Raw genomic sequence first — 56,224 nt, 5'->3', positions numbered from 1 at the left:
GCCTCGCGCGTGCGCCGGACGGCTTCGCGCCGGCGCGGCGGCGTGTAGTGCCGGTCGAAGTCGGGAACGTAGAGGAGGTGCGTGCGCGTCGCCGCCTCGCCGTCGCGGGCGAGGCGTTCGGCGGCGTACCAGGAGTCGACGCCGCGGGTGAAGCAGCACAGCGTCTCGGTGCCGGTCGGTGCGCCGTCCGGCGCGGCGGCGTCGGCCTCGACGCGAGCGGCGCCAAGGTCCCACCACGCGCCGCACTGGCGCGCGACGTCGGGCGCGGCGGCGAGCAGCCGCGGCGACACCGGCGCCTCGAGGACGAGGCGCTCGCGCAGCGTGCCGGCGAGGAGCAGGAGCATCGGTAGCCAGGGCGTCCCCGAGGCGTCGAGCCAGTCCGCCTGCGCGCGCGGCACCGCCAGGTGGAGATCGCGTGTCGCGAACGCGGCGCTCTCGCTCTCGACGCGCACGGCGAGGCGGGCGCGATCGGCGTCGAGCGTGACGCGGGGCCGCCGGACGATCATGGCGCGGCGGCAATAGGAGCGGCGGCGCCCGGAGTCAACGGTCGTGTGCGGCTGGTGCCGCGCCGGGGCGGCAGGATAGGGGACGGCATGCGTCGGGACGCGTCGCACCCGCGGCGTCGCGCCCGCGGCCGAGTCGCCGTGCTGCTCGCCTGCGCGGCGCTGGCGGCGTGTGCGCCGTGGCGACGCGGCGGGACCGGCGTTGCGAGCGGGAGCGGCGCGTCGGTCGTGCGGGTGGAGACGCCGACGACCGTCGGCTCCGGGTTCTTCGTCGGCCCGGGGCTGGTGGCGACGAGCGCGCACGTCGTCGGCGAGCGGCGCACGGCGACGCTCGTCCTGGATGGCGACGTCGAGGCCGTCGGGCAGGTGGTGCGGCTCGACCGCGGGCGCGACGTCGCGATCCTGCGCTCCCCGCTCGCGCGTCCGCCGCTGCCGTTGCGGGCGTCCGGCGTGCGTCACGGCGAGCCCGTCGCCGCGCTCGGCTTCGCGGGCGGCCGGCGGGTGGTCATGCGTTCGACGGGCACGGTGCACGGCGTGCTCGACACCATGATCGTCCACGACGCCCGCCTCGCCGCGGGCAGCAGCGGCGGCCCGCTGCTCGATGCCGCGGGCCGCGTCCTCGGCATGAACGCCATACGCAGCTACGGCGGGGGCGCGGGGCATGCGTCGGATCGCGGTCTCGCCGTGCGCATCGATGTCGTCGTGGCCGTGCTCGCGGCGCCGTGAGGCCGGCGACGGTGCGTCACTCGCCCGGGAGGAGCGCGCCGCCGCGGCGCACGCGCTCTTCGGGCAGACAGCGGGAATGCTCGAGCTCGGCCCAGGCCACGTCGTCGGTCGCGGCGGCGATGCGCGCGTCGCGCTCGCGCCGGCAGGCCACGACGTCCGGGTAGCTGCCGCGCACGCGCCACATGGAGAGCGGCGCGCACTCGGAGAGGTGGCCCGGATCGTTGCAGCCGACGCTCGTGCTGCCCCACGGCGGCGGGACGCCGTACGGCGGCGTCACCAGGAGGACGCCGAGGATCAGGCCGAGCCGGCACCGCATCCCGTCACGCGCTCCAGCACCACGACCGGGAGGCCGCGGGCGGTGAGGGCCAGGAATCGCCGGTAGAGCGGGTTGGCGGCATGCAGCGCCGTCCAGAGCGGACGCAGCTCATGCTTGTACGCCGCACGGGCGCGGATGGAAGCCCGCTTGCGCCCGACGCGGACCATGGCCTCGGGGCGCGCGCACAGGTTGCGCCACCAGTGCGGGTGCCGGTCGGCCCCGCCGTTCGCGGCGACGACGGCCCAGCCGCCGGGGACCTCGACGTACCAGAGGAGCACCGTGCGGGATCGGCCGGAGCGGCGGCCGTACGTCGTGAGCAGCAGGTGCGGCTGGCGCCCGACGCGGAGACGTCCGCCGGTGGCGCGGTCGGCGGCGGCGAGCCCGCGTGCCGCGTGCGTCCACACGCGGCGGCGCGCGAGCCAGGCGAAGGTGCGCGTCACGCGATCGGGGGGCGGCTCGGGCGAGCGCAGCTGGTCGCCGTCGAGCACGAACTCCATCGGCCGGTAGACGTCGCGGTAGTGGTCGCCGAAGCGCCAGGGCGCCTCCCAGCGCAGCATCGCGTGGCCGTGGAAGCGCTCGCGCTCGGCGACGTAGCGCCGGTTGACGTCCTCCTGGAGCCAGGGACGTCCGGCGAACCACATGCGGCCGCCGCCGGCGTTGCATTTGAGCGGCGAGATCGTCACCCGGCGCGCGGGGCCGACGGCACGTACGACCGCCGCGACGTCGGTGATCCCGGGAATCCACGGTGCGAGGCTGATGCCGACGTCGAGCCCGGCGTCGGCGAGCTCGCGGGCGAGCGCGAGCCGCTCGGCCGGCGGCGCGGCGCCCGGCTCCAGCCGGGCGGCGTGCACGGGATCGAGCGTGCACATCGACACCTCGACCTTCGCACAGCGCGCACGGCGCAGCAGGTCGACGTCGCGCCGGACGACGGTGCCTTTGGTGACGACGTGCACGCAGCGGTCGTCGGCGAGCAGCTCCTCGATCGCGATGCGCGCGACGCCGTGACGGGCTTCGGCCGGCACGTAGGCGTCGCACATCGACGAGAGTGCGAGGTGATGGTCGCGCGGGACGAGGGCGAGCTCGCGCCGCAGCTGCCGGCGCAACGGCTCGCCGAGGAGCACCGGCGCGGCCGCGCCCTGCGCGAAGACGCTACAGTAGCCGCAGCGGAAGTCGCAGCGGCGGTACGGATTCACCGTCCACAACGTCTGCTGGGGCACGATGATCCGGACCAGCTTGCAGTACGCGGCGAGCGCGACGGCGGCGAGGTGGCACGCGTAGCTGTCGCCCTCGGCATGGCGGGCATGGAGCGCCGCCACGAGCGCGCGCGCGGTCGCCTGGTCCCAGTCGTCCCCCTCGGCGGCCGCGGCCGCCGCGTCGAGGATCGTCTGCGCCATCTGTCCCCCCGCGCCGGAGCCCGTGTGCTCGGGTCGGCGCGTCCGGACGGTCGCGCGCCCGCAGGCGCGCTGTCAAGGACGAACGTGTGCGGCCGCGCGCGCCGGCCGACGGCGCGCGCGGCCGTCGGGCTCAGCGGGTACGGGCGACGAGCGCGTCGTGCGCCTGGGGCGGCGTCGTCGCGTAGTCGTAGAAGCCCTTGCCGCTCTTGCGGCCGAGGAAGCCCGCGAGGACCATGCGGCGCAGCAGCGGCGGCGGGGCGAGCCGTGTTTCCTTGTACTCGTCCTGGAGCAGGCTCGACATGTGGAAGACGATGTCGAGCCCGATGAAGTCGGCGAGGGCGAGCGGGCCCATCGGATGGTTCGCGCCGTTCATCATCGCGGCGTCGATGTCGGCGATCGAGCCGAGCCCACGCTCGAGGCAGCGGACGGCGTCGACCATGTAGGGGACGAGCAGCCGATTCACGATGTAGCCGGTCGAGTCCTGCACCACGACCGGCAGCTTGCCGAGCTTCTTCGCGAACGCGACGCAGGTATCGACCGTCTCCTGCGACGTGCGCAGCGACGGCGCCACCTCGACCAGCTTCATCGCGTGCACCGGATTGAAGAAGTGCAGGCCCACGACCTTGTCGGGCCGGCGCGTGGCGGCGGCGAGGTCGGCGACGGTCAGCGTCGACGTGTTGGTCGCGAAGATCGTCGTCTCCTTGGCGATGTCCTCGAGGCGCTCGAAGTGGTCGCGCTTCACCGGCAGCTCCTCGACGATCGACTCGACGACGATGTCGGCGCTCGCGAGGTCGTGGAGGTGCGTGCTCCACTTGAGGCGCTCGAGCAGCGCGCCGTGGTCGGCGGCCGTGAGCTTGCCCTTCTCCAGCTCCTTCGCGAGCTGCTTCTCGACCTTGCCGCGCTGGGCGTCGAGGCTGCCGGGCGTCGCCTTCACCATGATGGTGTCGAAGCCCGCCTTGGCGGCGGCCTGCGCGATGCCGAGGCCCATCTGGCCGGCGCCGAGGACGCCGACGGTGCGGATCTCCATGCTACTCTTCCCCCTTGGGTGGCGCGGCCGTCGGGTACGGCGCGCAAGTCCGCGGGGAGCTACGACATCCGGGTCGCGGGCGTCAAATGCCGCACCGCGCGGGGCCGCGTCGCCACTGGTCTTTGCGAGGCGCCGGATGCTACATGCCGGCATGTCCAGCGAAACGCAGACCATCCTCGACGCCCTCCGCACGACGGTCGACACGGCCCTCGAGATCGGGCGTCGCACGACCGACGGCGGCAAGGGTATCGACGATCATCAGGTGCATGCGGAGCGCCTGGCCTATGCAGCCACCGAGGTGCGGGCGGCCGAGGCGCTCGCCGAGTACGCGGCCCAGGCGCGCGCGGCGGGGCGGGGCGGCGAGCAGGCCGAGCGGATGGCGGCGGCGTTCGCCGGCGAGGTCGCGGCGAAGCTGCGGGGCCTGCTCGAGGCTCAGGCCGACGACTTCGGCGTCGCGGACGACGTCCTCGGCCGCACCCTCGGCGCACCCGCCGTGCGGGCTGCGATCCGCGCCGCCCAGCACGAGTCGCGCTTGCGCGCCATCGGAGCCGAGGTGCTGCGTACCCGCGGCGCCGACGACGGCTGGATCGACGGCGACATCGCCGAGATGGCCCGCGAGTCCGCACGCGCGTTCGCCCGCAAAGAGGTCGCGCCGCTCGCCGAGCACATCCACCGCACCGACGATCTCGTGCCCGAGTCGATCATCGGCGCCATGCGCGAGCTCGGCTACTTCGGCATGTCGGTGCCCGAGGAGTACGGCGGCCAGGGCATGGGCAACCTGCCCATGATCGTGATCACCGAGGAGCTGTCGACGGCGTCGCTCGCGGCCGCGGGCAGCCTCATCACGCGGCCGGAGATCCTGACCAAGGCGCTCTTGAAGGGCGGCACCGAGGCGCAGAAGAAGACCTGGCTGCCGCCGGTCGCCGCGGGCGAGCTCATGGTCGGCATCTCGGTCACCGAGCCCGACACCGGCTCCGACGTCGCCTCGGTACGTTGCCGCGCCGAGCGCGGCGAGCAGGACGGCAGGTCGGGGTGGTTCATCAACGGCGCCAAGGCGTGGTGCACGTTCGCCGGCCGCGCCAACGTGCTGGCGCTGCTCGCGCGCACGAATCCCGATCCGAAGGCGGGTGCGAAGGGACTCTCGCTCTTCGTGGTGCCGAAGGATCCGTTCCCCGGCCACGAGTTCACGATGACGCAGCCGGGCGGCGGGACGCTGCACGGCAAGGCCGATCGCACCCCCGGCTACCGCGGCATGCACTCGTTCACGCTCGCGTTCGATCGCTACTTCGTCCCGGCGGAGAATCAGGTGGGCGAGGCGGCGGGCGAGGGCAAGGGCTTCTATCTCCAGATGGCGGGCTTCGCCGCCGGGCGCCTGCAGACCGGCGGGCGTGCGAGCGGGCTGTCGCAGGCGGCGCTCGAGACCACCGCCAGCTACGCGGCCGAGCGCAAGCAGTTCGGCAAGCCGATCGGCGACTACCAGCTGACGCAGTACAAGCTCGGTCGCATGGCGACGCACCTCGCGGCGGGTCGCCAGCTCACCTACATGGCGGCGCGCCTGATGGACGCCGACGAGACGGTCAGCATCGAGCCGGCGATGGCGAAGCTGTTCGCGTCCGACGTCGCCGTGTGGGTGACGCAGGAGGGCCAGCTGATCCACGGCGGCTGGGGCTACGCCGAGGAGTTCCCGATCTCGCGCCACGTCGTCGATGCGACCGTGCTGCCGATCTTCGAGGGCGTGAAGCCGATTCTCGAGCTGAAGGTGATCGCCCGCGGTCTCCTCGGCGCCTGAGCAGCGCGTCCCCGTCCACGAACGGCCGGACCGTCGCGCAGGCGGCGGCCCGGCCGTTCGTCTGATGGGGGCGGGCGGTGCCGTCGGGGCGCCCGCCCGCCCGCGCGCCTCAGAGGCGGCACTCCAGGAGCGTGTTGGCGTCCGTGCGGAACGCCTGGGTGCAGAACGTGCCCCGCACCATCGCGCCGCGACCGAGCGTCAGCAGGGCCTGCGGTGACGAGATCGAGGCCGTGATCGAGCCGCCCGCGCTGGCGCGCAGCGAGTGGCCGTAGACCGTGAGGCTCGGCAGCGGCGTGCCGCTGTCGGGCGCGAAATGGCTGTTGTTGCTGAGCCGCATCGGGCCGACGACGCGTACGCTCGAGGCCGTCGCGCCCGTGACCCGGATCGCCACCGTGCGCCCGGCCGTGAGCGAGCAGAAGGTGAAGGTCCCGGGCTGGAGGACGAGGACGCCGCCGTTGCCGATCTTCACGCGCCCGTAGGTTCCGGGCGGGAGCGGCCCGCCGGTCATGCCCTGCAGGACGGTGACGTCGTCTCCGCCGCAGGCCGGCGTCGCCGCCACCGGGCAGTACGGATCGGCGAGAGGCAGGTCGGGGAAGTCCGTGCTGCCGCGGATGCTGACCTGCTTGCCGACCTTGAGCGTCGTGGCACGCACGTCGAAGACGCTCGCCGCGTTGCCGAGCTTCACGAACGCGCCCTCGACGGCGGTCGCGTTCGGCATGAACACCGCACGACCGAACGTCAGCCGGCCGTGCGACCCGTTCACGCCCACGTCACCCTTGGCGACGCCGCCGTCCTTGAACTTGAAGGTCGTGGCCGCGCTGTAGGGCGGTGCGCCCGGGACGCAGCCGAGCTGCGGATCGCATGCCTCGAGGCCGTTGCAGAGGTCGCCGTCGTCGCACAGCGCCGGGTCGCAGCCGTCGATCGGGATGCAGGCGCCCGTCGCCGGCGAGCAGGTGGTGCCGGTGGGGCAGACGATGGGCTGACCGGGCCGGCAGCCGAGCACCGGGTCGCAGGTCTCCGAGCCGTTGCACGGGTTGTCGTCGCCGCAGGCGAGCGGCGAGCCGGGCTGGCAGCCGCCGACGGGATCGCAGGTCTCGAGCCCGGTGCAGCCGTTGCCGTCGTCGCAGACGAGCGGCGTGCCGGGCCGGCAGCCGGCCGTGGGATCGCAGGTCTCGAGGCCGTTGCAGACGCTGCCGTCGCTACAGTCGAGCGGCGTGCCGGGGCGGCAGCCGAGGACCGGGTCGCACACCTCGATGCCGTTGCAGACGTTGCCGTCGCTGCACGGGTTCGGGCAGGCCGGGGAGGTCGTGAAGTCGACGCCCGCCTGCGCCGACGCGACGACGATGTCGCCGAGTCCGAGGAGCGCGAGGATGTTCGTGATGCGTACGTGGAGCACGGCCACCCGGAGCGAGCGCGTCGTCGTCCCGTTGCCGGCGATGGTCTGCTCGTTGATCGTCACGCTGCCGAGGAGCGGCAGCGCGATGACCGTGTTGGGCGGCGTATTGAGCGCGATTGGCAGACCCAGCACCGACAGGGTCACGAACGTGGTGCCCGCCGCGTTGCACGTGGCGCTGGTGCCGTTGCCGGTGCACGTCGCCTGTGCCTGTACGGCGTTGGCGGTGATGAGGCCGCCGAGGAGCGATAGCTGCTCCACGGCGGCAGTGCTCTGGCTGCTCGCGTTCGTCGGGGTGACGGTGCCGCTCGTGCTCGCGCGCGCCGTCCCGGTGCTGAGCACGCTGCTGACGCTCGCGCTCAGCACCTGGGCGCTGGCGGTGCCGCCTCGTGCCGAGAGGACGGCGCGCGGGTTCCGCGTGCTCTGCACGGTGAGCACGTCGACTTCGGTGCCGAACGCGTCGCCGCTCACCGTGTTGTTCGCCGTCGGGCAAAGGCAGGTGTCGGCGAGTGGGCGGAAATCGACGTCGCTGTGAGCGGAAGCGACGACGATCTCGCCGAGGCCGTTCAGCAGCGTCACGTGGAGCATGTTGACCGTGAGGCCGGCCGTCGTCGTGCCGTTGCCGGTGGTCACCTGCTCGTTCACGACCACGGTGGCCACGCCGGGGATCGAGATGAACGAGTTCGGCGCTACGTTGGCGGCGATGAGCGTGCCGTTGATGCGCAGGTTGGTGAACGTCGTCCCGGTTGCGGCGCATGTCGCCGTGCTCCCGTTGCCGGTGCAGGTCGAGCGCGCGACGAGCGCGTCGGCGCGGATCAGGCCGCCGAGGAGATTCAGCTGCTCGACGCTGCCCTCGGTCGCGCTCAAGGCGCTCGCGAGGCCGATCGTCCCGCTGGTTTTCGCGGTGAGCGTGCCGGTGCTGGCGAGGCCGGGGGCGACGATCGAGATCAGGCTGGCCTGGGCGTTCCCGCCGCTCGTCGGCAGGACGACGTGTGGGCTTTCGTCGATCGTCGGGAAGCCGGAGGCGTTGGCGTAGAGGCCGAGGGCCTGGCCGCCGACCAGGTTCTGCGCCCCGGCAGGGGCAGCGACGGCGAGTCCCAGCAGCACACCCGATACCGCGACGAGCCCTGTGAGGGGCTGGCGACGAAGTCGATGCATGGCGGATCCCTCCTTGCGGCATGCGCGCGGCCTCGGAACGGATGCGGACGCGGATGCCCGATGCGTGTCTGCGTCCGAGCATGCACGGGTGGATGGAGGCGGCGCATCCCGTCCAGTAGTGAGTGGCGCCTCCCATGGGGGGTAGATGGCCTGCGGACGTCGCAATCAGGATGGCTGGTGTGCTCCAAGGGCGCATCTGCGCTGATGCTGACTAGCTAGAGGCACGCACCCGGGGCGCGCTTGCATGGAAGCATGAACGAGCAAGGCGCCGGGCGGAGGCCCGGACAACGAGCGGATCGTCGATGGCTGAGCGGTGCGCCACCCAGCTGTCGGGATCGTCGGCGCCGTGCACCGCCGCGGCGTCGAGCCGCACCGCGGCCGCGAGCAGGCGAGTCACCCGCGACCTCGGGTGTGGCGCCGGGCCATCGCCCATCACCACCGTCCGGTCGCCTGCGGTGCGGGAGCTCGGCGACGTCTGCTCAGCGCGGGTTCGGAGTCGTGATCGCGCCCTCGGCCGCCGACGAGACGAGGGCCGCATACTTCGCGAGTACGCCGTGGGTATAGCGCGGGGCCGGCGCCTGCCAGCGCGCCAGCCGCTCGCGCACGACGGACTCCGGGACGTCGAGGTCGAGACGGCGGGCGTCGACGTCGAAGCTGATGACGTCGCCTTCCTCGACCGCCGCGATCGGTCCGCCGACGAAGGCCTCGGGCGCGACGTGGCCCGCCATGAGGCCGCGGGTGGCGCCGCTGAAGCGGCCGTCGGTGAGCAGGGCCACGCTCTCGCCGAGCCCGGCGCCCATGATGGCGGCGGTGACGCCGAGCATCTCGCGCATGCCGGGCCCGCCGCGCGGGCCCTCGTAGCGGATCACGACCACGTCGCCGGGATCGATCTTGCCGTGGAGCACGGCCGCCATCGCGTCCTCTTCGCGCTCGAAGACGCGCGCGGGACCGCGGTGCTGGCGGCGCTCGTGGCCGGCGACCTTGATGACGCAGCCGTCGGGCGCGAGCGTCCCGTGCAGGATGACGAGGCCGCCGTGGGGCTTGAGCGGCTTCTGCTGCGCGGTGACGACTTCCTGGCCTGCGGTCTCGTGGGCGCGCACCGCCTCCTCGCCGAAGGTGCGCCCGGAGACGGTCGCGGCGGAGCCGTCGGCGAGTCCCGCGGCGACGAGGCGCTGCGCGACGATGCCGGTGCCGCCGGCGCGGCCGAGCTCGACCGCGGTGAAGCGGCCGCCGGGCTGCATGTCGGCCCACAGCGGCGTGCGCCGGCTGACGACGTCGAAGTCGTCGATGTGCAGCGGGACGCCGGTCTCGCGCGCGATCGCGAGCAGGTGCAGGACGGCGTTGGTCGAGCCGCCGGAGGCGGCGACGCCGGCGATCGCGTTTTCGAGCGCGGCGCGGGTGACGATGCTGCGCGGGCGTACGCCGCGCCGCACGAGGTCCATGACGAGGCGGCCGCATTCCTCGGCGACGCGCGACTTCGCCGGGTCGGTGGCGGCGACGCTGGCCGTGCCCATCGGCGAGAGGCCCAGGAACTCGAGCGCCATCGCCATGGTGTTCGCGGTGAACTGGCCGCCGCAGGCGCCGGGTCCCGGACAGGCGACGTCCTCGAGGGCCTTCAGGTCGGCGTCGCTGATCTTGCCGGCGGCGTGGGCGCCGACCGCCTCGAAGAGGTTCAGCACGGTGACCGTCTGCTCGCGGAAGCAGCCCGGCTGGATCGACCCGCCGTAGAGCACGAGCCCCGGGACGTCCATGCGCAGGAGGCCCATGGCGCCGCCCGGAATCGTCTTGTCGCAGCCGACGAGGACGACGAGCCCGTCGAACATGTGCCCGCGCGTCACCAGCTCGATCGAATCGGCGATGACCTCGCGGCTGACGAGGGACGTCTTCATGCCCTCGGTGCCCATGGTGATGCCGTCGCTGATGGCGACGGTGTTGAACTCCATGGGCGTGCCGCCGGCGGCGCGGATGCCGTTCTTCACGTGGACGGCCAGCTCGCGCAGGCCGAAGTTGCACGGCATCGTCTCGATCCAGGTGCTCGCGACGCCGATGATCGGCTTGCGGATGTCGTCGTCGCTGAGGCCGATCGCCTTCAGATAGGAGCGGGCGGGGGCCCGGTCCGGCCCGTCGTAGAGGACGCGGCTGCGGCCGCGCGGGTCGTGCGCCATGGTGCGAGGGAGATTGGCGCGCACGCCCCGGCGGGTCAAACTGCGGGGGGTGGGATGCGGGCACCGCGCGTTGCCTGGAGCGTCGGGCGGGGAGTACAACCCGCCGCTGACCTCGAGCCGCCGGACGCCCGGCCCGTGAAACGGAACCGACGAGCGAACCTGCGTGGAAGGAGAGACGACGATGGCGATCAATGTGGGAGACGCGCTGCCCGACGTGAAGCTGAAGGAGATGGGCGACGGCGGGCCGAAGGACGTGTCGCTGCGCGAGCTCAGCCAGGGCAAGACCGTGGTGCTCTTCGCGGTGCCCGGGGCGTTCACCCCGACCTGCTCGATGAAGCATCTGCCGGGCTTCGTCGAGAAGGCGAGCGATCTCCGCGGCAAGGGCGTCGACGAGGTCGTCTGCGTAGCGGTGAACGACGCCTTCGTGATGGGCGCCTGGGGCAAGGAGCAGGGCGCGCCCGGCAAGGTGCGCATGCTCGCCGACGGCAACGGCGAGTTCACCCGCGCCGTCGGCCTCGAGATGGACGGCTCGGGCTTCGGCATGGGGCAGCGCTCGAAGCGCTACGCCATGATCGTGAAGGACGGGAAGGTGGCCGAGCTGCTCCTCGAGCCCGGCCCCGGCCTGAACGCGTCGTCCGCCGAGTCGGTGCTCTCGAAGCTGTGAGACGCCGGCGGGCGGGGCAGGGAGGCCCCGCCCGCCGTGCGCTCACGGCGCGTCGCCGGTGGGCGTCGAAGGCAGCAGCGACGCGACCCGTGCGAGCAGCGTTTGCGTGCGCTCCGGGCCGAGCGCGCCGGTGTGCTGCCAGACGACGCGGCCGTCGGCGTCGAGCAGCACCACCGAGCCCCCCGCGGACGGCAGGTCCCACGGCGGCTGCGAGAGGACGCCGCGCGCGTCGAGCAGGATCGGGATGCCGATCTTGCCCTCGAGCCGCCGGATGAAGGCGACGGCGAAGTCCTTGGCCGGGAAGAAGTCGTAGGCCTGGATGTTGGCGATGGCCACGACGTACACGGCGTCGGTGCGGCCGGCGGCGCGCCCCTGCTCCCAGAGCGCCGCCTTCACCTCGGCGTTCAGCTCCGTCGAGCGTCGATCCTCGTAGAAGAGCACCGCGGGCTTTCCGCGGTACACGCGGATCGCTACCGTGCCGCCGTCCGTGCGCTCCAGCTCGGCGTCGCGAGGGACGACGTCGGTGGCGCGGGCGAGGGAGGTGCCGAGGACGAGAAGCGCCACGAGGAGACCGCGCGAGAGGGGCCGCTGCACGCCCCGCATAGAACCTAGACGAATCTTTGACGCAACCTGGACATAGGCTAGAACCCGCACTGCATGGACGCTCCGAGCCCGCGCCCCGGCCGCGCCGCCGACGTTGCGGCGATCGCGTGGCTGTCGCATGCCCGCGAGCGCGTCGAGCGCGATCTCGACGATCTCCTGGTGCTGCCCGACGAGGCCGGCATCGACCCGCGCTGGTCCGCCGCCCTGGGCGAAGCGCGCGCCTTCGCGGCGCGGCCCGCCAAGCGCCTGCGGCCGGCGCTCGTCGTCCTCGGCTGGGGCGCGGCGCGCGGGCTGGCCGCCGTGCCCGACGGCGTCTGGCGCTTCGCGGCCAGCCTGGAGCTGCTGCATACCTTCCTCCTGATCCACGACGACGTCGCCGACGGGGCCGCCATCCGCCGCGGCGGGCCGGCGCTGCATCGCTGTCTGGCCGACGGCCGGCGCGGCGAGGACCTCGCCGTCGTCGTCGGCGACCACCTCTTCGCACGCGCCCTGGAGGCGATGCTCGAGAGCGCGCTGCCGCGGGCGGGCGAGGTGGCGCGCTACTGGCTCGGCGTCTGCCGCTCGACGGCCGCGGGACAGTTCCTCGACCTCGCGCTGGCACGCACGCCGCTCGCCGAGGTCACGCTGTTCCAGACGCTGCGGGTCGGGCTGCTCAAGACCGCGCGCTACGGCTTCGTCGCGCCGCTCGTGGGCGGCGCGCGCCTGGCCGCGGCGGAGCCCGCCGTGCTGCGCGGCCTCGAGCGCGTCGGCCGGCAGGTGGGCGTCGCCTTCCAGATCCGCGACGATCTCCTCGGGCTCTTCGGCGAGCCGGCGTGCACCGGCAAGCCCGTGCTCGACGATCTCGTGGCGGGCAAGCCGACGTATCCGATCGTCGCCGCCTATGCCCGCGCGCCCGCGCCGGTGCGGGCGGACCTCGATCGCCTGTGGAGCGGCGGCCTCGACGATCCCGCCGGCCGCGCGCGGCTGCTCGCGCTGGTCGAGGCGCACGGCGGGCGGGCCGCCGCCGAGCGCGTGATCGTCCACGCCTCGCGCGCGGCGGCGCGCACCCTGCGCGCGCTCCCCGTGGATGCCGCGGTGCGCGCGCTCCTGGACGAGCTGATCGGCATGCTGGCGGCGCGCGCCGTCTGACCCGTGACACGAGGAGGACGCATGGCATCGACCCGGAGAACCCGCATCGCGCTCGTCGGCGCCGGCGTGGGCGGCCTGTCGGCGGCGGCTCGTCTCGCCGCGGAGGGCTTCGCGGTGACGGTCTACGAGCAGGGCGCGGGGCCGGGCGGGCGTTGCGGGCGCATCGCCGACCGCGGCTTCGCCTTCGACACCGGGCCGACGCTGCTGCTCATGCCGGAGGTTCTCGAGGAGACGTTCGCGGTCTGCGGGCGGCGGCTCGCCGACTACCTGACGCTGCACCGTTGCGATCCCAACTACCGCATCCACTTCCGCGACGGCTCGGCGGTCACGTTCACGACCGAGCTCACCGCGATGGCGCAGGAGCTGGAGCGCATCGAGCCGGGCAGCTCGCAGCGCTATCTCGAGTTCCTGGCGCAGGGACAGATCCAATACCGTACCTCCGTCGACCGCTTCGTCGGACGCAACTTCGATCATCTGGGCCAGTTCCTGACCCCGGGCAACCTGCGCCAGGTGCTGCGCGTGCGCGCGCATCGCAAGATGTACGCCGAGGTCAGCCGCTTCTTCCGCGACGAGCGCCTGCGCGCCGCCCTCAGCTTCCAGACGATGTACCTCGGCATCTCGCCCTACGACGCGCCCGCGGTCTACGGCCTCCTGCCGTACACCGAGCTCGGGATGGGCATCTGGTACCCGAAGGGCGGCATGTACCGGCTGCCGCTCGCGCTCGAGCGGCTGTGTACCGAGCTCGGCGTCACGATCCACTACCGCACGCCGGTCGCGCGCATCGCCTGCGAGGGGACGCGTGCCACGGGCGTCGTGCTCGCGGACGGGCGCCACGTCGCAGCCGACGTCGTCCTCTGCAACGCCGACCTGCCGTGGGCGTACCGCAACCTCCTCGACCCGGCGACGACGCGCCTGCCGCGCGCCGAGCGCCTGCGCTACACGTCGAGCGCCTTCATGCTCTACCTGGGCGTGTCGCGCCGCCTGCCGGAGCTGCTGCATCACAACGTCTTCTTCGGGCGTGACTACCGCGGCTCGTTCGACGACATCTTCCGCCGCTTCCGCGTGCCGGACGATCCGAGCTTCTACGTGAACGTCCCGTCGCGCACCGATCCCGCCTGTGCCGTCGCCGGCGGCGACGCGGTGTACGTCCTCGTGCCCGTGCCGCACCGCCATCGCTCGCTCGACTGGGCGGTCGAGGGGCCGCGCCTGCGCGCCAAGGTGTTCCAGCGGCTCGCCGAGATCGGCTGTGACGACGTCGAGCGTCACGTCGTCGTCGAGCACCGTCGCACGCCCGACGACTGGGCCGCCGAGCTGAACCTCGAGCTCGGCTCCGCGTTCGGGCTCTCGCACGACTTCTTCCAGGTCGGTCCGTTCCGGCCGAAGAACCAGGACCCGACCGTGCGCAACCTCTTCTTCGTCGGTGCGTCGACGCAGCCCGGCACCGGGCTGCCGATGGTGATGCTCTCGGCCCGGCTGGTCGTCGAGCGCATCCGCGCCCACGCCGGCGCGCAACCGGCGCCCGCCGTCGCCGAGGTGGGCAGCCGGGCGGCGACCGGCACCGCGGCATGAACGACCTCCTCGTCCGCGACGGCTATCGGCGCGCGCACGCGCTCACCCGCACCCACGCGAAGAGCTTCCACTTCGCGTCCTGGGCGCTCGGCGGCGCGCGGCGCCGCGGCGCGCTCGCGCTCTACGCGTTCTGCCGCCGGCTCGACGACCTCGTCGACGAGCCGAGCGCGCCGCCGGCGGCACTCGTGCCGCGGCTCGAGGCCGCGCGGGCGCTGGTGCGGGCGGTGTGCGGCCCGGGCGCCGGCGCGGTGCCGGCGCCGTTCGACGTCGCCGAGACCGCGGCGCTGCGCGACACGATCCGCCGCTTCGCGATTCCCGAGGCGCCGCTCCAGGATCTGATCGACGGCGTCGCGATGGACCTCACGGTGCACCGCTACGCTACCGCGGCCGCCCTCGACCGCTACTGCTACCTCGTCGCCGGCACCGTCGGCCTCATGATGGCGCCGCTGCTCGGATACCGGGATCCGGCTGCGCTCGCGCCGGCGGCCGCGCTCGGCCACGCCATGCAGCTGACGAACATCCTGCGCGACGTCGGCGAGGATCTCGCCCGCGACCGCATCTATCTGCCGCAGGCGGACCTCGCCGCCGCCGGGCTGTCGGAGGCGGACCTCCGCGCCGGGCGCGTCGACGCCCGCTTCCGCGCCTGCATGCAGGCCCAGGTGGCGCGGGCGCGGGCGCTCTACGCCGAGGCCCGGCGCGGCATCCCGCTGCTCGACGGGGCCCGCTCGCGGCTCACGGTGCGGCTCATGGCTGCGGTCTACGGCGACATCCTGCGCGCCATCGAGGCCCAGGACTACGACGTCTTCCGGCGGCGCGCCGTCGTCTCGGGTGGGCGCAAGCTGGTGCTCGCCGCCGCGGCGCTCGGCCTGCGCGAGGCGCCGGCGTGACGCGGCGGCGCGCCGCCGTCGTGGGCGGCGGCTTCGGCGGCCTGGTCGCGGCGGGGCTCCTGGCGCGGGCCGGGCTCGAGGTCACGCTGTGGGAGGCCGGGGCGACGCTCGGGGGCAAGGCGCAACGCCTGCGCGCCGAGGGGCTCGTCCTCGATACCGGGCCGACGCTGCTCACCATGCCGGACGTCGTGCGCGACGTGTTCGCGGCGCTCGGGGCGTCGGACCTCCTGCCGCCGATCACGCCGCTGCGGCTCCACTGCGAGTACCGCTTCGCCGACGGGGGCCGCTTCCGTGCCTGGGATCGGCTCGACGACACCGCCGCCGAGGCGGCGGCGATCGAGCCGGCCGACGGCGACGGGCTGCGCGCCTTCTACGCCGAGGCGGCGACGCTCTGGCGCGTCGCGGGCGAGCCGTATCTCGAAGCGCCGTTCGGCGGGGTCGCCGACTTCTTCCGCCGCGTCGCGCGGCGCGGGCCCGGCGCGATCGTGCGCGGCATGCGCATGGGCACGCTCGCCGGTCTCGCGGCCCGGCACCTGCGCGCGCCGGCGCTGCGCCAGTTCGCAGGCCGCTTCGCGACCTACGTCGGCGCCGCACCGGACGAGGTGAGCGCGGCGTTCGCGATGATCCCGCACCTGGAGCTCGCCCAGGGCGTGCACCACGTGGGCGGCGGCATGGGTGCGCTCGTCGACGCGCTCGGGGCGGCGCTGCGCCGGCTCGGCGTGCGCGTCGTGTGCGACGTCCGGGCAGGATGGGGCGGCACGGCGGGCGCGCTGCGCGCCGGGCCGGCGGGGCACGAGGAGCCCGCCGACGTCGTGGTCGTGAACGCCGACCCGCTCGGTCCCGAGCCGCGTGGACGGCTGGCGATGTCCGGCTACGTGCTCTGTCTCGGCCTGCCGCGGCGCCTGGCGTTGCCGCACCACACGGTGGCCTTCGCTGCCGACTACGCCGGCGAGTTCCGCGCCCTCGCCGCCGGCGAGGTCGCGGCCGATCCGACCGTCTACGTCTGCCATCCCGTCGCGACCGACGCCGCCATGGCGGCGCCGGGCCGCGACGGCCTCTACGTCATGGCGAACGCGCCGCCGCTGCCGGCCGGCCCCGTCCCCGAAGCCTGGCCGCAGGCGGCGGCGGTACGCGCCCGCTGCCTCGCGCGCCTCGCGCGCGAGTGGGGCGCAGACCTCCTCGACGGCGCGACGGTGCTCGCGGAGCGCACGCCCGTGGACTTCGCGCGCCAGGGTGCACCGCGCGGCTCGCTCTACGGCTATCTGCCGCGCGGCCGGTTCGGCGCGTTCCGGCGCCCGCCGATGCGCGGCCCGGTGCCGGGCGTCTTCTTCGCCGGCGGCGGCACGCATCCGGGGGGCGGCGTGCCGCTCGTCATGCGCTCGGGACGTTTCGCGGCCGGCCTGGCGCTCGCGCACCTCGGGGTGGCGGCGTGAGACCGCTGCCGACCGCGAGCGGCCCGCCGCCGCTGCCCGCGCGCAGCGGCGCGTATCGCTGGCTCTACGCCGACGTCCAGGCCGGGCCGGTAACGGTGGTCTGCATCTTCATGCTGGGCGCGCTGTTCTCGCCTCGCTACGCCGTCGCCGCGCGCCGGGGCGCTGCCCCGCTCGACCACACCGCGGTCAACTGCGCCGTCTACCGTGACGGCCGCCGCGTGGCCTGGGCGTTCACGGAGTGGGAGGGCGCCGAGGCCGGTCCCGTCCACCTGCGCATCGGGCGCTCGACGTGGTGCTGGACGGACGGCGGCGTCGCCATCACCGTCGACGAGCGCACGGCGCCATGGGGCACGCCGCTGCGCCTGTCCCTGCGCCTGCATCCCGACACGGACGCCGGCCCGGCGATCGCGCTCGACGCCCGCCGGCGTCATCACTGGCAGGCGGCGATGCCGCGCGCCCGCGCGCGCCTGACGGTGCCCGGGCTCGGCCTTCACGCCGACGGCCTCGGCTACCACGACGGCAACCACGGCGAGGAGCCGCTCGGCGGCGACCTGCCCGGGTGGACCTGGGCGCGCGTGCACGGCGCGCGCCGCACCACGATCGCCTATCACCTGCCGGCGCCGGCACACACGATCGTCGTCGACGCCGGCAGCGACGGCGTCACCGACGCGCGCACCCCGCCGGCCGAGCCGCCGCAGCGCCGCACGCGCTGGGGGCTCGCCGTGCCGCAGCGGCTCGCGGTCGGCGACCGCGTGCTGGTGCCGGCGCACCTGCTCGAGTCGTCGCCGTTCTACGCGCGGCTCGAGGCGCGGGGCGCGGCGAGCGGCGGCATCGCCGAGGTCGCCGACTTCCGCCGCTTCCAGCAGCGTCGCATCCGCTGGATGGCCTACTTCCGCATGCGCCGGGAGCGGGCGGCGTGACGGCGATCGTGGTCGCATGGGCGCTCCTCGCCGCCGGCTTCAGCGTCGTGACGCTCGTGCGTCTCGGGTGGCGCTCGCCGCCGCCGCCGGTGCCGGCGGCCCCGCCGGTACTGCTTCTGCGTCCCGCCGACGTGCCGAGCGCGGCGGAGCTGACGGCGCTCGCGACGCCGCTCGCGTACCCGGGTCCGCTGGCGCACGTCGTGATCTCGCCGGCGCGCCCGGCGCTGCCGCCGGGGGTCGAGTGGCTCGCCTCCGATCCCGCGACGCCGAACCGCAAGGTGGGCCATCTGCTCGCGGCCCTGGCGGCGCTCGCTCCCGGCGAGCGCGTCGTCCTCGCGATCGACGCCGACGTCGCCGTCGACGCCGTGCTCGTGCAGGCGCTCGCCGCCGCCGTCGCGGGCGGCGCGGCGCTCGCCACCGCCGCACCCGCCCCGGAGCCCGCAGCGGGGCTCGTTCCGCGCGCCGTGCGGGCGCTCCTCTGCCATACGCAGCTCTCGTTCGCGGCGCTCGACGCCATGGCCGTCGGCGCGCACGCCATCTGCGGCAAGGCGATGGCGCTGTCGCCGGCGGCGCTGGACGGCCTGCCGCCGCTGCGCGACCGCGTCGGCGAAGACCTGGAGCTGGCCGCGTGGCTGCACGCACGGGCGCTGCCGGTCGCCCTGGTGGCGCCGCGGGCGCGCGTACCGCAGGCGTCGCACGCGCCGGCGGCGCCGGCGCTGGCGCGCTTCGTGCGCTGGATGCAGGTGCTGCGCGCGCACCGTCCGGCGCTGGCGCTGACGGTGCCGCTCCTGTTCACGCCGACGCTGCCGCTCGTCCTCGGCGCGGCTCTCGCGGCGAGCCCGATCGCCTGGCTCGCGGTCGGGACGTGCGCCGGCGTCCGCACGCTGCTCGCCTGGCGTCTCGAGCCGCGCGGCGCGCTCGGCTGGCCGCTCGGCGAGGCGCTGCTGCTGGTCGCTTTCGTGCGCGCGCTCGTGGCCCGCACCGTCACGTGGCGCGGGCGTACGTTCCGCCTCGCGCGCGGCGGGCGCATGGAGCCGGTGACGCCATGACCTACGGCGGCTTCCTCTTCCTCTTCGTCGTGCCGCCGCTGCTCGCGGTGCTCTGGCGCCACGGCTGGGCGCTGCACCGCCGCGGCTGGGCGGCGATGGCGCTGCTGCTGGTCATCGTCTACGCGTCCACGACGGCGTGGGACAACGCAGCCGTCGCCATGGGCCTCTGGGGATTCGATCCGCAGCGCGTCTGGGGCCCGCACCTCTGGTACCTGCCGGTGGAGGAGTACGCGTTCTTTGGCCTCCAGACCCTGCTCACCGGCGTCTGGGTGCAGGCGCGGCTGGCTCGGGCGCTCGGGCGCGCCGGAGCGCGCTGATGGGACGCTGGAGCTATCTCCTGCACCTCGTGCTCTGGGCGGTGCCGGTGCTGATCGGGCAGCTCGTCCTGCTGCGCTGGCGTTACCGGCAGGACACGGGGCGCGTGCTGCGCGCCATCGGTCTGCCGGTCGTGGTCGTGACGGCGTGGCTCGTGCTCGCCGACCGCATCGCCATCGGCACCGGGGTCTGGACGTTCGGCGAGGGCCGCACCCTCGGGGTCACGGTCGACGGCGTGGTGCCGCTCGAGGAGGCGCTGTTCTTCCTCGTCACCAACGCGCTCGTCGCGGTCGGGCTGGCACTGCTCGAGGGCTTCGGCGTGCGGCGGGTGACGCCGTGATCCGCGCGGCCAAGGACGGTCCGCTGGCCGCGCTGGTCGCGGCGTACGTCGGGTGCAAGGTACGGCGGGCGTTCCGCGGCGTCTGGCTGCGCGGCGCGCTGCCGCCGGCCGATGCGCGCCTCGTCGTCTACGCCAATCACACCAGCTTCTGGGACGGCTTCGCCTGCCACCTGCTGTGCCGCGCCGGCGGTTGGGACGCCTACTGCATGATGGAGGAGGCGAACCTGGCCCGGTACCGCTTCCTGCGGCGGCTCGGTGCGTTCTCCGTGCGCCGCGGCGACGCGCAGGCGGCGATCGAGACGCTGCGCTACGCCGTCGGCCTGCTGCGTCGTCCCGGGCGTGCCGTGGTCGTCTTTCCCGAAGGCGTGCTGCGGCCGTGGACGGGCGCGCTCCAGCCGCTCGAGCGTGGCGTCGAGGTGCTCGCACGCCGCGCCGGCGCCCGCTGCCTGCCGGTCGCGATCCGCTATCGCTTCTTCGAGCACGAGCTCCCCGACCTGCTGCTGGCGGTGGGCGAGGCGCACGATCCCGCGCCGCTGGCCGAGCTCGCGACGCGGCTCGCCGCCGCCGTGGCCGAGGTCGGCGACACGGCCACGCTCGCCGATTTCACGCCGCTGCTGCGCGGGCGGCGCTCGGTGGTGGAGCGGTGGGACGCAGCCCGCGGCCTGCGGGAGGCGCCGTGACGCGCGTCTACCGCATCGGCGTCGTGGCCGAGCGCACCGGCCTCAGCGAGGAGGTGATCCGCGCCTGGGAGCGGCGCTACGGCGTGCCGACGCCGCAGCGCACCAGCACCGGCTACCGGGTCTACACCGAGGACGACGTCGCGCTGCTCCTCCGCCTGCGCGACCTCACCCGCGACGGCATGGCGATCCGCGAGGCGGCAGCGCTGGTGCCGCAGCTGCGCGGCGAGATCGCGGCCGCGGAACGCGGCGCCGCCGTGGGCGAGCGCTCGACGGTGGACCGTTTCGCGGCGGCGATCCTCGGCGCGGCGGCGGCGCTCGATCAGGACGCGCTCGAGCGCGTGCTCGACGAGGCCCTCGCCGTGCTCTCGCCGCTCCAGCTCTACGAGCAGCTGGTCGTTCGTCTCGAGGCCCGTGTCGGGGAGCGCAGCATGCAGGGCACGCCCGGGCTCACCGAGGAGCGGCTCGTGACGCTGGCGATCCGCGGGCGGCTGCTGGCGCTTTTGCGCTCCTCGCCGAGCGGCAGCCGCGGCCACGTCCTCTGCGCCTGTCTGCCCGACGAGGAGCACGACCTCGGGCTCCTCGGCGCCGCGCTCCGCTTCCGCCACGCGGGCTACCGGGTGACGTTCCTCGGGGCGCGTACGCCGGTCGACCACCTGCTGCACGTCGCGACGACGCTGCGGCCGGCGGTGATCGCGCTCGCCTGCGTCGTCGACCCGGGCGCGGCGCGGCTGCGCCGCGTGCTCGCGGCGGTGCGCGACGGGGGCGCCGGCGGGCACGCGCCCGTCGTCGGCGGCGCGACGGCCGTGGCACGGCGCGCTGTGCGCGCGCCTCGGGGCCGCCGTGGTCGACGACGAGCCGTCGTGGCGGCGCGTGCTCGCGGGCTGAGCCGCCGCTCGCGGGATGCCGCGCGGGCCGCAGCCCGCGCGGCGCTACTCCTCGCGGCTGCCGCTGCCGACGAAGCGGTCGGCCGGCTCGGCAAAGAGGACGTTGAACGTGGTGAGGCTGCCGTAGCAGCGTGTCACGTAGTCCTGGAGCTGGAGCTTGTCCTCGTCGGTGAGCCGGGGATGGGCGTTGATGCGCTGCTCGAGGACGCGCAGCCGGTCGCGGACGGCGATGATCTTGCGGAAGAAGTCGTCGAGCTTGAGGCTCTTCTCCTGGGTGCCCGCCTTGCCGGGCCGGAGGACGAGCTGTCCGCCGTGCCAGCGGTCGGCGATCTCGCCCGTGACCGACTGCTCCGCGTTCAGCACGGCGCGGACGGCCTGGACGATCCGCCGGATGTCCTCGTCGTCGAGCATGACCTAGTCGCGGTCGTCCGGCGGCTCGTAGAGGCCGATCAGGTTGCCGCTGGGGTCGGTGACGGTGGCGAGCGCGCCGAACTCCTCGCGCCGGATCGGCTCGACGATGGTCGCGCCGCCGGCCTCGAGCTCGACCAGCGTCTTCTCGATGTCGCGCACGATCAGCGACGCGTGCGTCAGCTGCGTGTTGGCCTTCTTCTTCGGGTCGCGCTGGTGGATCGCGATGGTGCCGTCCTTCCCCGCGGCGAACTCGGCCCAGCCGCGCTCGATGTGCAGGGACTTGAGCCCCAGGACCTCGCGGTAGAAGGACACCGCCGCGTCCCAGTCGTCGACGTAATAGATGGTCGTGTAGACGCCTTGGACCGCCATGTCCGCTCCTCAGCCAGCCAGTTCCATCTGCCCGGGCGTGGTGGCGTTCACCAGGCACGCCATGTTCCCGTGCGGATGGCGGTTCTCGTACATGAGCTGGTGGACGTGCGGGATCTGCGCGAAGGTGAACGTCTCGGACAGGCAGGGGTCGACCTTGCCGTCCAGCACCAGCTGGTTGAGTTTCGTCGCGTCGTCGTCGTTCGCGAAGTGCGATCCCTGGAAGCGCTTCTGCCGCATCCAGTGGTAGCGCAGGTCGAGCGTGGCGTTGTAGCCCGTCGTGCCGGCGCAGATGACGACCATGCCGCCCGTGTCGCAGACGAAGATCGACGTCGGCACGGTGTCCTCGCCGGGGTGCTCGAAGACGAGGCGCGGGCTCTTGCGCTCGCCGAGCGCTTCCCAGATCGCGCTGCCGAAGGCGCGGGCGCCCTTCAGCCACTCGCCGTAGGCGGCCTCGTCCTTCCAGTGGGGGAGCATCCCCCAGTGCTTGAAGCCCTTGCGGTTGATGGTCCCCCTGGCACCGAGCTTCCTGCAGAAATCGATCTTGTCGTCGCTCGAGATGACCGCGATCGGGACGCCGCCAGCCGCCTTGGCGATCTGGATCGCCTGGCAGCCGAGGCCGCCGGCGCCGCCCCAGACGAGCACCGCGTCGCCGGGCTGCACCGCATGCGGCGGCCAGCTCATCAGCATGCGGTACGCGGTCGCGCCGACCAGCATGTAGGCGGCGGCCGCGTCCCACGAGAGGTGCTTCGGCCGCGGCAGACACTGATGGCCCTGGACGCGCGTGAACTGGGCGAAGCTGCCCCAGCTGCGCTCGTAGCCCCAGATGCGGAAGCTCGGGTCGAACATCGGGTCGGTGCCGTTCGTCACGGCGGCACAGTCGGCCTTCCACATGCCGCAGTGGATCACGACCTCGTCGCCGACCTGCACGTTCGTCACCGCGCTGCCGACCTTCCACACGATGCCCGACGCGTCGCTGCCGCCGATGTGGAAGGGCGTCTCGTCGGGCCATTCCTTGTCGCGCTGGTGGCCCTTGATGACGTCGATCGGCGAGCCGAGGCCGGCCCAGACGTTGTTGTAGTTGATGCCGGCGGCCATCACCCAGACCAGCACCTCGTCGGGCGCGAGCTCGGAGGGGGTCGCGATCTCCTCGATCTGGAACGCCTTCGTGGGCGGCCCGAAGCGATCCTGGCGGATCACCTGGGCCAGCATCTTCGCCGGCACGGTGCCGAGCGGGGGCGTCTCTCCGAGCTGGTACAGCTCCTTCATGCGAACGGTCTCCGGGGGGCTGCGGCGTTCAGACGCGCAGCGGGCTCATGAGGGCGAGGAAGTCCTTCATGCTGGTGAGGCGCATCGCGAAGTTCGTGCGCTTCTCCTCGCCGATCGTGGAGTGCGTCTTCGGGGCGTAGTTGTGGCCGGGAAAGAGGATGGTGCCGTCGGGCAGGGCGCCGAGCACCTCGTGGATGCTGCGGTACATGTCCTCGGCGTTGGAGCCGGGCAGGTCGACACGGCCGCACGAGCCGATGAACAGCGTGTCGCCCGACACCACCGCGTTGCCGACGAGGAAGCACTGCGAGCCCGGCGTGTGGCCGGGCGTGTGGAGCAGGGTCACGCGCAGGTTGCCGATCTCGATCACGTCGCCGCCCGAGGCCGCCGTGCAGTCGGACTCCGACAGCCCGGTGACGCGGGGCACGAACGGCAGCTCTTCCCTGTGGACGACGATCTTCGCCGGCACGCGCGCGGTCAGCTCGGCGGCGCCGGTGATGTTGTGGCCCATGAGGTTGCCGCCGAGGTGGTCGGGGTGGAAGTGCGTCACCAGGTCGTGCGTGATCCGGTACCCGTCGGCCTCGGCGGCGGCGACGATCGCGTCGATGTCCCACGCCGCGTCGATGACCGCGGCCTCGCGCGTCTCGGGGTCGCCGAGCAGGTAGACGTAGTTCTGCATCGGGCCGAGCTCGAGCTGCTTGAACCAGATCTGCTGCGCCATCACGCCCGTCCCGTCACGGCGCCGCGGGCTTGCGGCGCGCGGCTTCCAGCGCCGCCTCGCGCGCCAGCGGCCGCTCCCAGAGGTACTCGGCCTCGCCGAGGTGGTGTCCGATCCAGCGCGAGAGCACGAACAGCAGATCGGACAGCCGGTTCAGGTAGGCGAGGGGCAGCTCGCCGACCGTCTCGTGACGCATCAGCCGCAGGACGTCGCGCTCGGCGCGCCGGCACACCGTCCGCGCCGTGTGCAGCAGCGCGCTCGTGCGGCCGCCGCCGGGAAGGACGAAGGAGTGCAGCGGCGCGAGGTCTTCCTGGCAGCGGTCCATGCAGGTCTCGAGCGCCGTCACCTGCTCGGCCGCGACCTTGAACATGCCCTCCTGGAAGGCCTCGGGGGGCGTCGCGAGCTCGCTGCCGAGGTCGAAGAGCTCGTTCTGGAGGCGACGCAGGATCGCATCGAGCTCGCCGCATGCAGGATGGCGGTCGAGCTCGGCGGCGTTGAACGCCCGCACGACGCCGAGGGTCGCGTTGAGCTCGTCGATCGTGCCGTAGGCGTCGATCCGGGGGCCGTCCTTGGGCGCACGCACGCCGCCCACGAGGTCGGTCTCCCCCGTGTCGCCGCGGCGCGTGTAGACGCGCGTGATCCGGATCGCCACCGGGTTTGTCTAGCCTCGCCCGACGAGGGAGTCCACACCCGCCGGGGCCGGAGGAACCGCGGCGACCGCCAGATTCTCGCGCACATGCGCAAGGTCCTTCATGCCCACGAGGGCGGTCGCCACGCCCGGCGCCGAACGCGTGAACTGGAGCGCGCGCTGCGCGAACGTGTCGAGACCCGGGAGGGCACGGCCGAGCGCGCCCGGCAGCCGGCGCGTCAGCTGGCCCGCCTGGAGCGGCGCGCTCGCGACCACCGCGAGGCCGAGGCGCTCGGCCGCCTCGAGAAGCGTGCAGACGCGCCCGCCGACGTCCTGCGTCGGGGTCGTGAGGGCCTCCGGCATCGCGACGCTGAGCGGCGCCTGCACGACGCGGAAGCGGTGGCCGCGTCCGGCCACGCGCTCGGCCGCCGCGACCAGCGTGCCGAGCGGCAGGTGCGCCGGATCCGCGGGCGGCCGGCGCAGGCCGTCCCAGGTGGCGACGCCGTAGCAGCCGATGCGGCCGGCGTCCGCCTCGGCCTCGAGCCGTGCGAACACGACCTCGAGGCGGGCGAGGACGTCGGCGCGGGGACGGGCGCGAAGCTGCGTCTCGGGGTCGTGGACGTAGTAGACGTCGATCGCGGCGAGCCCGAGGTTCGCGAGGCTGTGGGTCAGCTGATCGCCGATCCAGGCGGGATCGAGCGCGTGGCCGGCGACGATCTCGCCCGCCGCGAGCCGGCCCGGGCGGACGTACGCGTCCTCGAACCAGGCCTGCGGGTCGGGCGGGACGAAGTCGTCGAAGGGGAGGAAGCCGCCCTTCGTGCAGACGACGAGCCGGTCGCGGGCGACGCCGTGCTCGGCGGCGAGCACACGCAGCGCGCGGCCGACGGCGCGCTCGCCATGCTGCGCCCGGTAGTCGATCGCCGTGTCGACGACGTTGAGCCCGCCGCGCACGGCGGCGACGACGGCCGCGACGACCCGGACGTCGGTGTCGTCGTCGGGCGCGCCGAGGGACGTGCCGATGCCGAGCGACGACACCGTCCACGGACCCAGCGGGCGCCAGTGGGCCGGAGGCAGCGAGCCGTGGGCGCGTGCGAACGCCGCCGTGGCGGCGGTGCCGGCGCCCGCGGGGGTCACGCGTCGAGTGCCTCGGGCGGCCGCGCGTGGCGCTTGATCATCGTGCGCAGCTTCGGGAGGTCGATCGGCTTCTTGTAGAGCACGTCCTCGAGCCCGGCGAGCTTGCTGCGCTTGATGACGTGATCCTTGTCGTAGTGGAACGCCGTCATGAGGACGACCGGCAGGCCGGGATGCCGCGCGCGCACCTCCTGGAACAGCTCGTAGCCGTCGAGGTCGGGCATGACGACGTCGCTCAGCACGAGGTCGACGGGCTCGGTGTCGAGCTTGGCGAGCGCCTCGCGGCCGCCCACGGCGACCAGCACGTCGCAGCCCTCCTGCGTCAGGAGGTCGCGCAGCGACTGGCAGACGCCGAGGTCGTCGTCGACCACCAGGATGCGGATGCCGCGCAGCTCGGGATCGGGCGTCCCGCGCCGGTCCGCCTGCGCCGGCGTCGCGCCGCTGAGATCGGTCATCTTGGTGCCGGGCAGATAGTCGCGCGTCTGGTACTCGGTGCCGTGCGCGAGGTCGCTCAGGCGGTTCAGGATGGCGTGGATGCGCGCGATCGCCGTGTGGGTCGATTCGAGGCGCTCGCTCTCGACGACGAAGTCCTCGTCGGAGCTGACGCGCGCGATGTGCTGCTCGAGAAGGTTCAGGTTGTTGACGATGACCTCGAGCGGGTTGTTGATCTCGTGCGCCAGGCTGACGGCCACCTGCTCGAGCGTCTCCAGGCGGTGGTGCAGGTGGATCTCGCGCAGGTCCTTCGCGAAGCCGATCGAGCCGCGGACCTCGCCGTGCTCGTCGCGGATCAACGAGCCGGAGATCGCCACCGGCATGGTCGTGCCGCTCTTCGTGACGAACGTCGTCTCGACGTTGCGCCCGCGTCCCGGCTCGCCGCCGAAGCCCGCGCGCATCGCCGTCATCACGCGTCTGGCCTCGTCGAGCGAGGGATACAGGCGCGTCACGTGGGCGCCGAGCACCTCCTCGGGCGAGTAGCCGAGCGTGCTGCGCGCACCATCGTTGTAGAAGACGATCGTCCCCTCGCGATCGACGGCAACGATGATGTCCGGCGAGCTCTCGAGGAGCTTCTCGAAGTAGATGGAAGGTAGGCGGGACACGGGGTCCTTGGCCGAGCAGACGGATCGACTGTAGGCCCGGGTACGCGGCGCGTCAAGGCAATCGCGGTACGCAACGGCGCAGTAACACGACGCTGCGGCGCACCCAGCGTCGTGTGCGTCCGCGACTCAGCGCGCGGCGGGACGGCAGCCGCCGGCGCGCGCTTCGGCGAGGTCGCGATAGCAGCGCTCCGCACGCGTGCGGGCGTACGACGCCTCCCCTGGACGATGCGCGATGCAGCGCCCGTCGCGCCGGCCGTGGTTGCCTTTCACCGGGTGGTCGCGCGGGCAGCGCCCGCCGGCGTCGGGCGCGCGCCCGGCCTGCGCCGGTGCGGGCGTGTCGGCGTTCGCCGCCCACAACCCGCGCCCGCGCGCGCGCGCCTCGCCCTCGGCGGCGCGCAGCGCCTCGGTGTGACGCACGTTCGGCGGAATCGTCAGCAGCCGGGCGAAGCCGGCGCGCACGATGGCGACGTTGGCGAGCGTGTCGTCCGGCAGCCAGACCCACGCGAGCAGGCGTCCGTAGCGATCGCGCGGCTCGACGTCGAGCTCCAGGCGGACGGTGCGGCCCTGGAGCAGCTCGCGGGCGAACGCCGCGGCGCGCGCACCGTCGGCCTGGATGGCGGCGCGGCTGCGACCGCTGCGCGCGGCATCGCGCCCGAGCTTGTCGGACGCGTGCAGCTCCGGGGAGTCGATGCCGATCAGGCGCACGCGCTCGCGGCGGCCGTCCAGCCGGACGACGATGGTGTCGCCGTCGGTCACCTCGAGGACGGGCCCGCGCCTCTCCGCGGCCGTCGCAGCGGCGGCGACGACGAGCGCCAGCGCGAGGCCGCCGAGACGCCGGCCCGCGCGGGGCTCACGCACGCGGCAGCAGCGTGACCCGCTTCGGGTCCTTCACGGTGGCGAGCAGCGCGGAGATGCTCTGGCCGAGCTGCGGATGCACGACGTGCGGCGCGAGCTCCGCCAGCGGCAGCAGCACGAAGCGCCGCTTGTGCATCTCGGGGTGGGGGATCTTGAGCGTGCGCTTGGCGACGACGTCGGTGTCCCAGAGCAGGATGTCGAGGTCGATGATGCGCGAGCCCCACTTCTTACCCTTGACCCGTTTGCGGCCCATCGCCTCCTCGATCGCCTTCAGACGCTTCAGGAGGGCGTCGGGCTGGAGGTCGGTCTCGATCTCGATGACGCTGTTGACGAACCAGGTCTTCGCGTCGCCGAGCGGCTCGCTCTCGTAGAGCGACGACGCCCGCACCACACGGGTGTCCGGCAGCTGCGACACCCGCTCCATCGCCTCCAACGCGTTCGCCCGCCGATCGCCCAGGTTCGAACCGATTCCGATGTGGACGCGATGGGGCATGGGATCGTCGGGGAGCGCGTCCGACTAGCGCTCTGCGCCGTCCTCCGTACCTCGCGGCCGGCGTACCCTAAGAAGCCGTGATCTCTGGGGATTTGCCGCGTTCGTCACCGGCGAGGCTCCGCTGGCCGGCGCTTGTAACCGAAGAACCGGTGTTTATCAAACATCGGTTACGAGCGGCTCGCGGGAATCGCCCGCCGCCGGCCCGGCGCCACGGGGGACACCGGGCCGGCGTGGGTCGTCCGGCCGTAGACGTGGGCGGGGGGCGCCCGACGCGGGCCGGAGCAGGGAGATCAGGGGGCCGCCTGGGTGTAGGCGACGCCGGGGACGGGCGTCGCGAGCAGGGGGCGGAAGCGCTCGTTGCCGGCGACGTAGATCTCGAGGAACGGCACGATGTAGCGCAGCGCGAGCGCGTGCGCCTCGTCCTGCGCGCGCGTCGTCGGCGGGTTGCAGTCGGCCGACGGGAAGCAGAGGTCCGAGAAGGCGTAGTGGCCGGCGTCCTCCACCTCGACGAGCCACTTCGGCTCGACCGAGCTCGCCCAGGCGGCGCGCGCGTTCGGGTTCGATACCACGCTGTCGATCGCGCCCAGCATCGTCAGCGACGGCACCGGCATGCGGAACGCCGCGCCGGCGGCCGGCGCCAGCGCCACCGCCGCGTCGACACGCGGCTCGGCGTTGGCGACGAGGTACGAGGTGAGGCCGCCGAACGAGTGGCCCATCATGCCGACGTGCTCGCCGTCGACCAGGCCGAGGAGGGCCGAGCCGGGGCTGCCGTTCAGGACGAGCAGCTTGTCGAGCGCGGCGATCATGTCGCGCGGGCGCTCCTGCGCGGACGCCACCTGCGCCGCGGGCAGGCCGCACTGCGGGAACTCGCGCGCGGTGTTGCCGACGTGCGGCGGGGCGATGACGACGAAGCCGCGGCTGGCCAGCAGCGGCGTGAGGAAGGTGCTCTGCGTCTCGTAGCCGCAGGAGCCGTGCGAGAAGAGGATGACCGGGTAGGGGCCGCCCGAGCCGTCCGCGGGGGCACCGGGCACGCCGCCGGTGGTGGGGTCGATCGGCCCGCTGCCGGCCACGGCCGGATACCAGACCGCGGTCTGGAGGACGCGCGGGGTGCCGGGGCTCGCCGCCGAGTCCTTCACGATCGTGACGTACTGGAAGCCGGGCGCGTACGGACCCGGCGCGCGCACGTCGTCGCAGGTGCCCGCGCTCCAGTCGATGACGTCGGCGCAGGTGGTCTGCGCGGTGCAGGCGGTGGCGTCGAACTTCTTGCGGCTGGTGCAGGCGTTCGGCCGCGTCAGCTTGCAGCTGGGGTCGCCGTTGCGCGAGACGCGGCCGCAGGCGATGCGGCGCGAGCCGCAGGTGCTGCCCTTCAGCAGCGCCCGCATCGTCTTCTTGCACTCCTGGCGCAGCGTGCCGGCGGCGAGCGCCCCGTTCAGCGCGCTCTTCGTGCAGCGCTTCCAGGCGTTGGCGGTCGCGGCGGCGGCGCACGGACAGGTGCTCTCGGCGGCGGCGCGGAGGGTGGCGATCTGACGCTGGTCCTCGAGCACGGTGGCGCCGGAGAGACAGGCGTCCTGCGCCGCAGCGGCGCCGGCGACGAGGGCCAGGAAGGCGAGGGCAGGGGCGAGGACGAGCCGCATGCCCGGGCGGTAACACCCCGGCATGCTTCAACTCCATGGCTCTTGGGCTCAGCCGTCGCGGCGGCTGCGTGCTCGGTCGTGGAGCGGGCGCGATGCGTCCGGCTCGCGTGCAAACGGTCAGGCCGGCAGGCCGAGGACGTCGCGCATGCCATAGAGCCCGGGCGGCCGATGACCGACCCAGGCGGCGGCGCGGAGCGCGCCGCGTACGAGACATTCGCGGCTCTGCGCCCGGTGGATCAGCTCCACCCGCTCGCCGAGGCCGCCGAAGAGAACGGTGTGGTCGCCGACGGCGTCGCCGGCACGCAGCGCGACGATGCCGATCTCGTCTGGGCGCCGGGCGCCGACCTGGCCCTCGCGGGCGAGGACGGCCGCGCTCGCGAAGTCCTGTCCGCGGGCGGCGGCGACGGCGCGGCCGAGCGCGAGGGCGGTGCCGCTCGGCGCGTCCTTCTTGCGGTCGTGGTGCAGCTCGACGATCTCGCTCTCGAAGCTGCCGTCGAGCAGCGTCGCCGCCTGGGCCACGAGCGCGAGCAGCACGGTGACGCCGACGCTGAAGTTCGCCGCCACGACCGACCGCGTGCGCGTCGCGAGCCCGCGCAGCTCGGCGTCTTCCGCCGCGGTGAAGCCGGTCGTGCCGACCACGAGGCCGGCGCCGCGCTCGGCGGCGAGCCGCGCGTTCGCCAGCGTCGCCGCCGGGACGCCGGTGAAGTCGACGATCACGTGCTCCGGGCGGCACACCGGCGCGAGCGCGTCGACGAGGGCGATGCCGAGCGGTCCCACGCCCGCGACGGCGCCGGCATCGCTGCCGAGCAGCGCATGGGCGGGGGCTTCGACGGCGCCCGCGACGCGCAGGCTCGGGTCCTGGCTGCCGAGGGCGACGAGCAGACGTCCCATGCGGCCGGCGGCGCCGCAGACGACGATGCCGACCGGCTCAGAGGAGGCCATGGTCGCGCAGGACGGCTTCGAGGCGCGTGCGGTTCGGGCTCGTCATCGGTGTGAGCGGCATGCGGAACTCGTCCCGGCACTGCCCCATGAGCGCGAGCGCCGTCTTCACCGGGATCGGGTTCACCTCGAGCGAGGTGCTCTGGATGAGCGAGAGCAGCCCCGCGAGCAGCATACGTGCGCGGGCGAGATCGCCGGCCGCCAGCGCGTCCGTCAGCTCGACCATTCGCCGCGGCGCCAGGTTGGCGGTGACGGAGATCACGCCGACGCCGCCCGCTGCCATGATCGGTAGGGTCAGGATGTCGTCGCCGGCGTAGATGGCGAAGTCGGGGCCGGCGCCGGCGGCGATCTCGATCGCCTGCGCCAACGAGCCGCTCGACTCCTTCACGCCCGCGACGTTCGGGATGCGCGACAGCCGCACGATGGTCTCGGGCAGGATGTTCGACGCCGTCCGGACCGGGATGTTGTAGACCAGGATCGGCAGCCGCGTCGCTTCGGCGACCGCGGCGTAGTGCTGGTAGATGCCGTCCTGCGTGGGGCGGTTGTAGTACGGCGAGATGAGCAGCGCGGCCTGGGCGCCCGCCTCCTCGGCTGCGCGCGTCAGGCGGATGGCCTCGTGGGTCGAGTTCGAGCCCGTGCCCGCGACCACCGGGACGCGCCCGCGTGCCAGCCGGACGACCTCGCGCACGACGGTGATGTGCTCCTCGTGGCTGAGCGTCGCCGACTCGCCCGTGGAGCCGCAGGGGACGAGCCCGTGCACGCCGGCTGCGATCTGGGACTCGACGAGCTTGCCCAGCGCCTCGAGGTCGATCTCGCCGTTGCGGAAGGGGGTGATCAGCGCCGTGAGGCAGCCCGTGATCATTGTCCTACACCTCGATACGGCCGTCGAAGACGGCGACGGCGTCGCCGGTCATGCACACGTGGTCGTCGTCCTGCCAGACGATCTCGAGCTCGCCGCCGGGCAGCGTCACCGCGACGTGCCGGTCCGCGCGGCCGGTGCGGGCGGCCGCAACGGCGGCGGCGCACGCCCCGGTGCCGCAGGCCATGGTCTCGGCCGCGCCGCGCTCCCAGACGCGCATGATGAGACGCTCGCGGCCCACCACCTGGATGAACTCGGTGTTGACCCGGCGGGGGAAGAACGGGTGGTGCTCGAACTGCGGCCCGATCGCCGGCAGGTCGAGCGCGGCGACGTCGTCGACGAACACCACGCAGTGCGGGTTGCCCATCGAGACGCAGGTGACCTCCCAGGTGCGGCCCGCGACCTCGAGCGGCCGCTCGAGGATCTCGCCGTCGGCGTCGACGGGGATGCGGCGGCCGTCCCACTCGGGCCGGCCCATGTCGACGGCGACGCGCACGACGCGGTCGCCCACCACCTCGGGCACGACGGCGAGCACGCCGGCGTCGGTGGCGACGCGCATCGGGCTCTTGCGGACGATGCCGCGGTCCCACACGTACTTCGCGAAGCCGCGGATGCCGTTGCCGCACATCTCCGCCGTGCTGCCGTCGGCGTTGTAGATGCGCATGCGGCAGTCCGCGTCGGCGTCGCCCGCAGGCAGGAGCAGGATCAGCCCGTCGGCGCCGATGCCGCGATGGCGGTCGCAGAGCTTCGGCGCCAGCGCGGCGGGGTCGGCGGGCAGACCCTCGCGGGCATCGACGTAGACGAAGTCGTTGGCGGTGCCGTGCAGCTTCGAGAAGGCGAGCGTGGCCATGGCGCGTGGCCGTTATATCCGCCGCTGCCGGATGGGCAAAGGCGCGCGCTCTCTCTCACTCGGCGGGTAGCTCGTCCGGGTCGTCGGTGGGCACGCCGTCGGCCGCATCGAGCGTGTCGTCGGAGTCGACCTCCTCCGCCTCCGTCTCGGGCTCCGCCGGCACGATGGCACCGGGCACGGCACCGAGGCCGGGGGAGTAGGCCGGCTCGCCGCCTTCGTCCTCGTCCTCGAAGTCGATCACCGGGGGCGGCTGGGGCGTCTCGACGACGTCCGGCGCCTCGACGACCTTCTTCGGCGACGCGCGCGGATCGAAGGTGATGCCGAGCGGGCCGGCGGGCTTGCTCCGATAGTCGTCCAGGGTGACCGCGCTGACGCGGTAGTAGTAGTGCGTGCCCGCCTGCGCGGAGCCGTCGGTCCAGGTGATCCGGCGCTGCTTGCGGAAGCGGTCGCGGTCGGTCACGGGCACCTGCGTCACCTCGGTGAACGGTCCGCCCGAGTCGGGAGCGCGCTCGACCGCGAAGTAGTCGAGGTCGTTCATGCGGTCGCCGCCCGAGTAGCGCAGCGGCCGGCGCCAGGTGAGCTGGACGCCGTCCGGCGTCGAGGCCGCCGTCAGCGACGACGGTACGCCCGGGTGCACCAGCTCGGGCGGCTTCGGGTTGGCCTTCTGGCCGCAGGCGGCGACGACGATCCCCGCCAACGCGATCGCGAGCAGGGCGTGCGACGGCCGCGCTCTCATCGCCGCCGCTCCGACACCGCCCGCGCGAGCGCGCGCCGGACCTGCACGGGCGCCGTGCCGCCGAGCGCCCGCCGGCGGGCAACCGACGTCGCCGGCGTCAGCGTGCGCACCACGGCGACGTCGAGGAGCGGCGCGTGTGCGCGCAGCGTCTCGGGGTCGAGGTCGCGCAGCGCGGTGCCCGTACGCAGGCAGTGGCGCACGAGGCCGCCGACCATCTCGTGCGCCTGGCGAAAGGGCACGCCGCGCTCGACCAGCAGGTCGGCGAGGTCGGTCGCGAGCAGCAGGCCGTCCGACGCGGCGGCCATGCGCGCGCGGTCGAAGGTCAGCGCGGGCAGCATGGCCGCGAGCACGCGCAGCGCGTCGGCGAGCGTCGCGGCGGCGTCGAAGAGGAGGCCCTTGTCCTCCTGCAGGTCGCGATTGTAGGCGAGCGGCAGGCCCTTCAGCGTCGTCAGCAGCGCCACCAGCGCGCCGATCATGCGCCCGGTGCGGCCGCGCACCAGCTCGGCGACGTCGGGGTTCTTCTTCTGCGGCATCATCGAGCTGCCGGTGGCGAAGGCGTCGGGCAGGCGCACGAAGCCGAACTCGTCGGTGGCCCAGAGGACGATCTCTTCCGCGAGACGGCTCAGATGCACGGCGGTCAGCGCCGCGGCGGCGAGGAACTCGACGGCGGCGTCGCGGTCGGAGACGGCGTCGAGGCTGTTGCGGCTGACGCCGGCGAAGCCGAGGAGCTTCGCCGTGTAGGCGCGGTCGAGCGCGAAGCCGGCGCCGGCGAGCGCTCCCGCGCCGAGCGGCATCTCGTCGGCGCGCGCGCGGCAGTCGCGGAAGCGGCCGCGGTCGCGGTCGAGCATCTCGTGGTAGGCGAGGAGGTGGTGCGCGAGCAGCACCGGCTGCGCGCGCTGGAGGTGCGTGTAGCCCGGCATGACGGCCTCGCCGTGCTTGCGGGCGACGGTGGCGAGCGCCTTCTGCAGGGCGGCGAGCGCGGCGTCCTGACGGTCGCATTCGGTGCGCAGCCACAGTCGCAGGTCGAGCGCGACCTGGTCGTTGCGGCTGCGGCCGGTGTGGAGCTTGCCGCCGACGGGACCCACCAGCTCCGTCAGGCGCCGCTCGATCGCCATGTGGACGTCTTCGTCGCTTCGCTTGAAGCGAAAGGCGCCGTCCTCGAGCTCGGTGCGGATGCGCTCGAGGCCGCGGCGCAGGCGGCTCCCCTCGGCCGGCGTCAGCAGCTTCGCGCGCACCAGCGTCTGCACGTGCGCGACGCTGCCGTCGAGGTCATGGGGCCAGAGCCGGCGATCGATCGCGAGCGAGCTCGTGAACTCCTCGACGATCTGCGCCGTGGGCTCGTCGAAGCGCCCGGCCCAGGCCTTGGCGCCGGCGGACGCCCGCCGCGTGCGGGCGGCGCGCTTCGTCATCGTGCGCCGCGCTCGACGAGCGCCCGGATGCGCAGCCGCAGGCCGTTCAGACGGATGAAGCCGCCCGCGTCGGCCTGCCGGTAGCCGCCGGCCTCGTCGAAGCTCGCCAGCTTCGGATCGTAGAGCGAGCGCGGCGCCTTGCGGCCGGTGGTGCGCAGCGAGCCCTTGTAGAGCTTCAGGCGGGCGGCGCCGGTGACGGCGCGCGCGGCCTCGTCGATCGCCGTCTGCAGCATCTCGCGCTCGGGCGCGAACCAGTAGCCGTTGTAGATCATGTCGGCGTAGCGCGGCACGAGCGTGTCGCGGAGATGCAGCACCTCGCGGTCGAGCGTCAGCGACTCGACGGCCTGGAACGCCTGGCGCAGCAGCGTGCCGCCGGGCGTCTCGTAGACGCCGCGCGACTTGAGGCCGACGTAGCGGTTCTCGACCAGGTCGACGCGTCCGACGCCGTGGCGCCCGCCGATCTCGTTGAGGCGCTGGAGCAGGGCCGCCGGGCCGAGCCGCTCGCCGTTCACCGCCACCGGGACGCCCGCCTCGAGGTCGATCTCGACCTCCTCGGCCCGGTCCGGCGCCGCCTCGGGCGCGACCGTCAGCTGGAACATGTCGTCGTAGGGCGCCCGCCACGGATCCTCGAGGATGCCGCCCTCGTAGCTCACGTGGAGGAGGTTGCGGTCGCTCGAGTAGGGCTTCTCGGCGGTCACCGTGATCGGGATCCGGCGCTGCTCGGCGTAGGCGATGAGGTCGGCGCGGCCCTTCATGTCCCACTCGCGCCACGGGGCGATGATCGTGAGCTCGGGCGCCAGCGCCGCGAACGTGAGCTCGAAGCGCACCTGGTCGTTGCCCTTGCCGGTGGCGCCGTGGGCGACGCTGTCGGCGCCCTCGGCACGCGCGATCTCGGCGTGGCGCTTGGCGATCAGCGGGCGCGCGATCGAGGTGCCGAGGAGATACTGGCTCTCGTAGATCGCGCCGGCGCGGAACATCGGGAAGACGAAGTCGCGCACGAACTCCTCGCGCAGGTCCTCGACGATGCACTTGACCGCGCCGGTGCCGCGGGCGCGCGCGTCGAGCCCCTCGATCTCCTCCGCCTGTCCCAGGTCGGCGCAGAACGCGATCACCTCGGCCTGGTAGGTGTCGACGAGCCAACGCAGGATGACCGAGGTGTCGAGCCCGCCCGAGTAAGCGAGCACGATGCGACGCGGAGCCTGGGACATGGCGCGGTTCCCTAGCACACGGGTCCCGGGTGAACCACCGCGCGAGACGCGTTCAAGCGCGCGGCGCCGTCGACCGAAACACCCTGGGAGACGGGTGTGCGGGTGATGCGATGGTGATGGCGAAGCACGGTGAGACACATCTCTGGCTCCTCTTCCGGGGCGCGCCGGCCGGGATCGGCGTCGCGTGGAGCTGCTGGGCCCTCGGCAGCGCGATCCTCGCGACGCTGGCGACCGACGGCCTCGGTCCCGCCGGGGTGGTCGTCCCGGTCCTGCTGGTGGGATGGCTGCTCGCGCGCCATCTGCCGTCGCCGCTCGAGGCGGCGCGCCGCTATCATCTCGACGACCTCGAGGTGAGCGCGCTCGGTCCGGGCCGCCACGTGCGCCGCGTGCCGTGGAGCGAGGTCAACGGCGTGACACAGGAGCGGCACGCCCTCGTGCTCGCGCACCCCGAGGGGACGCTGCGCCTACCGCTGCCCGAGGTGCGCGCCGCCGGCGCCTGGGGCCCCGTCCTCGCGCGCATCGTGCCCAGCGTCGCCGCCGAGCTGTGGGCCCGCACCGACGCCGGCCCGGTCCGGCTGTCGTCACGCCTCGACCCGCCGCCGCGCTCGCTCGCCTGGTGGGCCTGGGCGCCGGCGCTCGCCGTCTGCGTCGTCGCGGCCGGTATGAACGGGCTCGGCGTCGGCCTCCTCGTGGCGGCGCTCGAGCGCGTCGTCGCCTGGGGCGCGTCGCGCGCCCGCGGCATCGTCGTCGACGGCCGCGGCGTCACGCTGCTCGCCCCGCGCGGCCGCACGTTCATCTCGTGGGCCGACGCCCTCGTCGCCCCGTGCCCCGGCGGTCTCGCCGTCGCCCGCCCGGGCCACGACCCCGGCGTCGTCCCCGCGACGCTGGCGAACTTCTGGGCCATCGCGCCGGTGTGCGAGCTGCGCGCGCAGCTCGGCCCGGACTGCCCGAGCGAGGTGTCGTTCCGGGCACGGGTGGAGGACGGGGCGCTGGCGGTGGTGGGCGAGGTCGAGGCGCTGCACTAGGGTCGCCGCGGCGCCGGGGCCGTGCGATGGCGCCGGCCGTGCCCGTGCCGCGCGCGATCGTCCACGGGCGCGACCGAGCGTCTCACCCCGCGCCGGCGAGCCAGACCATGATCGCCTTCTGCACGTGCAGGCGGTTCTCCGCCTGGTCGAACACCACGCTGCGCGGGCCGTCCAGCACGCTCTCGGTGATCTCCTCGCCGCGGTGCGCGGGGAGGCAGTGCATGACGAGCGCGTCGGGCTTCGCCAGGGCGACGATGCGGTCGTTCAGCTGGAAGCTCTTGAAGGCGCGGCGGCGGGCGGCCGCTTCGCTCTCCTGGCCCATGCTCGTCCACACGTCGGTGTAGAGGACGTCGGCGGCGCGGACGGCGGCGTCGACGTCGTGCGTGACGGTGACGCGCCTGCCGCCGTCGGCGGTGATCGCAGGGTCGGGCTCGTAGCCGGGGGGGCAGGCGAGGACGAAGTCGAAGCCGAGGCGGGCGGCGGCGTCCATCCAGGAGTGCACCATGTTGTTGCCGTCGCCGACGAAGACGACGCGCGTGCCGGCGATGCGGCCGCGGTGCTCGAGCAGCGTGAAGCAGTCGGAGAGCACCTGGCAGGGGTGGTGCAGGTCGGAGAGGCCGTTGACGACGGGGATGCGCGCCGCCGCGGCGAGGTCGTGCACCGTGTCGTGGGAGAAGACGCGGGCCATGACGAGGTCGACCCAGCGCTCGAGGTTGCGCGCGATGTCGCCGGGCGTCTCGCGCTCGCCGAGCTTGATGTCGCCGGGGGCGAGGTGGATCGCGGCGCCGCCGAGCTGCACCATGCCCACCTCGAAGGTGACGCGGGTGCGCAGGCTCGGCTTCTCGAAGATCATCGCCATGGTGCGGCCGGCCAGGCGCGGGTGCGGCGTGCCGGCGCGCAGCTCGGCCTTCAGCCGGCCGGCGAGGCCGAGCACGTGCTCGATCTCGGCGGTGGTGAGGTCCGCGATGCGCAGGAGATCGCGCTTCATGCCGCGAGCGCCTCGTCGAGGATCGCCATGCCTTCGTCCATCTCCGCCTCGGTGAGCACGAGCGGCGGCAGGAAGCGCAGCACCCGGTCCGCCGTGCAGTTGATGAGGAGGCCGCGATCGAGCGCGCGCTCGACGACGTCGCGGCCGGGGCCGTCGAGGATGGCGCCCCACATGAGGCCGGTGCCGCGGACCGCGGTGATGCGCGGGTGCCGCGCCGCCAGGCGCGCGAGCCCGGCCTGGAAGCGCGCGCCGATCGTCCGCACGTGCTCCAGCAGCGAGGGCTTGGCGAGCTCGCGCACCGCGGCGGCCGCCGCCGCGCAGGCGAGGAGGTTGCCGCCGAAGGTCGTGCCGTGGGAGCCCGGCGTGAAGACCGACGCGAGCGTCGCGGTCGTCAGCATGGCGCCGATCGGGACGCCGCCGCCGAGCGCCTTCGCCACCGACATGATGTCCGGCACGATGCCCGCCTGCTCGTGCGCGAAGAGGGTGCCGGTGCGGCCGAGGCCGGTCTGGATCTCGTCGAGGATGAGGAGCAGCTTGCGCCGGTCGCAGAGCGCGCGCAGCCCACGCAGGTACTCGGGGCCCGGCACGACGACGCCGCCCTCGCCCTGGATCGGCTCGACGAGGATCGCGACCGTCTCGGGGGCGATCGCCGCCTCGGTGGCCGCGAGGTCGTCGAACGGCACCAGGCGGATGCCGGGCAGGAGCGGGCGGAAGCCCTGGTGGTACTTCTCCTGGCCCGTCGCCGTGAGCGTGCCGAACGTGCGGCCGTGGAACGAGCCGACGGTGGCGAGGATCTCGTAGCGCCCGCCGCCGTCGTCCGAGCCCCAGCGCCGCGCGAGCTTCATCGCCGCCTCGTTCGCCTCCGCGCCGCTGTTGCAGAGGAAGGCGCGCGCCGCGAACGTGTGCGTGCAGAGCAGCTCGGCCAGCTCGCCGACGGGCGCGCTGTGGTAGAGGTTCGAGACGTGGAGGAGCTGGCCGGCCTGGTGCCGGATGGCCTCGACCACCGCCGGGTGGCAGTGGCCGAGGTTGTTGACGGCGAGGCCGGCGAAGAAGTCGAGGTACGACCGGCCGTCGGCGTCCCACAGGCGCGCGCCGTCGCCGCGGACGAACGCCACCGGGAAGCGCGCGTAGAGACCGATCTCGAACGCGCGATTGCGGGCGATGATCTGCTCGCTGGTCATCTCGCTGCCTGCTCTCGCGGGGTCAGGCCCGTGCCAGCTTGCGGCGTGCGCGCCGGGCGGAGTCGCTCACGACCTGCGTGCCGACGCCCTGGTTCGTCAGCACCTCGAGCAGCAGCGCGTGCTTCACGCGGCCGTCGATCACGTGTGCCTGCCTGACGCCTTGCTGGAGCGCCGAGATGCAGCACTCGATCTTCGGGATCATGCCGGCGCCGATGGTGCCGTCGGCGATCAGCTCGCGCGCCTCGTCGACGCTGAGCGTGGAAACGAGCTCGCCGTCGCGGCCCTTCACGCCGGCGATGTCGGTGAGGAGGATCAGCTTCTCGGCGCGTAGCGCCTCGGCGATCTTGCCCGCCACCACGTCGGCGTTGATGTTGTAGGTCTGCCCGTGCTCGTCGGCGGCGGTGGGCGCGATCACCGGCACGAAGGCGCCGAGGGCCTGGACGACTTCCGGGTTGACGCCGACGACGTCGCCGACGAGCCCGAGGTCTTCCCCCACGGTGCGCTTGCGCGCGACGACCAGCTCGCCGTCCTTCCCCGACAGGCCGACGGCCTTCGCGCCGTGCCGGTTGAGCGCCGCGACGATCTCGCCGCTGATCGTGCCCGCCAAGACCTGCTCGACGATCGCCATCGTGGCCTCGTCGGTGACGCGCATGCCGCGCACGAAACGCGGCGTGATGCCGGCCTGCTTCACCGCCGCGTCGATCTGCGGCCCGCCGCCGTGGACGACGACGGGGTGCATGCCGACGTACTTGAGCAGCGCGACGTCCTCGGCGAACGAGTCCTTCAGCTCCTCGTTCTCCATCGCGTGCCCGCCGTACTTGACGACGAGCACCTTGCCGGCGAAGCGCCGGATGTAGGGGAGAGCCTCGATGAGGATCTCGGCCTTGTCGACGGGCGTCACCGGGCGTTTATGCCTGCTCGGTTTCGGGCGTACAACCCGCGCCGGGCCTAGAGAATGAAGCGCGAGAGGTCCTGATCGGCGAGGATCGGCGCCAGCCGCTCGCGCACCAGGTTCGCGTCGACCGCGACCGTACGGCCCTGCAGATCGGGCGCGTCGAAGGACACCTGATCGAGGAGCCGCTCGAGCACCGTATGGAGGCGGCGGGCGCCGATGTTCTCGGTGCGCGCGTTGACGTCGGCGGCGATGCGCGCGATCTCGGCGACCGCGTCGTCGCCGAACGAGAGCGTCACGCCCTCGGTGGCGAGCAGCGCCGTGTACTGGCGGGTGAGGGCGTTCTCGGGCTCCGTCAGGATGCGGATGAAGTCGTCCTGCGTGAGCGCCTCGAGCTCCACGCGGATGGGGAAGCGGCCCTGGAACTCGGGGATCAGGTCGGACGGCTTCGCGATGTGGAAGGCGCCCGAGGCGATGAAGAGGATGTGGTCGGTGCGCACCGGGCCGTGCTTGGTGTTGACCGTCGAGCCCTCGACGATGGGCAGGAGATCGCGCTGCACGCCCTCGCGCGACACGTCGGGCCCGTGCAGCCCCTCGCGGCCGGCGATCTTGTCGATCTCGTCGAGGAAGACGATGCCGGACTGCTCGACGCGGCGGAGCGCCTCGCGTGTCACCGCCTCGGCGTCGAGGAGGCGCGTCGCCTCCTCCTGCGTCAGCACCTCGAGCGCCTCCGGCACCTTCAGCTTCGCGCGCTTGGGCTTCTTCGGCATGAGGTTCTGGAGCATGTCGCGCACGCTCGACTCGATGTCCTCCATGCCCTGCGGGGTCATGATCTCGAAGGCGGGGCCGGCCGGACGCGTGGTCTCGACCTCGAGGGTGCGCTCGTCGAGCGCACCCTCGCGCAGCATGCGGCGCAGCTTCTCGCGCGTGTCGCTGACGTCGCTGGCGCCGGGACCCATCGCCGTCCGCGGCGGCGGGGGCGGCAGCAGGAGGTCGAGCAGCCGCTCTTCGGCCTGCTCGCGGGCGCGCGTCTGCACCTTCGCCTTCTCCTCCTCGCGCACCATGTTGATGGCGAGCTCGGTGAGGTCGCGCACGATCGATTCGACGTCGCGCCCCACGTAGCCCACCTCGGTGAACTTCGAGGCCTCGACCTTGATGAACGGCGCCTGCGCGAGCTTCGCGAGGCGGCGCGAGATCTCGGTCTTCCCGACCCCGGTGGGGCCGATCATGATGATGTTCTTCGGCGCGATCTCGTCGCGCAGCGGCTCGGGCACCTGCAGGCGGCGCCAGCGGTTGCGCAGCGCGATCGCGACGGCGCGCTTCGCGGCGCGCTGTCCGACGATGTAGCGGTCGAGCTCGGAGACGACTTCGCGGGGCGTGAAGTTGGCCATGACGATCAGGCGGGCGGCGGGGCGGCGTCGGCGAGCTCCTCGATGGTGAGCTCGGCGTTGGTGTAGACGCAGATGTCGGCGGCGAGCTTCAGCGACTCGGTGACGATCGTGCGCGCGTCGAGCGTCGTGTGCGTCACCAGCGCGCGCGCTGCGGCGAGCGCGTAGTTGCCGCCCGAGCCGATGGCGCAGACGCCGTCGTCGGGCTCGATGACGTCGCCGGTGCCGGAGATGATGAGCGACGACTCGCGATCGGCGACGACGAGCAGCGCCTCCAGCCGGCGCAGCATGCGGTCGGTGCGCCAGTCCTTCGCGAGCTCGACCGCCGCGCGCCGCAGATTGCCGCCGACGTGCTGGAGCTTCGCCTCGAAGCGCTCGAACAGCGTCAGCGCGTCGGCGCCGGCGCCGGCGAAGCCCGCCAGCACCTTGTCGCCGTGCAGGCGGCGCACCTTGCGCGCGTTGCGCTTCAGCACCGTCTGCCCGACCGTCACCTGGCCGTCGCCGCCGAGCACCACGGTGCCGCGGCAGCGGACGGAGAGGATCGTGGTGCGGTGCCACTCAAGCTCGGGGGTGCGCACGGTCATAGGCGTCCATCAGCTGGCGGAGGTCGACGTGGGTGTAGCGTTGCGTGGTGGAGAGGCTGGCGTGGCCGAGCAGCTCCTGGATGGCGCGCAGATCGGCGCCGCCGCCGAGGAGGTGCGTGGCGAAGGTGTGGCGCAACGCGTGCGGGCTGGCGCCGGCGGTCGCGCCGGCGGCCTCCACCCAGCGCGCCGTCAGGCGCGCGACGCTGCGGCTGGTGAGCCGTCCGCCGCGCGCGTTCGTGAAGACGGCGCCGGTCGCCGGCAGACCGGCCTGCGCGGCCGCCGTTCGCCACGAGCGCAACGCCTTCAGGGCCGGCCGGCCGACCGGCACGACGCGTTCCTTGCGGCCCTTACCGAGCACGCGCACGGCGCCGGCCTCGAGGTCGACGGCGCTCCAGTCGAGGCCGGTGCACTCCGAGACGCGCAGGCCCGAGGAGTAGAGCAGCTCGAGGATGGCGCGGTCGCGCAGCCCGAGGACGGCGTCGCCGGGCGGGGTCGTGAGCAGGCGGTCGACCTCGTCGAGGCCGAGGTGCGTCGGCAGCCGGCGGCGGACCTTCGGCGTCGCGATGCCGACGCTGGGGTCGGCGGGCAGACGGTCCGTGCGGCGCAGGAAGCGGAAGAAGCCGCGCACCGCGGCCAGCTTGCGCGCGAGCGAGCTGCGGGCGACGTCGCCGTCGAGCGTGCGCAGCCAGTGCCGGATGGTGTCGGCGCGCACGCGACGGAGATCCTGGATGCCGGCGGCGTCGAGGAAGGCGCGGACGTCGCCGAGATAGGCACGCAGCGTGTGTGGGGAGACGTGGCGCTCGGCCCGCAGGTGCGTCGCGAAGGCCTCGAGCGCCTCGTCGTGCGGGCCGGGCATGCCGCGAGGCTTACCAGCGGGGGGTGGGGCGGACAAGGCGAGGGGGAGTGGCGCTACGCGCCTTACTCGGGCGGCGATCAGACGTTCTGTGAGGTGGGGCGGCTCGACCAGCTGCGGCAGCCGCAGTGGGAGTCGCGAGGATGGCGCCGGCTCACGATGTGCTCGGCAGTGCGTCCGTCTCGAGAGGAATTCGCAGCGTACGGAGGCTTGCCATGGCCCCGTCGACGTCGATGCACGTCGTCGCATAGTCCGCGAGAAGCAGGCGTTCTGGGAGTAGGTGATCGTGCTTCTCGCGAAGCTTGTTGGGAACTGCCGAAGCCAGATCCATCGCCGACGGTGGCGGCGACCGAAGCGCTGTCGTCTGCCACTGGCGCAACTTAGCCAACGTCATGCCTTCCACTCGGACGGCTGCCCGCGAGCCCCGCGCCCGAAACCCGGAGCTCGCCAACAGTAGCGCGAGCGTGTCGTGAACGAGGTCGCCGCTCCACGGAAAAAGGACGAGGTCCTGTCCGTCGATCACGACGTCGCGGTCGAGAAGCCCGAGCCTCACGAAGGTAGTCCGGCCTTCGGACAGCAAATCCCTCGCGGGAAGGTCTAGGAAGGCTGGGACGTCGGCGCGTTCGTAGACGGAACGCATGCGTCGCCGGAGGGTTGAGTCGATCGGCGGTCCATCGCCGTCGAAGGGCGGAATCCTTCCGCCAGGCGCGGGTACGACAAAGAGCGTCGAAGTGCTCACGTCGACCGAGACGACGCGCCAGCGCCGTCCGGCGAAGATGAGTAGATCCTTCTCCTTGATCGGGTGCAGTATCGGGAGAGTCCCCAGGGTCTGATTCCCCGCGACGATCCGATACTCGTCTGGCGTCGAGAAGGCCGCGTAGAAGTCCCATCGACCGACCATCCGCTCTCCCGTCAAGCCGAAAGTGAGTGTGCCGTCGTGTGTCTGCGTGAGGATATCCCTCGCACCCAAGCCCCGAAGGAGAGCGGCAAACGCATCGGATCCTACGGTCCCGAAAGGCCCGCCACTACAGAGGACGCGGAACGCATCGTCGGCTCTCACGCCGCCGCATTGCGCCACGAGCGAGAGGATCTGTTGGACGAGTGTCGACAGGTGGAGCGCACCGGATCGGGGAGCCTCGCACCAACCGTCGACCAGCAGCTCGATCACGGCGATCGCCTGGAGCAGCTGCACACGTAGGGCCGCTTCGACGTCGATCGTCGGCTCGAAGGCCGGCTCCTGCACGTAGATGCGCAGCACGGCTGGCTCTCCGCGACGTCCGGACCTCCCGACGCGTTGGCGGGTGGCGGCAACGGACGCGGGTGGACCGAGCTGGGCAACGCTCGCGACGGAGCCGATGTCGATCCCGAGTTCCAGGGTGTTCGTGCATACCGCAGTCAGCGGAAGAGTCCGGTCTTTGAGCGCGGCCTCGACGTCTTCGCGTAGCGCCTTCGAAAGGCTGCCGTGGTGCGGCAGGAATTCGTTGGGGACGCGCTCGTGCTCGCTCAGTCGCCGAAGCACATCCGCGAACTTCTCGACGTTCGATCGCGAGTTGGCGAATACTAGGTTGTCCGACCCGCGAAGTGCACGAAAGAGGTGTCGTGCAACGGCGAGATCCGCGTCCTCGGACTCGTCGTCGGCGCGGCGATAGCCCCGGATCTGTACGCGTAGCTCGCGCGTGTCCGAGTTCGCGACGATCTGTACGACGTGCTTGCCATGGCGCGGTCTCAGGAAATCGGCAGCCAATGCAAGGTCGCCGAGAGTCGCGCTGAGCGCGACTCTCGGCACGTGTGCGCCGCGAACGAGCTCCAGGCGGTGGAGGAGGGACTGCAGCTGGCGCCCGCGTTCTGTGCCGATGAACGCGTGTAACTCGTCGACCACGACCCACCGGAGCGGCGCGAAGAGCGACCGTAGCCGGGGGCCACGCAGGATGAACTGTGCCTCCAGCGACTCCGGTGTGATGAGGAGGATTCCCGCTGGACTCTGGAGCAAGCGTCGCCGGGCCGCCTGTGACACGTCGCCGTGCCAGCGATGGACGGGTATTTGGAGATCGCGGCACAGGCTCTCGAGACGCCCGAACTGATCGTTGATCAGCGCCTTCAGCGGTCCGATGTAGAGGGCGTGTATTCCTCCATCGGAGTTGCGGGACAGGGCGGAGCAGATCGGAAGGAAGGCGGCTTCGGTCTTCCCGGCTGCAGTTGCCGCTGCGACGATCACATCCTCGCGACCGCCGAGGATTGGGGCAATTGCTCTTTCCTGAGCATCGCGTAGCTCCGTCCACTGCTGTTGCCACACCCAGCGGCGCACCAGCTCCGCGAGGAGGTCGAAGGCTGTAGAGCGGTTCGGCGCCAACGGATCAGAGTTTGAAGGTCGTGAACTCGCCATCGCCCTGCTGCGCGCGTTCATCGAGCTCGCCGTCGAGCGGGGCCAAGTCGGGGTTCGTATCTGGGCCTAACTCTAGATCGCCGATTAGGTCCTTCCAGGAGGCGTTGGGGTTCTGTTCCAGAACGGCGAGGAGGTTGACGAACTCGCGGATGGTCGTGCGTGGGGTACGAAAGTAGGCCTCCCCGATGCGGGTGCTGCAGTGCTCCATGAATTTGGTGAGGGCTTCGTCTGGAATCAAATAGCGGGTGGAATCGCCTCCGGCATAGACATGACGAACCTTGCCGAGAAGGACGTATAGGTCCTCTGGCGTCAGGTTCCCGAGGCGGATCACAGGTCCGGTCAGATCGCGGCGTCCGTCGGTTGCGAACCGATTGTCCGAAAGCCGAGATTGGAGCGCGGCGTAGCTGTAGAGGCCGCGCCGCGTATCGGAGAGGAACTCGGGCGTACCGCAGAGGACGAAGCCGATGCCCGTCGCGATGCCCTGCAGCGTGTCGTTCAGGATACGAAGGATCTGCTCGTAGTTTGACGTCCGCGCCTGACCGCTGCCCAGCTTGTAGAGGTTCACCATCTCGTCGAGGCAGATCAGCATTCCGCCGTAGCCGGCGAGACGGACGAAACGGCCTAAGAGCTTCAGCTGATCGTAGACGTTCTCGTCGTCTACTATGGTCCGTACGCCGAGCGCCCTGCGTGCGTCCGTACGTGCGGTGAACTCGCCACGCAGCCAGCGGATCGCATCGTTCTTCAGGGCATCGTTTCCGGTGTCATGGCCGCGCCAGTAGCATTCGAGCACGTGGGCGAAGTCGTATCCTCCCACCATCTCGGTCAGGCTGCCCAGCCGTTCTCGCATCACGGCCGCGGGGTCGGCTGACCGCGCCGAGGCCTCTTGGAGGGCGGTCGTGACGAACCGCTCGACGACGCTGGGAAGGGCTCCGCCGTCTGGTGCCGAACGAGTCGCCATGTTGCGCATCAGCTCCGAGTAAAGGCTTCGTGCGTGTCCACCCGTGGAGTGTAGTCGTCGCTCGGGGGAAAGATCGGCATGGATTGCGACGAGCCTCTTCTGGAGTGCGATCGCCCGAACGAGATGGAGGAAGAAGGTCTTTCCGGAGCCATAGTCGCCGATGACGAGCCGTATCGTGGCACCCTCTCCCGCGACGCGGTCGATGTCGGCGACGAGTGCGGCGAGCTCGGCGGCGCGGCCGACCTGAATCAGATGCTGCCCGCGACGCGGGACGACACCCGCGCGCATGGACTGGATCACGGCGTCACGATCGCGCGGCCGCATGGATGGGGTGTGGGTCATCGGAGCATTACCTCGAGGACGTGTGCGTCCAGGTCGATGGGATCGTCACCTTCGCAGAGCGGAGCATCCGCGATCTCGAATGCAGCCTCGTTCAACGTCTCGATCGCGCCGTCCGGAAGGAGCGCGGCATCGGTAGCAAGTGCTTCGAACGCGGCACGCGAGAGTGAAGCGGTCCCTCTCAGCTTTCGAAGGAGCGCCGAGTGAGTGGGGTCCAGCCCGGCGATTCCGGCTTCGGGCGGAGCGACGGTGGGCGGCGCAGGGTCGTCGGCGAAGATGGCGCCCAGCATCTGTGCGACCCGGACGGACTCAGCGACGCGCTGGTCCACGCGGGCCTGGTCGAGAACGATGCCGCGTTGGGGTGACGGCTCCGGAGGGATCTGAAACCGTCTTTCTGTTCCTGCGGGACGAACCACGTGAGGTCCATCGTGGACGGTCCCATCCCCGGCCATCGCCGCATGGATGTCGGCGTGGACGCGCCCCGGGTCCATATCGAGCGCTTTGTAGACGCGCGCGAGGAGCTTCACGTCGGCGGGGTGGACTCGGGCGTCGCTGGAAACCAGCCGAATGAGGAGAACCCGGATGCCTTCACGCGCATCCGGTGGAAGCTCGCGGAGCCGACGACCGAGTGTCGTCATCGATGGGGGCTTTGCGAGGCTCCAATGGAAGTGAGCGACGAGCCGTCGTCGCTCACTGTCGTCCAGGTCCGGAGCTGCGGCGAGATGATCCTCGACGGCGCGAGCCTCGTCGGGGTGCAGATGCCCGTCCGCCATGGCGAAGACCGCGCAGAGCTGGCTCACGACCGCGACCGCGGCATATCCATCGCTGGAGGCGTCGGAGCGAGGACGGGGGTTGCGAAAGAGGACGACGCTACCGTCCGCTGCGAGTGGAGGCCCGCCGAAGCGGGTATCGGGCTCGATGCCGATGTCCCAGCGGTCGAGAAGCTGTGCCACCGCCACGGACATCGGTCGGGATCGCTCCGCTTGCCCTCCAGCCTCGCACCACAGTCGTATGAGAATCGCCGCTTCGGCTGTGGCGAACTGCGCTGCTGCGGAGGTCGAGCCCGCCCAGGACCGCAGCGGAGCCAGTGCGCTCGGTGCAGCGTGGTGCAGGTCGGTCGGGAGGGAGATGAATGCCTCAGGGGCGTTGCGAGCGTCGGGACGCCGCGAGACAAGGCGCCGGAACGGGTCGAGATCGTCGCAGCAGCCGCTGGCGATCGAGTGCAGCTGAGTCCAAGGCGCACTCACCTGCGTCGGGTCAGGGAGCGCGAGCTGTGCGCGCGCTTCACGTCCCCCGAAGGACGCGCTCGCCGGCCCGTATCGCGCTACAATGCGAGCGCGGTTGGGCTTGATGATGAGGCCGCTGCCGAAGTGGTCGGTGTATCTGCGCTGGAACAGCGCATCGAACTCGGGTGCGCACACGATGAACGATCGCCCCAGCCCCGGTGCGGGATGGGATCGAAGCCAGGCGAGCGCCAGATCGGATGGGATCGGTTTGCCCTCGAGCGCGGCTTGTCCGAGGGCAGCGCGAATGCGTACGGGGATCTCGGCACCGTTTGGACGGCTTGGCACGGTGCCCGTGGGTGTCACCACGTTCCACCGCGCATCGATGTAGTTGAGAAGCCCCTGTGCGTAGGAGGGGAACGAGCCACGTGGGTACAACGTCAGGAGGCGCTCGATCTCCTCCCTGATGGCAGCGACTTCATCTGTACCGACAACCTCGGCTCGATCCTCGTGGAGGAGTCGCCGTTCGAGGCCATAGTAGAACAGGAACACGTAGCCGACATCGAACTCGGAAGAGCATCTCCCGTTCGCAAGCCACGCGAGATACGCGGCTCGGCACTGGGGATCGATGCCGGCGTAGGAGGGTGAGTAGGGCATGCCGTCGCCCGAGACGTCGGCCGCACTCTCGTCGACGGGTAGGCTGGGGTCGATCAGGGCAGGCTCGTGGCCGTGCGTGTTCACCGCGGCCAATCCGGTACCGATCCACAACATTCCCGCCGTGATGCGCCGTTCTGCTATCTCTACCGTCTCGCCGGGTTGCACCCATCGAGCATTCGCGGCCGACGTCGGACGCCGTATGACACTCGGTGCGCCCACCGAGCTCGTCAAGGCAACCCGTGACCGCTCGATCGCTGGTGCAGATGGGGCGAGCGTCACGTCTTCGTCGTCGTGTGGCGTACGATCGATGGCGTCGTCGTGCAGGACGTCTGCGACCACCAGCGGCGCCGCGGTCGCCGGATGCAGGGCTTCGGCGTCGCGCAGTATCTCGTCCGTGAGACCAGCCTCCCGAGCCAGGGCGCGAGCCTCTGCGAGTCGCTTCCATCGTGTCCGGGTCGTCCCGTCTCCGATGCCTTTCGCGAACGCTTCGAGCGCCTGAGCGGACCGCGCTACTGCATGGAAGTACCGAAGGAGGCGGGACGTGTCGGCTTCGTCGAGTGATCCCAGCCTCTGGAGCTCTTCGACCTGCCGGATACCGAGTGCCGCGCGGCTCGTACGCGTCGAAGCTTTGGCGCTATTCCGGCACAACGACAGGCAGTCGTCGAGTATCCGCCGAGCGTTCGCCTCCTGCATGGCACGTAACGAGCGCACGTCAGCATCAGCGCGGTTCTTGGCGCTTCGGTTGTGGATCGCCAGCGCTCCACCTGCGCCGGCCAGCGCGAGCAAGAGCACCTCAGGATGCCGCCCGATCCATTCGACGGCTGCGGCTATCGCAGCCACAGCACCAATGGCGATGATACCGGCGACCCCGATCCCGCTACCTTTGCGCCGACGTCCCATCAGCGTGCGGACCTGCGGGCAGCATGCCAGGGGCAAACTGGCGGGATGGTATGGCGGGGAGTGCCGACCGCATCCAGCCGTTCGACCGCAACGATGCCCGCCCACGAGAGCGAGCTGGCGGGCGGCGCCGCGGTCAACCGATCCACCATGCGGAAAGCACGCTGCACATCGCCGGTAAGGCTAGCAAGTCGATTGCAAACCGGGCAAGCGTACTCGCTGGTGGCGCGAAGCATGGGAGGCTCGCGGGCTGTGCCCCTGCGCCCAAGGTCACTCCTGCGCGAACGCCGCCGCCAGCGCGGCGATCGCCGCCGCCTCGTACGCCGCCGCCGACGGCAGCAGGCGCGTGAATGCGAACGACATGTGCACGTGGCCCGCCAGCCGCGTGTGCCGCACGGCCACCCCGGCCGCGCGCAGCGCGTCCGCGTAGGCGGCGGCGTCGCCGCGCAGGCGGTCGTACTCGGCGCTCATGATCCACGCCGGGGGCAGGGCGGCGTGCGACGCCGCCAGCAGCGGCGACACGCGCGGATCGGTGCGGCTGCCGTCCGGCCCGAGGTACTCGGCGAGGAACTCGTCGATGAGCACGGCGTCGAGGAGGTAGCCGTCGGCGACGTTGCGGTGGCCCTCCTGCGCGAGCGTGGCGTCGGTCGCCGGGACGTCGAGCCACTGATGGCAGAGCCGGGGGCCGCCGCGGTCGCGCGCGCGGAGCGCGCACACGGCCGCCAGGTTCGCGCCGGCCGACTCGCCGCCGATCGCCACCCGCCGCGGGTCGGCGCCCAGGCGGGCGGCGTTGTCGACCAGCCAGCAGAGCGCCGCCCAGCAGTCCTCGAGCGGCGTCGGGAACCGGTTCTCGGGCGCCAGGCGGTAGTCGACCGACGCGACGATGCAGCGTGCCCCGGCCGACACCGCGCGGCAGCGCGGATCGCGCTCGTCGAGCGTGCCGACGCACCAGCCGCCGCCGTGCAGGAAGACGTAGAGGGGATGGGGGCCGACGCCGTGCGGGACGTAGACGCGCACCGTGACGGCGCCGCCGGCCACCGGCACCTGATGGTGCACGACGTGGGCCGGCGCGGGCCCGCGGCGCATGACCACGCCGCCCAGTCCCGCCGCACGCGCGGCCAGCCGGCGGCGGCGGACCGACATCGGCACCGACGGGTCGTGGCGATCGGTCATGCGGGCGACGGCGAGGAGGGGACGGAGGCGGGGCTCGATCGGCATGGCGGCCGTTGGTAGCGAAGCGCTCGCGGCAGGGCGAGGCGCCGCAGGGCGCGTCCGTTTGGTGCCCTGCGCCCGCCGGTGCTAGTCCCGCGCCGTGCACACCCTCGCGCTCGCCGTCACCGCCGTCGCTCTCGTCACCACCCAGGCCGTCGCGCTCACCGGGCGTGAGGTCCTCACCCAGGCCGAGCAGCAGCACGGCTTCTCCACCTGGAAGGACCGCAAGGCGCGCGCCGCCATGGACACCTACGACAAGGGCTCGATGGTGCGCACGCGCGAGATGGAGATCACCGAGCAGACCGATCCGCGCGGCGAGCACCGCACCTTCATCTCCTTCACCGCCCCGGCCGACGTGAAGGGCACGCGCTTCCTCCACCTCTCGCCGCGCGGCGAGCGCGATCAGCAGTGGCTGTGGGCGCCGACCACCCGCCGCACCCGCCGCATCGCCGAGGGCCAGCGCGACGAGAACTTCTTCGGCGCCGACCTGTCGTATCGCGACCTCGAGCTCATGGTCCGCATCCAGCAGTGGAACGACGACGAGGCCACCGCGACGCTGGCCGGCGAGGAGACCGTCGACGGCAAGGTCTGCCACGTGGTCGAGCTCGTGCCGAAGAACGAGGAGTTCGCCTACACCAAGTACCGGCTCTGGTTCGGCACCGACGACCTCTACCTGTGGCGCATGGACGTCTACGAGGACGCCGATAAGGTCGTGAAGCGCGTGGTGCCGAAGCGCTACCAGCGCTTCGGCAGCTACGACATGGCCGTCGAATCCGAGGTCTCGAACCTGCCCGCCGACACCCGCACCGTCTTCAAGATCACCGACGTCAAGTACGACGAGGGCGTCAGCGAGAGCATGTTCACCGTCGGCAACCTCGACCGCGGCTGAGCGCGCCGGTCGGCAGCCGACGCCGTCGACCTCCGCGCGGCGTGCACGCGCTGCCGAGCCCTCACGCCGGCGGCGTGTAGCGGTCCCAGAAGAGGCAGCCGTCGACCGGCCGTCGCTGCGGGCGCGCATGGCGGCCGATCGGCCACCCGATCGGGATCAACGCGCACGACGGGCAGCCCTCGGGCAGCCCGAGGAAGGCGTCGACCTCGCGGCCGACGGCGAGGTGCACCTGCGTCAGCGACGCCCCGAGGCCGACGGCGCGACACGCGAGCAAGACGTTCTGCACCGCGGGGAACAGCGCCTGGAGCTGCGGCGCCCCACGCCGCGTCCAGCCGGCGACGAAGAGATGTACGGGCGCCTCGTGCAGATGGTCGGCGAGATGGATCGCGGCCCGCATGTTGCGGCGCTTCGCCTCGGGATAGGCGGCGTCCTTCGCCGCCGCGAGCGCGGGCGCGATGTACTGGTGGAAGAGCGGGCGGTAGCGCTCGGCCACCCAGCGCCGCCGCGCGGCGTCGGTGACGGCGACGAAGACCCACGGCTGGCGGTTGCCGCCGCTCGGCGCGAAGGTGCCGGCCTCGCACACCTTGCGGATCAGCGCGGGGGGCACCGGGTCGGACCGGAGGCGCCGCAGCGCGCGACAGGTGCGGAGGCCCTCGAGGAGCGGCACGTCCTCGCCGAGGGCGGCGACGTCGATCGCGGACATGGCGCCGGGTGAAAGCATCCCCGCCGGCCGGGTGTCCACCCTCGGGTCAGTCGGCGCCCTGCAGCGTCAGGCGGAAGGGCAGTAGCCAGGCGGTGGGGCCGGGGAAACCGGTGAGGATGTCCACGGTGGAGTCGGTCGTGCGCGGCATACAGCCAACGTGGGCGAGCACGCCGTCACCGCTCCTGGGCAGGGCCGGGTCCGGCGGCACGAGGGCGGCTGGAGTACCGGTGCGCGCCAGCGCGCCGCTCGCGTCCGGCGCGCTGGGGAAGCAGGGTAGGATCGGGTTGTCGGAGCAGCAGGTCTGGTTGATGCCGCCCTTGGGAGCGGGCGTGTCCGCGCAGTCGACGGTGCAGGTTCCCGTGCCGTGGCAGGAGTCGTCCATCGTCTGGCCCGGGCACGGCTTCGAGCCGTCGAGCCGGCGCTCGCCGGTCGAGAGCACGAGCGGCAGGTCGAGCGTGCGGGCCGGCTCTCCGCTCGGCGGGCAGTCCTGCGAGAGCTGATAGAGCGGGTCTCCCAAGGTGCCGGGGACGGTCGTGAGCGCGTCGACCACGCATGGCTTGCCCTGGTTCGGCCCGCCCTGGCAGAGCCCCGCCGAGCCGACGGTGCCGTCGCCGCTGCAGCGCGGGCACACCTGGCCCAGCCCCTGCAAGACGTGCACGTCCGCGGCGAGCGTCACGTTCAGCGCCAGCGCGCCGTGCGCGAGGTCGAGCGTCCCGTCGGGTACCGCGGCCAGGCGCGGATTCAGGCACACCGGCACGCCGTTCGCGAGCAGCGGGAGCGGCGCCGAGAGCTGCTCGGCGTCGATCGCTCGGACCCGGCAGGTCGCGTCGCCGTCGCAGGCGCCGAGGCAGAGGTCGAGGCCGCGTCCCTCGAGGAAGGGGAAGTTGTGGGCCTCGCCGCTAGGTCCGAGGTCGAGGTCGCTGCCTGCGCCGCGCCAGGTGAGCGTGGCGCGCGACGGCTTGCCGGCGGCGCGCTGCGGACAGGGCAGCGGACGGTCGCCGGCCGGGCGACAGCGCATCACCACGCGGCTCTTGCCGCGCCGCCCACGACGGCGCGTGTCGAGGACCAGGGCGCCGGTCTCGCCGGCCTCGGTGGCGACGGTCTCGAGCGTGCTCCACGCTCCGCAGGCCGCGCCGGCTCGCGGGTCCGGCAGCACGAGGTCCGGCAGCCGCGCCGCCGTCGCCTTCGGCACCCGCAGCCGCCGGACGGGCGTCGCCGTGCAGCCCTCCAGGGAAGGCTGCGCGCAGGCGCGCACCGCGACGACGCAGACGCCGTTGGTCGTGGCATCGCGGTCGCAGAACGGATCGCCGTCCGTGCAGGTCGCGATCCAGGCGGCGCGGCGGCGGGATCCAGGCGCCGGATCGACGCCGTCGATCTCCCAGGCGGCGTCGCAGGCGTTGCCGCGCTGCTGCGGCACCAGCCCGGCGGCCGCGGTGGTGGCGAGGGCGGCGAGGAGGCCGGCGGCGAGGAGGGAGCGCATGGGGGGGTGAGCTACGGACCGCCGCTGGGAGGTGTCAATCGCCGCCGGTGCCGTCCGGCATCGGCGCCGACGTCATTCCCCGCGCAGCGCCGCCGCCACCGGCAGGCGGGCGATGCGACGTGCCGGCAGGAAGCCGGCGACGAGGCTCACCCCGAGCGCCGCCAGCGCCGCCAGCGGCAGCTGGCCGGTGGCGAGGTGCAGGTCGAGGTCCCACCCGAGCTGCTGCGTGAAGTTGACCCGCACCCACAGCAGCGCCAGCACCACGCCCATCACGACGCCCCCGGCGAGCCCGAGCACGCCGACGCCGAGGGCCTCCGCGACCACCCCGCGCGCCAGCTGCCCGCGCGTCGCGCCGGCCGCGCGCAGCAGCGCCAGCTCGCGACGCCGGTCGAGCGCGACCGCGAGCAGCGCCTCGGCGAGCCCGAGCGCCGCCACCACCAGCGGCAGGATCTCGAGCGCCGTGGTGAAGCGGAACGCGCGCCGGACCGCGTCCTGATGGTAGGCGTACAGCTCGCGCTGGGTCAGCACCTTGAGGCCCTGGGCGGCGCCCGGTCCCTCGGCGATCGCGCGCCGCACCGCGGCCGCGTCGGCGCCGGGCGCGAGCGTCACGTGGAAGCGGGTGACGGTCGCGTCGTGCCACCAGCGCTCGTAGGTCGGCCGCGCCATGACGACGCTGCCGCGCGGCGAGACGTAGTCGACCGCGACGCCGACGACGGTGGTCGCGAGCCGCCCCGCGGGGGTGTCCAGCACCAGCGGCGAGCCGGGCGCGAGGCCGGTGCGGCGTGCGAGGTTGCGCGACACGAGCACGCCGCGCTCCGCGCGCACCGCCGCCAGCGCCGCCTGCGGGTCGCCGGCCGCGAACACGAAGTCGCCGCGGCGGTCGGGCGCGAAGGCGCTCTCCTCGAGCGCGTCGACGCTGATGCGCTCGCCGCCGAGCACGTGCTCCGCGAGGCGGATGCGCTCGACGCGCGCGACGCCGGGCACGGCGGCGAGCGCGTCGCCGATCGTCGCCGGCAGCGGCGACTCGATCCAGCCGGTGCTCGCCGTCGAGGCGACGACGAGGTCGGCGCGCACCTGGTGGCGGATGAAGTCGAGCATCGACTCCTCGAAGCTGCGCGCCAGCGTGCCCGACATCAGCATGAGCCCGAGCCCCAGCGCGAGCACGCCGCCGGCGAGCGCGAGCGGGTTCGGGATCTGCGCCAGGCGGTCGATGGCGAGCCGCCCCGCGACGCCGCAGAGCGGCCGCAGCGGCACCAGCACCCAGGTCGCCACGCGGCGGGCGTGGCGCATGAAGAGGCACACGAGCGCGAAGTCGGCGAGCAGCGCGGCGGCGTTGCCGGCCCAGGCCGAGTCGAAGCGCACCTGCGCCCAGAGCGCGAGGGCGGTGAGCAGCAGCGTCGCGCCCACGGCGCCGCGCGCCGGCCAGCGCCGATCGGTCGGCACGGCAGCGTCGGCGCGCGCCGCGGCGAGCGGCGACACCACATGGCCCGCGCGCGGGCAGCACCGCCGCGGCGAGCGCGGCGCCGAGGCCGGCGACCACGCCCAGCGCGAGCGCCGCCGGCTCGACGGCGAGCGCGCTCTCGAAGAACGCCATGTTGAAGACGAGCGCCGCCGACTCGGCCACCGTGTCGAGCAGCGCGCGGGCGAGCAGCAGCCCGAGCGGCAGGCCGACCGCCGTGCCGACGACGCCGACCAGCGCCGCCTCGCCGAGCACCAGCCGGCGGATCGCGCGCCGTCCCGCGCCCACGCAGCGCAGCAGCCCGAGCTCGCGCCGGCGCGCCGCGACGCCGGTGGCGATGGTGCTGCCGACGACGAAGATCGCCGCCAGCAGCGCCAGCCCCGAGACCCCGGAGAGGAGCGTGCGGTACGAGCGCAGGTAGCGCTCGATCTGCTCGCCGCGCCGCTCGGGGCGCTCGACGTCCAGCCCCGGCGGCAGCACGGCGCGGACCGCGCGCTCGGCGTCCTCGACCGCGACACCCGGCGCGAGCGCGAGATCGATCTGGTCGATGGTGCGGTCGCGGCCGAGGATCGTCTGCGCGCCGATCACGTCCATCAGGACGAGGTTGCCGCCGAAGGCGCGGCCGACGCCGCCGGCCGGCAGGATGCCGCGCACCGTGAACGGCTGGATGCCGACCGGCGTGCGCAGGCGCAGCACGTCGCCCTTCCGCGCGCCGACGCGGGCGGCGAAGCCGTCGGTCAGCACGACGCTCGACGGATCGACGAGGAAGCCGAGCGGGTCGTCGACGACGCGCTCGCCCGCCTGCACGAGGCGCAGCGTCTTCACGGCCTGGGTGTCGCCGACGTCGGCGGCGAACACCGACAGCGCCTCGCCGGCGGCGGGGCCGTCGACCGGGAAGAACGTCGTCGTGATGATCGCCACCGCCGAGCGCACGCCGGGGACGGCGCGCAGGGTTTCGACGACGTCTTCCGAGAACGGCCCTGCGCCGCGCACCTGCAGCGCGGCGGTGCCGGCGAGATCCTCGACGGCATCGGTGAAGGCGCGCAGCGTGCTCGCGTTCACCACCTCGATGGCGACCACCAGCGCGACGCCGCAGGCGACGCCGGCGACCGTCAGCGCCGTGCGGGCGGCGTGCCGGGCGAGCTGGCGGCGGGCCAGGAGGAGCAGGGCCATCCGGCCGGAGTCATGGCAGGTCGGCGCCGGCTTGCGCCAGCGCGGAGCGCGATGGTAGCCCGACCGACGTGGCGGTCGCGCGCGTGACGGAGATCATCGCCTCGTCGCCGGACGGGTTCCGGGAGGCGGTCGAGGAAGGCGTGGCGCGCGCGGCGCGCACGCTGCGCAACATCACCGGCCTCGAGGTCACCGGCAAGCGCGTCAAGGTCGAGCGCGGGCTCATCACCGAGTACCGCGTCGAGATGCGCCTCATCTTTCTGCTCGACTAGCCGCGTTCGGAGGAGTCCATGGCCGTCGCCCGTCAGACCCAGATCATCGGAGCCTCGCCCCACAGCTGGGAGGACGCGGTCCGCAACGCGCTCGAGCGGGCGAACAAGACCCTGCGCGGCATCACCGG

General features: G+C 73.0%; 52 protein-coding genes and 2 pseudogenes (2 of these 54 cut by a window edge). 17 read left to right on the top strand and 37 right to left on the bottom strand.

Features of this window, described 5'->3' with window-relative positions:
* Positions 1 to 506, bottom strand: partial view of a hypothetical protein gene (locus KIT14_20265; GenBank protein ID MCW5892854.1) — the beginning only. The gene continues 1,300 nt to the left of window position 1, outside the view; the window shows 506 of its 1,806 coding nt (coding positions 1-506); it begins with the start codon at positions 504 to 506; its stop codon lies beyond the left edge, outside the window.
* A gap of 138 nt (positions 507 to 644) precedes the next feature.
* Here KIT14_20265 and KIT14_20260 point away from each other — a divergent pair, with 138 nt between their 5' ends.
* Positions 645 to 1,229: a trypsin-like peptidase domain-containing protein gene (locus tag KIT14_20260; protein ID MCW5892853.1), complete on the top strand. Its 585-nt coding sequence runs from the start codon at positions 645 to 647 to the stop codon at positions 1,227 to 1,229.
* 16 nt (positions 1,230 to 1,245) lie between these two features.
* Here KIT14_20260 and KIT14_20255 read toward each other — a convergent pair whose 3' ends face one another.
* The 3 genes from KIT14_20255 to KIT14_20245 form a co-directional block, all read right to left on the bottom strand.
* On the bottom strand, positions 1,246 to 1,545 hold the full coding sequence (locus KIT14_20255; GenBank protein MCW5892852.1) for a hypothetical protein: 300 nt from the start codon (positions 1,543 to 1,545) through the stop codon (positions 1,246 to 1,248).
* Complete coding sequence (locus tag KIT14_20250; protein ID MCW5892851.1) at positions 1,524 to 2,939, bottom strand: nitroreductase family deazaflavin-dependent oxidoreductase; 1,416 nt, start codon at positions 2,937 to 2,939, stop codon at positions 1,524 to 1,526. Before KIT14_20250 ends, KIT14_20255 begins: the two co-directional genes overlap by 22 nt.
* A 130-nt stretch (positions 2,940 to 3,069) precedes the next feature.
* The gene (locus KIT14_20245; GenBank protein ID MCW5892850.1) at positions 3,070 to 3,966 is read right to left on the bottom strand and encodes a 3-hydroxyacyl-CoA dehydrogenase family protein; all 897 of its coding nucleotides are present in this window, start codon (positions 3,964 to 3,966) and stop codon (positions 3,070 to 3,072) included.
* A gap of 151 nt (positions 3,967 to 4,117) precedes the next feature.
* Here KIT14_20245 and KIT14_20240 point away from each other — a divergent pair, with 151 nt between their 5' ends.
* Positions 4,118 to 5,755: an acyl-CoA dehydrogenase family protein gene (locus tag KIT14_20240; protein MCW5892849.1), complete on the top strand. Its 1,638-nt coding sequence runs from the start codon at positions 4,118 to 4,120 to the stop codon at positions 5,753 to 5,755.
* A gap of 109 nt (positions 5,756 to 5,864) precedes the next feature.
* Here the strand turns inward: KIT14_20240 and KIT14_20235 are convergent, their stop codons facing one another.
* The gene (locus KIT14_20235; GenBank protein ID MCW5892848.1) at positions 5,865 to 8,306 is read right to left on the bottom strand and encodes a hypothetical protein; all 2,442 of its coding nucleotides are present in this window, start codon (positions 8,304 to 8,306) and stop codon (positions 5,865 to 5,867) included.
* Between the two features lie 479 nt (positions 8,307 to 8,785).
* Entirely contained in the window at positions 8,786 to 10,471 is a 1,686-nt protein-coding gene (gene ilvD / locus KIT14_20230) for a dihydroxy-acid dehydratase (GenBank protein MCW5892847.1), read from the bottom strand.
* 181 nt (positions 10,472 to 10,652) lie between these two features.
* Here ilvD and KIT14_20225 point away from each other — a divergent pair, with 181 nt between their 5' ends.
* Positions 10,653 to 11,135, top strand: a complete 483-nt coding sequence (locus tag KIT14_20225) for a peroxiredoxin (protein ID MCW5892846.1) — start codon at positions 10,653 to 10,655, stop codon at positions 11,133 to 11,135.
* A gap of 42 nt (positions 11,136 to 11,177) precedes the next feature.
* Here the strand turns inward: KIT14_20225 and KIT14_20220 are convergent, their stop codons facing one another.
* The gene (locus KIT14_20220; GenBank protein ID MCW5892845.1) at positions 11,178 to 11,729 is read right to left on the bottom strand and encodes a hypothetical protein; all 552 of its coding nucleotides are present in this window, start codon (positions 11,727 to 11,729) and stop codon (positions 11,178 to 11,180) included.
* Positions 11,730 to 11,792: 63 nt separating this feature from the next.
* Between KIT14_20220 and KIT14_20215 the strand changes: the two genes are divergently transcribed.
* The 10 genes and pseudogenes from KIT14_20215 (at position 11,793) to KIT14_20170 (ending at position 20,862) form a co-directional block, all read left to right on the top strand.
* On the top strand, positions 11,793 to 12,866 hold the full coding sequence (locus KIT14_20215) for a polyprenyl synthetase family protein (GenBank protein ID MCW5892844.1): 1,074 nt from the start codon (positions 11,793 to 11,795) through the stop codon (positions 12,864 to 12,866).
* Between the two features lie 21 nt (positions 12,867 to 12,887).
* Positions 12,888 to 14,435, top strand: a complete 1,548-nt coding sequence (gene crtI / locus KIT14_20210) for a phytoene desaturase (GenBank protein ID MCW5892843.1) — start codon at positions 12,888 to 12,890, stop codon at positions 14,433 to 14,435.
* Positions 14,432 to 15,322, top strand: coding sequence for a phytoene/squalene synthase family protein (locus tag KIT14_20205; protein ID MCW5892842.1), 891 nt, complete (start codon positions 14,432 to 14,434; stop codon positions 15,320 to 15,322). The genes crtI (KIT14_20210) and KIT14_20205 overlap by 4 nt, the downstream gene beginning before the upstream one ends.
* On the top strand, positions 15,319 to 16,755 hold the full coding sequence (crtI, locus tag KIT14_20200) for a phytoene desaturase (GenBank protein ID MCW5892841.1): 1,437 nt from the start codon (positions 15,319 to 15,321) through the stop codon (positions 16,753 to 16,755). The genes KIT14_20205 and crtI (KIT14_20200) overlap by 4 nt, the downstream gene beginning before the upstream one ends.
* A gap of 5 nt (positions 16,756 to 16,760) precedes the next feature.
* Complete coding sequence (locus KIT14_20195; protein MCW5892840.1) at positions 16,761 to 17,675, top strand: carotenoid 1,2-hydratase; 915 nt, start codon at positions 16,761 to 16,763, stop codon at positions 17,673 to 17,675.
* On the top strand, positions 17,672 to 18,724 hold the full coding sequence (locus KIT14_20190) for a carotenoid biosynthesis protein (GenBank protein MCW5892839.1): 1,053 nt from the start codon (positions 17,672 to 17,674) through the stop codon (positions 18,722 to 18,724). Before KIT14_20195 ends, KIT14_20190 begins: the two co-directional genes overlap by 4 nt.
* Positions 18,721 to 19,041 carry a lycopene cyclase domain-containing protein gene (locus KIT14_20185; GenBank protein MCW5892838.1) on the top strand — a complete coding sequence of 107 codons (321 nt, stop codon included), beginning with the start codon at positions 18,721 to 18,723 and terminating at the stop codon, positions 19,039 to 19,041. The genes KIT14_20190 and KIT14_20185 overlap by 4 nt, the downstream gene beginning before the upstream one ends.
* Positions 19,041 to 19,379: a lycopene cyclase domain-containing protein gene (locus KIT14_20180; GenBank protein MCW5892837.1), complete on the top strand. Its 339-nt coding sequence runs from the start codon at positions 19,041 to 19,043 to the stop codon at positions 19,377 to 19,379. The genes KIT14_20185 and KIT14_20180 overlap by 1 nt, the downstream gene beginning before the upstream one ends.
* Entirely contained in the window at positions 19,376 to 20,059 is a 684-nt protein-coding gene (locus tag KIT14_20175) for a lysophospholipid acyltransferase family protein (protein MCW5892836.1), read from the top strand. Before KIT14_20180 ends, KIT14_20175 begins: the two co-directional genes overlap by 4 nt.
* A gap of 179 nt (positions 20,060 to 20,238) precedes the next feature.
* A pseudogene (locus KIT14_20170) lies at positions 20,239 to 20,862 on the top strand (cobalamin B12-binding domain-containing protein).
* A 126-nt stretch (positions 20,863 to 20,988) separates the two neighbouring features.
* Here the strand turns inward: KIT14_20170 and KIT14_20165 are convergent.
* From KIT14_20165 to KIT14_20090, 16 genes are all read right to left on the bottom strand, one after another.
* Complete coding sequence (locus tag KIT14_20165; protein ID MCW5892835.1) at positions 20,989 to 21,354, bottom strand: hypothetical protein; 366 nt, start codon at positions 21,352 to 21,354, stop codon at positions 20,989 to 20,991.
* A gap of 3 nt (positions 21,355 to 21,357) precedes the next feature.
* Positions 21,358 to 21,723: a VOC family protein gene (locus tag KIT14_20160; GenBank protein ID MCW5892834.1), complete on the bottom strand. Its 366-nt coding sequence runs from the start codon at positions 21,721 to 21,723 to the stop codon at positions 21,358 to 21,360.
* A gap of 9 nt (positions 21,724 to 21,732) precedes the next feature.
* A complete protein-coding gene (gene ccrA / locus KIT14_20155) occupies positions 21,733 to 22,932 on the bottom strand; it encodes a crotonyl-CoA carboxylase/reductase (protein MCW5892833.1) in 1,200 nt (399 codons plus the stop codon).
* 85 nt (positions 22,933 to 23,017) lie between these two features.
* A complete protein-coding gene (locus tag KIT14_20150; GenBank protein MCW5892832.1) occupies positions 23,018 to 23,707 on the bottom strand; it encodes an MBL fold metallo-hydrolase in 690 nt (229 codons plus the stop codon).
* Positions 23,708 to 23,720: 13 nt separating this feature from the next.
* Positions 23,721 to 24,350, bottom strand: coding sequence for a cob(I)yrinic acid a,c-diamide adenosyltransferase (locus KIT14_20145; GenBank protein ID MCW5892831.1), 630 nt, complete (start codon positions 24,348 to 24,350; stop codon positions 23,721 to 23,723).
* 15 nt (positions 24,351 to 24,365) lie between these two features.
* The gene (locus tag KIT14_20140) at positions 24,366 to 25,466 is read right to left on the bottom strand and encodes an aldo/keto reductase (GenBank protein ID MCW5892830.1); all 1,101 of its coding nucleotides are present in this window, start codon (positions 25,464 to 25,466) and stop codon (positions 24,366 to 24,368) included.
* Complete coding sequence (locus tag KIT14_20135) at positions 25,463 to 26,560, bottom strand: response regulator (protein ID MCW5892829.1); 1,098 nt, start codon at positions 26,558 to 26,560, stop codon at positions 25,463 to 25,465. Before KIT14_20135 ends, KIT14_20140 begins: the two co-directional genes overlap by 4 nt.
* 126 nt (positions 26,561 to 26,686) lie before the next feature.
* The gene (locus KIT14_20130) at positions 26,687 to 27,418 is read right to left on the bottom strand and encodes a thermonuclease family protein (protein MCW5892828.1); all 732 of its coding nucleotides are present in this window, start codon (positions 27,416 to 27,418) and stop codon (positions 26,687 to 26,689) included.
* Positions 27,411 to 27,908 carry a 2-amino-4-hydroxy-6-hydroxymethyldihydropteridine diphosphokinase gene (folK, locus tag KIT14_20125; GenBank protein MCW5892827.1) on the bottom strand — a complete coding sequence of 166 codons (498 nt, stop codon included), beginning with the start codon at positions 27,906 to 27,908 and terminating at the stop codon, positions 27,411 to 27,413. The genes KIT14_20130 and folK overlap by 8 nt, the downstream gene beginning before the upstream one ends.
* 290 nt (positions 27,909 to 28,198) lie before the next feature.
* A complete protein-coding gene (locus KIT14_20120; protein ID MCW5892826.1) occupies positions 28,199 to 29,542 on the bottom strand; it encodes a dienelactone hydrolase family protein in 1,344 nt (447 codons plus the stop codon).
* Positions 29,543 to 29,659: 117 nt separating this feature from the next.
* A complete protein-coding gene (dapB, locus tag KIT14_20115; GenBank protein MCW5892825.1) occupies positions 29,660 to 30,484 on the bottom strand; it encodes a 4-hydroxy-tetrahydrodipicolinate reductase in 825 nt (274 codons plus the stop codon).
* Positions 30,471 to 31,343 (bottom strand): 4-hydroxy-tetrahydrodipicolinate synthase, encoded by an 873-nt coding sequence (dapA, locus tag KIT14_20110; protein ID MCW5892824.1) that lies wholly within the window; start codon positions 31,341 to 31,343, stop codon positions 30,471 to 30,473. The genes dapB and dapA overlap by 14 nt, the downstream gene beginning before the upstream one ends.
* Before the next feature lie 4 nt (positions 31,344 to 31,347).
* Positions 31,348 to 32,190: a diaminopimelate epimerase gene (locus KIT14_20105; GenBank protein MCW5892823.1), complete on the bottom strand. Its 843-nt coding sequence runs from the start codon at positions 32,188 to 32,190 to the stop codon at positions 31,348 to 31,350.
* A gap of 55 nt (positions 32,191 to 32,245) precedes the next feature.
* Complete coding sequence (locus KIT14_20100; protein MCW5892822.1) at positions 32,246 to 32,926, bottom strand: fibronectin type III domain-containing protein; 681 nt, start codon at positions 32,924 to 32,926, stop codon at positions 32,246 to 32,248.
* Positions 32,923 to 34,335: an argininosuccinate lyase gene (gene argH, locus KIT14_20095; protein ID MCW5892821.1), complete on the bottom strand. Its 1,413-nt coding sequence runs from the start codon at positions 34,333 to 34,335 to the stop codon at positions 32,923 to 32,925. The genes KIT14_20100 and argH overlap by 4 nt, the downstream gene beginning before the upstream one ends.
* Positions 34,332 to 35,543 carry an argininosuccinate synthase gene (locus KIT14_20090; GenBank protein ID MCW5892820.1) on the bottom strand — a complete coding sequence of 404 codons (1,212 nt, stop codon included), beginning with the start codon at positions 35,541 to 35,543 and terminating at the stop codon, positions 34,332 to 34,334. The genes argH and KIT14_20090 overlap by 4 nt, the downstream gene beginning before the upstream one ends.
* A gap of 116 nt (positions 35,544 to 35,659) precedes the next feature.
* Between KIT14_20090 and KIT14_20085 the strand changes: the two genes are divergently transcribed.
* Positions 35,660 to 36,568 (top strand): hypothetical protein, encoded by a 909-nt coding sequence (locus KIT14_20085; protein ID MCW5892819.1) that lies wholly within the window; start codon positions 35,660 to 35,662, stop codon positions 36,566 to 36,568.
* 82 nt (positions 36,569 to 36,650) lie between these two features.
* On the opposite strand, the gene argF is transcribed toward KIT14_20085, so the two are convergent.
* The 10 genes from argF to KIT14_20035 all read right to left on the bottom strand — a co-directional run bounded on the left by argF (position 36,651) and on the right by KIT14_20035 (position 50,129).
* Positions 36,651 to 37,556, bottom strand: a complete 906-nt coding sequence (argF, locus tag KIT14_20080; protein ID MCW5892818.1) for an ornithine carbamoyltransferase — start codon at positions 37,554 to 37,556, stop codon at positions 36,651 to 36,653.
* Complete coding sequence (locus tag KIT14_20075) at positions 37,553 to 38,737, bottom strand: aspartate aminotransferase family protein (GenBank protein ID MCW5892817.1); 1,185 nt, start codon at positions 38,735 to 38,737, stop codon at positions 37,553 to 37,555. Before KIT14_20075 ends, argF begins: the two co-directional genes overlap by 4 nt.
* Positions 38,738 to 38,759: 22 nt before the next feature.
* A complete protein-coding gene (gene argB, locus KIT14_20070) occupies positions 38,760 to 39,638 on the bottom strand; it encodes an acetylglutamate kinase (protein ID MCW5892816.1) in 879 nt (292 codons plus the stop codon).
* Between the two features lie 47 nt (positions 39,639 to 39,685).
* A complete protein-coding gene (hslU, locus tag KIT14_20065) occupies positions 39,686 to 41,020 on the bottom strand; it encodes an ATP-dependent protease ATPase subunit HslU (GenBank protein ID MCW5892815.1) in 1,335 nt (444 codons plus the stop codon).
* A 5-nt stretch (positions 41,021 to 41,025) separates the two neighbouring features.
* Entirely contained in the window at positions 41,026 to 41,601 is a 576-nt protein-coding gene (gene hslV, locus KIT14_20060) for an ATP-dependent protease subunit HslV (protein MCW5892814.1), read from the bottom strand.
* A complete protein-coding gene (locus tag KIT14_20055) occupies positions 41,576 to 42,457 on the bottom strand; it encodes a tyrosine recombinase XerC (GenBank protein ID MCW5892813.1) in 882 nt (293 codons plus the stop codon). Before KIT14_20055 ends, hslV begins: the two co-directional genes overlap by 26 nt.
* 151 nt (positions 42,458 to 42,608) lie before the next feature.
* A complete protein-coding gene (locus KIT14_20050; protein ID MCW5892812.1) occupies positions 42,609 to 44,837 on the bottom strand; it encodes a DEAD/DEAH box helicase in 2,229 nt (742 codons plus the stop codon).
* Positions 44,809 to 46,137, bottom strand: a complete 1,329-nt coding sequence (locus tag KIT14_20045; protein MCW5892811.1) for an ATP-binding protein — start codon at positions 46,135 to 46,137, stop codon at positions 44,809 to 44,811. The genes KIT14_20050 and KIT14_20045 overlap by 29 nt, the downstream gene beginning before the upstream one ends.
* Complete coding sequence (locus KIT14_20040) at positions 46,134 to 48,914, bottom strand: TerB N-terminal domain-containing protein (protein MCW5892810.1); 2,781 nt, start codon at positions 48,912 to 48,914, stop codon at positions 46,134 to 46,136. The genes KIT14_20045 and KIT14_20040 overlap by 4 nt, the downstream gene beginning before the upstream one ends.
* Positions 48,915 to 49,181: 267 nt before the next feature.
* On the bottom strand, positions 49,182 to 50,129 hold the full coding sequence (locus KIT14_20035) for an alpha/beta hydrolase (GenBank protein MCW5892809.1): 948 nt from the start codon (positions 50,127 to 50,129) through the stop codon (positions 49,182 to 49,184).
* A gap of 94 nt (positions 50,130 to 50,223) precedes the next feature.
* Between KIT14_20035 and KIT14_20030 the strand changes: the two genes are divergently transcribed.
* Positions 50,224 to 51,012: an outer membrane lipoprotein-sorting protein gene (locus KIT14_20030; protein MCW5892808.1), complete on the top strand. Its 789-nt coding sequence runs from the start codon at positions 50,224 to 50,226 to the stop codon at positions 51,010 to 51,012.
* Between the two features lie 61 nt (positions 51,013 to 51,073).
* Here KIT14_20030 and KIT14_20025 read toward each other — a convergent pair whose 3' ends face one another.
* The 4 genes and pseudogenes from KIT14_20025 to KIT14_20010 form a co-directional block, all read right to left on the bottom strand.
* Entirely contained in the window at positions 51,074 to 51,715 is a 642-nt protein-coding gene (locus KIT14_20025) for a nitroreductase family protein (GenBank protein ID MCW5892807.1), read from the bottom strand.
* A 46-nt stretch (positions 51,716 to 51,761) separates the two neighbouring features.
* On the bottom strand, positions 51,762 to 53,195 hold the full coding sequence (locus tag KIT14_20020) for a hypothetical protein (GenBank protein MCW5892806.1): 1,434 nt from the start codon (positions 53,193 to 53,195) through the stop codon (positions 51,762 to 51,764).
* Between the two features lie 72 nt (positions 53,196 to 53,267).
* The gene (locus KIT14_20015) at positions 53,268 to 54,602 is read right to left on the bottom strand and encodes an ABC transporter permease (protein ID MCW5892805.1); all 1,335 of its coding nucleotides are present in this window, start codon (positions 54,600 to 54,602) and stop codon (positions 53,268 to 53,270) included.
* 532 nt (positions 54,603 to 55,134) lie between these two features.
* Positions 55,135 to 55,827: pseudogene (locus KIT14_20010) on the bottom strand (ABC transporter permease).
* 68 nt (positions 55,828 to 55,895) lie between these two features.
* On the opposite strand from KIT14_20010, the gene KIT14_20005 reads away from it, so the two are divergent.
* Positions 55,896 to 56,096 (top strand): dodecin domain-containing protein, encoded by a 201-nt coding sequence (locus tag KIT14_20005; protein ID MCW5892804.1) that lies wholly within the window; start codon positions 55,896 to 55,898, stop codon positions 56,094 to 56,096.
* 18 nt (positions 56,097 to 56,114) lie between these two features.
* Positions 56,115 to 56,224, top strand: the 5' portion of a protein-coding gene (locus tag KIT14_20000; protein MCW5892803.1) for a dodecin domain-containing protein. The gene runs 97 nt beyond the window's last position; the window shows 110 of its 207 coding nt (coding positions 1-110); it begins with the start codon at positions 56,115 to 56,117; its stop codon lies beyond the right edge, outside the window.

This window comes from bacterium, assembly GCA_026129405.1.
Taxonomy (GTDB): domain Bacteria; phylum Desulfobacterota; class Binatia; order DP-6; family DP-6; genus JAHCID01.
The sequence above is the reverse complement of the archived record's forward strand: the minus strand, read 5'-3'. Positions and strand labels throughout refer to the sequence as shown.

Excerpts from the sequence above, each read along its gene's own strand:
- dapB (MCW5892825.1), bottom strand. The coding sequence starts at position 30,484 with ATGGCCTCCTCTGAGCCGGTCGGCATCGTCGTCTGCGGCGCCGCCGGC.
- KIT14_20185 (MCW5892838.1), top strand. The coding sequence starts at position 18,721 with ATGACCTACGGCGGCTTCCTCTTCCTCTTCGTCGTGCCGCCGCTGCTC.
- crtI (MCW5892843.1), top strand. The coding sequence starts at position 12,888 with ATGGCATCGACCCGGAGAACCCGCATCGCGCTCGTCGGCGCCGGCGTG.
- KIT14_20040 (MCW5892810.1), bottom strand. The coding sequence starts at position 48,914 with ATGGGACGTCGGCGCAAAGGTAGCGGGATCGGGGTCGCCGGTATCATC.
- argF (MCW5892818.1), bottom strand. The coding sequence starts at position 37,556 with ATGAAGCGCGATCTCCTGCGCATCGCGGACCTCACCACCGCCGAGATC.
- KIT14_20100 (MCW5892822.1), bottom strand. The coding sequence starts at position 32,926 with ATGAGAGCGCGGCCGTCGCACGCCCTGCTCGCGATCGCGTTGGCGGGG.
- KIT14_20085 (MCW5892819.1), top strand. The coding sequence starts at position 35,660 with ATGGCGAAGCACGGTGAGACACATCTCTGGCTCCTCTTCCGGGGCGCG.
- KIT14_20250 (MCW5892851.1), bottom strand. The coding sequence starts at position 2,939 with ATGGCGCAGACGATCCTCGACGCGGCGGCCGCGGCCGCCGAGGGGGAC.
- KIT14_20105 (MCW5892823.1), bottom strand. The coding sequence starts at position 32,190 with ATGGCCACGCTCGCCTTCTCGAAGCTGCACGGCACCGCCAACGACTTC.
- KIT14_20240 (MCW5892849.1), top strand. The coding sequence starts at position 4,118 with ATGTCCAGCGAAACGCAGACCATCCTCGACGCCCTCCGCACGACGGTC.
- ilvD (MCW5892847.1), bottom strand. The coding sequence starts at position 10,471 with ATGGCGCACGACCCGCGCGGCCGCAGCCGCGTCCTCTACGACGGGCCG.
- folK (MCW5892827.1), bottom strand. The coding sequence starts at position 27,908 with ATGCCCCATCGCGTCCACATCGGAATCGGTTCGAACCTGGGCGATCGG.
- KIT14_20165 (MCW5892835.1), bottom strand. The coding sequence starts at position 21,354 with ATGCTCGACGACGAGGACATCCGGCGGATCGTCCAGGCCGTCCGCGCC.
- KIT14_20205 (MCW5892842.1), top strand. The coding sequence starts at position 14,432 with ATGAACGACCTCCTCGTCCGCGACGGCTATCGGCGCGCGCACGCGCTC.
- argH (MCW5892821.1), bottom strand. The coding sequence starts at position 34,335 with ATGACGAAGCGCGCCGCCCGCACGCGGCGGGCGTCCGCCGGCGCCAAG.
- KIT14_20160 (MCW5892834.1), bottom strand. The coding sequence starts at position 21,723 with ATGGCGGTCCAAGGCGTCTACACGACCATCTATTACGTCGACGACTGG.
- KIT14_20225 (MCW5892846.1), top strand. The coding sequence starts at position 10,653 with ATGGCGATCAATGTGGGAGACGCGCTGCCCGACGTGAAGCTGAAGGAG.
- KIT14_20035 (MCW5892809.1), bottom strand. The coding sequence starts at position 50,129 with ATGCCGATCGAGCCCCGCCTCCGTCCCCTCCTCGCCGTCGCCCGCATG.
- KIT14_20180 (MCW5892837.1), top strand. The coding sequence starts at position 19,041 with ATGGGACGCTGGAGCTATCTCCTGCACCTCGTGCTCTGGGCGGTGCCG.
- hslV (MCW5892814.1), bottom strand. The coding sequence starts at position 41,601 with ATGACCGTGCGCACCCCCGAGCTTGAGTGGCACCGCACCACGATCCTC.
- KIT14_20150 (MCW5892832.1), bottom strand. The coding sequence starts at position 23,707 with ATGGCGCAGCAGATCTGGTTCAAGCAGCTCGAGCTCGGCCCGATGCAG.
- KIT14_20055 (MCW5892813.1), bottom strand. The coding sequence starts at position 42,457 with ATGCCCGGCCCGCACGACGAGGCGCTCGAGGCCTTCGCGACGCACCTG.
- hslU (MCW5892815.1), bottom strand. The coding sequence starts at position 41,020 with ATGGCCAACTTCACGCCCCGCGAAGTCGTCTCCGAGCTCGACCGCTAC.
- ccrA (MCW5892833.1), bottom strand. The coding sequence starts at position 22,932 with ATGCTGGCCCAGGTGATCCGCCAGGATCGCTTCGGGCCGCCCACGAAG.
- KIT14_20075 (MCW5892817.1), bottom strand. The coding sequence starts at position 38,737 with ATGACCAGCGAGCAGATCATCGCCCGCAATCGCGCGTTCGAGATCGGT.
- KIT14_20090 (MCW5892820.1), bottom strand. The coding sequence starts at position 35,543 with ATGTCCCAGGCTCCGCGTCGCATCGTGCTCGCTTACTCGGGCGGGCTC.
- KIT14_20050 (MCW5892812.1), bottom strand. The coding sequence starts at position 44,837 with ATGGCGAGTTCACGACCTTCAAACTCTGATCCGTTGGCGCCGAACCGC.
- KIT14_20255 (MCW5892852.1), bottom strand. The coding sequence starts at position 1,545 with ATGCGGTGCCGGCTCGGCCTGATCCTCGGCGTCCTCCTGGTGACGCCG.
- KIT14_20235 (MCW5892848.1), bottom strand. The coding sequence starts at position 8,306 with ATGCATCGACTTCGTCGCCAGCCCCTCACAGGGCTCGTCGCGGTATCG.
- KIT14_20245 (MCW5892850.1), bottom strand. The coding sequence starts at position 3,966 with ATGGAGATCCGCACCGTCGGCGTCCTCGGCGCCGGCCAGATGGGCCTC.
- KIT14_20020 (MCW5892806.1), bottom strand. The coding sequence starts at position 53,195 with ATGCGCTCCCTCCTCGCCGCCGGCCTCCTCGCCGCCCTCGCCACCACC.
- dapA (MCW5892824.1), bottom strand. The coding sequence starts at position 31,343 with ATGATCACGGGCTGCCTCACGGCGCTGATCACCCCCTTCCGCAACGGC.
- KIT14_20045 (MCW5892811.1), bottom strand. The coding sequence starts at position 46,137 with ATGACCCACACCCCATCCATGCGGCCGCGCGATCGTGACGCCGTGATC.
- KIT14_20025 (MCW5892807.1), bottom strand. The coding sequence starts at position 51,715 with ATGTCCGCGATCGACGTCGCCGCCCTCGGCGAGGACGTGCCGCTCCTC.
- KIT14_20215 (MCW5892844.1), top strand. The coding sequence starts at position 11,793 with ATGGACGCTCCGAGCCCGCGCCCCGGCCGCGCCGCCGACGTTGCGGCG.
- KIT14_20120 (MCW5892826.1), bottom strand. The coding sequence starts at position 29,542 with ATGCGGCTCGTCCTCGCCCCTGCCCTCGCCTTCCTGGCCCTCGTCGCC.